Consider the following 57,671-nt stretch of genomic DNA (forward strand, 5'->3'; position numbering starts at 1 on the left):
ACCGCAACGACTTCAAAGGACTCGCGGAACTCGCCAAAGACCCCCGATTCCACCGCGGATACCTCATCTACACCGGCAATACGATCATGAAATGGACCGGCAACCTATGGGCACTGCCCGTCACCGCACTATGGGACCCGACGGCCTTTCTCGATGAGATGGTCTGCGACGATCAGCAGACGGGACAGACGGGTGATCTGTAGTCAGGAGATCGGCGGCACGGCAAAAGTACCGTCTGCGAGCATCGTCGTACCGATATCAATCACCGGTACCGGCGCAGGGCGTGTTCGAGGATGGGGATGTGGATCATGAGCATGGAGCCGTAGCCGAGCAGGATCAACAGCGGGGCGACGCCGGGGAGGTAGATCACGCTGGCGATCAGCACGGCGGCGAAGATCAGATCGATCGTGATCATCGCGAGCGTGCAGCCGATGCTGCTCACGCCGATCACGTATGCATTCGCAAACGTTCTCATCACCGGATTCTCGAACCGCGCCTGCAACGCGAACACCCACTCGAATCCGATCAGCCATAGGATCGTGAACGCGAACTTCGGCACCAGCAACGGCGTGATCTGCAGGACCACCCACGCATACGCCAGCCCGCATCCCGCCGCCAGGAACGGCAGCCACAGCAGCGCGGCCTTGCCGAAGTTCGAACGGAACGCACGGAAATAATTCGCGGTCACGTGTCCCTCGCCCTCCAGCGAGCGCCGCGCGGCGTCGGTGCCGGCGGTCACCGCCGCCCCGATCGTGATGATCGGCAGTCCGGCGATCACCATCAGGATATTGATCCAGATCGCGTCGACCATGTCCGAAAGCCCCCGCATGAATCCGGAATCCGGCGAAAGAAAGCCCACGTCATCGTCCTTTCTGCACCGACTGCATACGTCGTCACACATGTCACGCACCGCAATCGTTCGCGATCGCAACCGACCGCGGTGTTCGTCGTTACGGCACGGCGCGACGCCGGCACCGCAACGCAGCCGTGCGCCACGTAATGATATCGTTGTCATCAATACTAGCCGAACAGCCCCGCGCACAACGCACAACGCTCAACGCGCAACCCACGCAGGAAAGGAACGGATCGGCCCATGACAGCGAACAATCTTCGCGACGACTGGTGGAAGCAGGCCGTCGTCTATCAGGTGTACCCGCGCAGTTTCAAGGACGTGAACGGCGACGGACTCGGCGACATCGCCGGCGTCACCGAAAAAATGCCGTATCTCAAGGAACTCGGTGTGGACGCGATCTGGCTCAGCCCGTTCTACCCGTCCGACCTGGCGGACGGCGGCTACGACGTGATCGACTACCGCGACGTCGACCCGCGCCTCGGCACGATGGCCGACTTCGACGCGATGGCCGCCGCCGCGCACGAGGCCGGCATCAAGATCATCGTCGACATCGTGCCGAACCACACGTCGAACAAGCACGAGCTGTTCCAGGCCGCCCTCGCCGCCGCGCCCGGTTCCCCCGAGCGCGACCGTTACATCTTCCGCGAAGGCCGCGGCCCGAACGGCGAACTGCCGCCGAACGACTGGCAGGCCATGTTCGGCGGCCCCGCGTGGGAGCGTGTGCCGGACGGCCAGTGGTACCTGCACATATTCACCAAGGAGCAGCCGGACGTCAACTGGAACAACCCCGACATCCACGCGGAGTTCATCAAGACGCTGCGGTTCTGGTCCGACCACGGCACCGACGGTTTCCGCATCGACGTGGCGCACGGCCTCGCCAAGGATCTCGAGTCCACGCCGCTCGCGGACATGCCGGCCAACACCGTGCAGGACGCGCTGTGCCACGACGGCACCAGCCCGCTGTGGGACCGCCCCGAGGTGCACGACATCTACCATGAGTGGCGCGAGGTGTTCAACGAGTACGATCCACCACGGTTCGCGGTCGGCGAGGCATGGGTCGTGCCCGAACACCAGCACCTGTACGCGAGCACCAGCGAACTGGGCCAGGTGTTCAACTTCGAGTTCGCGAAGGCCAACTGGGAGGCCGGCGAGTTCCGTGCGGCCATCGCGGAAGGGTTGGCGTCGGCGGCCGAAACCAACGGTTCGACGACCACGTGGGTGATGAACAATCACGACGTGCCGCGCAGCGTATCGCGCTACGGCTTGCCGCAGGTCGCGCGAGCGCCGTATCACCAGATCGCGCACGACTGGCTGCTGCGCAACGGCTGCTCGTATGAGGAGGACCGTGCGCTGGGCGAGCGCCGCGCCCGCGCCGCCATAATGATGGAGATGGGCCTGCCCGGTTCGGTGTATGTCTACCAGGGCGAGGAGCTTGGTCTGCCGGAGGTCGCGGACATTCCGTGGGATCGGCTGGAGGACCCGACGCCGTTCAACACGCTGCGCAACTTCACCGACAAGGGCCGCGACGGTTGCCGCGTGCCGCTACCGTGGTCGGCCGCGGACATGCCGGCAGTGGCATCGTGGTCGACGGGGCTGCCGCACGAGTTCGGTACGGGGGCATCGTTCGGCTTCTCGCCGTCCGTGCAGACCGGTGCCGGCACGACGGTGAGCGGCGAGGCCGCAGCCGATCCGCACCTGCCGCAGCCGTTGTGGTTCAAGGATTACGCGGCCGACGTCGAGGCCGCGGACGACGGGTCGATGCTGAACCTGTACCGCCGCGTGATGGCGTTGCGCGCGCAGCTGCTGACCGCGACCGGTGACGCCGATTCGTTCGACTGGCTCGATCTTGGCGACGACGTGATCGCCTATTCGCGTCCGTCCGCCGACGATGACGCGCGTACATTCGTGTCCGTCACCAACTTCGGTTCCGATCCGGTGGTGTTGGCCGAGGCCGTGGCCGGCGGCGAGGTGATCCTCTCCTCTGTCGAGCTGCCGGACGGCATGCTGCCCGCGGATGCGACCGCCTGGCTGCTCCGGTAGCTCACGGCAGTCACCGGAGCCGAACCGGCGGCATATCGCCGGAATGCGGGAAGTCCGCACGCCCGGGACGTTGGAAATCCGCACGACCACGGCATTCCAACGTCCTATCCTTCGGTTCCCGACGCGTAACCGATACATATGAATATGACAGTGGCTCTTGCGTGAACGATCTCACGCAAGAGCCACTGTCATATGGTCGTCGATCAGCCGGCAGGTCAGTCGACCGGTTCACCGACCGTCGTCATTGTCGACCGCAATCGATCACTTTCGATCATCCGGCCTGCCGATCCGCCGCAGCGGACCGACTCACTCGGCGTCGCGGTAGCCGTTCGGGTTCTTGGTCTGCCAGTTCATCGAGGACGCGGCCATGTCGTCGATGCCCAGCTCGGCCTTCCAGCCCAGCTCGCGCTCGGCCTTGGACGAGTCGGCGTAGCACGCGGCGATGTCGCCGGGGCGGCGCGGCACGATCACGTACGGGATCTCGTGGCCGGCGGCCTTCTCGTACGCCTTGATGACCTGCAGCACGGAGTAGCCGTGGCCGGTGCCGAGGTTGTAGGTGAACACGCCCGGCTTGTCGATCTTGCCGATGACCGCGACGTGGCCCTTGGCGAGGTCGACGACGTGGATGTAGTCGCGCACGCCGGTGCCGTCGGGGGTGTCGTAGTCGTCGCCCATGACCTGCACGGCCTTGAGCTCGCCGATGGCGACCTTGGCGACGTACGGGGTGAGGTTGGCCGGGATGCCCTTCGGGTCCTCGCCGATGAGTCCGGACGGATGCGCGCCGACCGGGTTGAAGTAGCGCAGGATGACGACGGTCCACGAATCGTCGGCCACATGCACGTCGCGCAGGATCTGCTCCTCGAACAGCTTGGTGGTGCCGTACGGGTTGGTGGTGCCGCCGGTCGGGGTCTCCTCGGTGATCGGCAGCTCCTTCGGGGTGCCGTACACGGTGGCGGACGAGGAGAAGATGATCTTCTTCACGTCGTGCTTGCGCATGACCTTGAGCAGCACGATGGTGCTGTTGAGGTTGTTGTCGTAGTACTCGATCGGCTTGGCGACGGACTCGCCGACCGACTTGAGGGATGCGAAGTGGATGACCCAGTCGATGTGGTTCTCGGCGAAGACCTTGTCCATAAAGGCCTCGTCGCGCACGTCGCCCTCGTATGCCTTGACCTTCTTGCCGGTGATCTCCTCGACGCGCTCGAGCGACTTCGGGGAGGAGTTGCAGTAGTTGTCGACGCAGACGACGTCGTAGCCCTGCTCAAGCAGTTCGACGTCGGTGTGCGAACCGATGTATCCGGCACCGCCGGTGACCAGAATGGTCGTCATGATAGTCTCCTTGTATCCATGTCGGGACTCGCGGAATGTCCTGCGACGGCACGTCACAGCACCGTTTTCACGGCGTCGCCGCATCGTCCCAGCTCCGTCATCCAGTATATCACGACGGAACATTTTCAACCACGTTCTACCAAAAACGCACAAAAAATATCGCGAGATCGAACGCGCGGCATGCGACCGGCATACGCCGCCATCGCGGCCGTCCGCCGCCATCCGCGACCGCCCACAACCATCCGCCGCCATCCCATCGCCGCAGATCGGACCGTACCGGTTCCCGTCTACACTGGTCTGGTGCTTATTGACGAATCGACTGCTTCCCTGACCCCTGCGACCGGCCCGACCGGCACGCCCCGGCTGCCGCGCCGCCACAAGCCCGAAGTGCTCGCGCCCGCCGGCAACCTGCGCGGACTGAAGACCGCGGTGGACTTCGGCGCGGACGCCGTCTACTGCGGCGGCAAGGCGTTCGGTATGCGCTCCGCCCCGAAGAACCTGAGCTTGGCGGACTTCGAAGAGGGCGCGCGCTACGCCCACGAACGCGGGGCGCGCGTATACGTGACGCTCAACGTGCTGCCGCGCAACGCCGAGGTCGAGGCGATGCGCGAATACATCGGCCAGCTCAAGGACACCGGCATCGACGCGATGATCGTCACCGACATCGGCGTGATGATGATGGCGCACCAGATCGCGCCCGACGTGGAATTACACGTCTCCACGCAGGCCGGCGTGACCAACTACGGCGCGGCGCAGGCGCTCTACGAGTTCGGCGCGCGCCGCGTCGTACTCGCCCGCGAGATGGATCTGCAGGCCGTGCGCGACATCCGCGCGCGCATCCCCGACGACATGGACATCGAATGCTTCGTGCACGGCGCGATGTGCATGGCGTTCTCCGGCCGTTGCCTGTTCTCCAACTACCTGACCGGCCGCGACGGCAACCACGGCGAATGCGCGCAGCCGTGCCGCTGGAAGTATTCGATCGTCGAGGAGAAGCGGCCCGGGCAGTACTTCCCGATCGAGCAGACCTCGGAAGGCGCGTACCTGTTCAATTCACAGGACATGTGCATGCTCGACCACATCGATGACCTGATCGATTCGGGCGCGACGAGCCTGAAGATCGAGGGCCGGTCGAAGTCGGCGTATTACATCGCGGCGATGACGAACGCATACAAAATTGCGGTGAACGAGTACATGGTGCAGCGCGGGTTCGAGGATGCCTCCGGCGCGGTGTTGAAGCCGTTCCGCGACCGCGTGGTACGGCCGGACGACCCGGATTTCACAGAGGTCGCGGACGATGCGATCGAGCGCAATGCGGATAAGGCGTTCGCGGGCATGCCGGGCGGTGACATGGGACTCGAATTCGGCGGAAATGCGGATGAAGCGGGCGAGAACGCGAATAACGCGCCGGCAGTTGAGGACGCGGCGGCTCGAGCGGCCGGCGGCTCGCAGCTTGACGACCTGAGCTATCGCGCCCGCAGCGCGCGTCGCAAGTCGAACACGGCCGAAGAGGTGCTGCCCGAGGGCTGGCATCACGCGCGGGTGCGCCCGGCCGAACCGGTCAAGCTGCCCGACTGGCTGCTCGAGGAGCCCGACAAGGTCGCGCACCGCGACTATTCGACCGGCTTCTACTATCCGGAGCACAAGGTGAGCCAGAACACCGACCGTTCCGCGTATTTCCGCGCGTGGATGGTGGTGGGCGAGGTACTCGACTGGACACCGGACGAGGGCGGCCGAGTGACGCTGATGAGCCGCAACAAGATCGAGGCCGGCCAGGAGATCGAATTCCTGCTGCCGGGCGAGCGCCCGTTCGCCTACACCGTGCCGGCGGGCGGGTTCCGTGACGCGGACGGCCATTGGGTCGAATCGATCAACAATCCGGCTCACGTGTTCTCGATGCCGTGCCCGCATCCGGTGCCGCACAACGCCGCGATCCGTTCCCGCACCAAGAAGCCGACGCTCAAGGCGGAGTAAGCAGTACCGCACCCGCCCGAACCCTTCCGACGAACGGTCCCCAGATCACGCGATCGGCACAAACGTACACCGGCATCGTCTCCGTGTACGTTTGTGCCGGAACCTTCTGCACAAACGTACGGCAACGGCATTTATATGTACGTTCGTGCAGATGGTTTCGGCACGAACGTACACCGAGGGACCATTCCTGTACGTTTGTGCCGTCGGGGTTGCAGGCGCCCCCCTCAGAGCACGGAAAGAGCGAAGTCGGCGAGGAGCTTGACGCCGTACAGGGCGATGACGCCGCCGCACACGCGGTTGAGCACGGCGATGATCTTCGGGCTGAACCTGTGCGCGAAGGCGTTGATGACGAGAGTGAGGGTCAGGAACCACAGCACGGACGCGGTTTCCACGCCGGTGATGAACGGGGTGGATTCCTGCGCGCTCAAGGTGGCGCTGAATGCGCCGAGCATCAACGTGCCGTCGATGATGGCCTGCGGGTTAAACCACGTGACCGCGCACGCGGTACCGATCGTGTCAAGCAATCCACGCACGCCAAGGTGCCTGGCCGGCGCTACGGAAGCTCCCGCAACGCCATGGGCGGACGACGCCGACGCAGATGCCGACGCGGGCGACTCGACGGCCGCCTTCTTCGGAAACACCAGTCCGAGCCCGATCTTCACCACAACCAGTCCCCCGACACCGAGCACAACGGTCTGCAACGCCGGATGCGCCTGCATGAGCGCGCCCACACCGAAGAAGCAGGACAGCGACAACGCCATATCGAAGCAGATGACGATGAGTGCGGTGATAAGCGCATTGCGACGCGTGCGGGTGAGCGCCGAATTGATGACGAACAGGTTCTGCATGCCGATCGGCGCGATGTACGCCAATCCCATCGTCAGCCCTTGCAGATAGAACCCCATGCCCGTCGCTCCTTGCATTCGTCACGCATGCCGCACGCAGTCAGCCAATCCGGTTTGGCTGGCTCATATACACCCAGCCAAATCAACCAAACCGGATCAGCAAAACCACTGATTTCATAACAGCCACCCTGTATTCTACGAACGCGACTACAATCGGCAACCAGCCAAACATTCATCGCCAACACCAACCAAACCACGCGTGCGGCCTATCGGCCGAGCACCGGCGTCACCATTGCGAGACGCACAGGGCCGGCACGGAAGGATGCGACCGGCGAACGGCCAACATCACATAGGCACCCCGCAGAATCGAGCCAACCCATGCCCCGTACCGCACCACTCGTCATCGACTGGCAACCCGACCGCACCTCACCAACGCCCGTCACCGAGCAGATCGTGGACTACATGTGCCGCCGAATTTCCAGCGGCGCATGGCCGATCGGATCGCGGCTGCCGTCGCAGCGAACGTTGGCGGAACAGTTCCACGTGAACCGCTCCACCGTGATCGCCGCGATCAACGAACTGGCCGACTACGGCATCGTCGAGGGACTGCACGGCGCGGGCACGCGCATCGTGAGCAACACGTGGTCGCTGATGCTGCCCGGTGCGCCCGATTGGGCCGACTACGTGTCGTCCGGCTTCTTCAAGGCGAACAACGCGACGATCCAGACCATCAACCGCATGGAGTTCGCGCCCGGCATCACGCGCCTCGGCACGGGCGAGCTCGATCCTCGCCTGTTCCCGCGCGACATGTGGCGGCGCGTGGCCGGCGAAGCCGCGGACGAGATCGATTCGATCGGCTACCCCGCGCCGGAAGGCATGCCCGTACTGCGCGAGGCGATCGCCGCGCATATGCGCGCGACCGGTATCGATTGCGATGCCGAGCAGATTCTCGTGACTTCGGGCGCGTTGCAGGCGTTGCAAATGATTTCAGTGAGCCTGTTATCAGCCGGATCGACGGTGATCGCGGAGGCACCGAGCTACATCAAGTCGTTGCAGGTGTTCCAGTCGGCGGGAATGCGGCTGGCCGGCGTTCCGATGGACGACGACGGACTGGACGTCGCAGCGTTGCGCGGGATGCTGAACGATACGACGACCGCGCATGAAGTCGACGGGACCGTTCCGACGGCCGTGTTGACGCCGCGCTTCGGCCGGAAGGACGTGCGACCCGGCAATGCGGTGCTGTATACGATCCCGACGAACCATAATCCGACCGGCATCACGATGAGCGAGGTGCGGCGGCGCGAGCTGATCGACTGCTGCGTGGCGAACCGGTTGCCGATCATCGAGGACGGCGCGTATCAGGATCTGTATTTTGGCGACGGCGACGGCCATAGCGACGCGAACAACGCCGCGGGCGCCCCCACGCCGCTCAAATCGTTGGACAAGACCGGCATGGTGATCACGTTGGGCAGCGCGTCGAAGACGCTCGCGCCGGGGTTGCGCATCGGCTGGATCGTGGCCGACCGTTCGATCGTGCACCGTCTGGCGGATGTGAAGATGCAGATGGATTACGGCGCGAGCGTGCTCAGCCAGTGGGTGTACGCGAGGTTTCTGACGAGCGGATTGTATGACGAATATTTGGACGGGCTGAAGCGCGAGCTGCGGCGGCGGCGCGATGCGGCGGTCGAGACGCTGGATCGGCTGTTCGGCGGACGCGCGCATTGGACGGTGCCGCAGGGAGGATTTTATATATGGCTGACGTTCGATCAGCCGGTGAAGATCGGCCGACTGTTCCAGCTGGCGTTGGATCGTGGGGTGCTGCTTAATCCGGGCGATATCTATGACTTCGAGGGCGACAATTCGCTGCGCCTGAGTTATTCGTACACCACACCCGAGGAGTTCGCGCGGGCGGCGGCGACGTTGGCCGCCACCGCCCGCGAAGTAGGGGCGTGATCAGCCGCTCAATCTCTCGGGATGTTGTCGGTTTTGACGCTCCCCCAGTCGGCTTCGCCGACAAGACCTGCAATTACGGAGCCTTCGGCCGTTTTGCCGACTCGACTGTCGTCTCGCCCTCGCCTACAAACGTCTCCGACGTTTGCTTCACGGCTCGGCCCCTCAGCCGAGGGGGACCAAGAAAGAGTACGGCTCAGCCAAGCTTGGCGAAGTCTTCGTCGTCGAGCTGAAGGTCGCTGGCCTTGAGGCTGTCAAGGATGGTTTCGGGGCGGTGCGCGCCGGGGATCACGAACATGTGGTCGCCCTTGGCGAGCTCCCATGCGAGCACGACCTGCTGGTAGCTCACGCCGTGCTTGGCCGCGACCTCGCGGAACGGGTCGAACTTGGACTCGTCGTAGGGATGGCGGTAGCCGCCGAGCGGGCTCCAGCACACGAACGCGAGGCCGAGCTTGGCGCAGTAGTCGAGCGTGTCCTGCGTGTCGAGGTGGATCGGCGAATACTGGTTCTGCACGGCGATGAGCTTGTCGCCGAGGATGCCGCGGGCGATGTCGAGCTGTTCGATGGTCACGTTGGAGACGCCCGCGTACTGCGCGACGCCTTCGTCCACGAGCTGCTTCAACGCTTCGATGGACTCGTTGTACGGCACTTCCGGATCGTGGCGGTGCATGTACAGCAGGTCGATCGTGTCGACGCCGAGCGCCATCGCGGATTCCTTGCCGTAGCGCAGCAGGTGTTCCGGCTTGCCGTCGCGCGGCCAGACCGGCTTGCCGTCCTCCCACGCGCGACGCAGACCGATCTTGGTGGCGACGAGCACTTCGTCCTTCGGGCCGTTCCATGTGTCGAGGGCTTCGCGGACGAGCTTTTCGCCGGTCTGCTCCTCCTCGCCGGGCGTGTAGTAGGCCCACGCGGTGTCGATGTGGCGGCAGCCCGCGTCGAGCGAGGCGTGCAGCGTTTCGATGCCGACATCATGACCGCGGTTGTTTTCGATGGTCAGCGGCATTTCGCCGTGACCGATGGCGGTGGTGTCGAACGGGCCGAGATTACGGTGCAGCATGACGATGCTCCTTTGAGATTTGAGATATATGCCGGCGGATAGGTTCCGCCTTCCAGCGTAGGGACGCGGCTGGATTTGCCCGGAATCGCGCGGAACAAGATGCCGAGCAGCAGGAACGGGCGCTAGCGACCGCCGAAGGAACCGCCGCCCGAGCCGCCGCCGGAACCGCCGAATCCGCCACCACCCGAGAAGGAACCACCAGAGCCGCTCGAGGATGACGGCGCGGCGGCTTCGATCGTGGAGCGGATGTCGGCGAATCCGGCGTCGAGCTGCGCGCCGATGTCGCCGATGTTCGCGCTGAACGACGACGGGTCGAATCCACTGCCGGAGAACGGACCGGTCTGTACGCCGGCACCGTAACCGTGACGCCATCCGTACGGCCGGTAATGCCAGTACAGCAGCGAATCGGAGGCGTTACTGTCCAACCACGACGGGTCGGTCACCTGCGGATAGGCCTTGGCCAGTTCCTTCAGCACGCGTTCGGAGATGCCGAATGCCGCAGCGTAGACGAGGTACCGGTCCCACAGCACCAGATCTGCCGCGCCGCGATCGGAGAAATCGGAGAAGTCGACCAGATATCGGTACAGGCCGCGTACCTGGCCGGCGATCAGTTGCCCGGCCTTCGTCAGCGCGGTGTGCTTCGCGCAGGCCAGCGCGAACATGCTGAAGAACATGATCGGCGCGGCCACGCACAGCAGGAGCGCCGCATTGCTCCATGCGAGGAAGAGCGCCGTGGCGAAGATCGAGACGGCCATGCCGAATCCGCCGGCCACGGTTGCGCCGACGCCGCAGGACCGGGTCGCGCCGAGCATCGCGAACTCGTTCGAGCATGCGGTCTCATACTTTTCGAGTTCCTGGTATCCGGTCTTCCAGTTCGTGCACACGGATTTCATGCGTTCGAGGTCGAACACCGGGCCGCCCACGCGTTTGCCGATCGTTTCGAACAATCGCAGCGTGGCGTCTTCGGATTGGCTGAGCTGCAGCCCCTCACGGGCCTGGCGGTCGAAGCACACCGGCATCAGGACGAGCGTGCTGGTGCTCGACGCGACGTTCAGGTCGGCGGCGTTCGAGCCGATCATCATGGCCATGTCGGAGGCGTTCGCCGTACTGAGATCGACGCCGCGGTAGATCGACATCGGTCCGGGATAGATCGCGATCGCCTTCTTCGAGGCGAGCGAGAGCACATTGGCGGTCATCTGCCGCGAACTGATCGACCCCTGAGATTCGAGTCCGAGCACGTCGGTCATGCGCGCCGCCGATGACGGGCTGATGTCCGGCGGTTCGCGCCAGTATTCGATGTCGCCGCGATATTGGGCGCCGCGGTGGCTGCGCAATGCGGAGACGACCGCGATCAGGCATAGCGCCAGCCCGACGATCGCAAAGCCGAATCCTACGGCCAGACGATTGCGCGCATGGGTTCGCTGCTGGTCACGCCACACGGTTTCCTGACGTGTTTCGTCCTGCTTGAGCCAGTCGAGATAGTCGCCGCTGCCACGCCGTATCCAGTTTCCGGATCGGCTGCCGACGTTGTCGGTTCCCTTCCACCATGACGGTTCCTTGACCACGTTCGCATCCCAGGCGGCCACCACGTCGAGGTACTTCCCCGCACGCACGTCGTAGGCGGTGAATCTGAGCGAACCGCCGTCGCCGCGCGCCGTTTCGGATGTGCCGCTGTAGTGCAGCCACGCCCACGAGTTGTCGGCCGTGATGCCGTTCGGGAAGCGCACGGTGCCGGTGACCTTGCCGATCGGCGTCTGGTTCGACGCACCGAACGGCTCCCACTTGAACGTGGCGATGTCGTCGTAGAGCGTGGTCGCGCCGACCAGTGTGAACGTCACGTCGAATTTGAGGCTGTCTGCTTTGGTGGTGTAGGGGATGTTCCAACCGATTTCGATGGTCTTGTATCCCCCGTGCCCGCTGCCGATCGGATAGCCGTCTTTGATTGGCTCGTATGGCTTCAGCGAAACGCCGGTCGCGTCGGCGATGTACCAGCGGTTCGCGTAGTCGCTGTTCCATTCACGTTCGCTGACGCCGTCCGGCAAATGCGGTTCGGTTTGCGCATACGTTTGCCCGGTGGTCACGTTGCGCACGCTGATGTCGGTGATGTCGGACAGGTTCGTGCCGTTGAGCTCGTAGCGCTGGTATAGCTGTTTCCAAGGACGCACGTTGTCGTCATCGTCGGTACGTTTGCGCAGGCGCATATCAATGTGCTGCGTGACTGTGAGACTGCCATCTGCCTGCACGTCCATCTCGTAGTCGAGCGTGCGGTAGCTCAGGTCGGCACCGCCGTCGAGCACCGACGCGAGGAATATGCCTCCGAAGACCAGTACGACGACGAGCGCCGCGATGACGGCGGATTTGACGATTCGTTTGACGTCCATGCGGTTTCCCCTTTCCGCTTCACGCAGCCGCATCGGCTACCGTGGCCGCATGCGTTTACGACGCATCGACAGCACCATTACCGGATGACGGTGCCGGCAGCACCCATCTTCCGGTGGCCGTCAGAACTTGACCTGAGGCGCTTGACGCGACGGCTCGTCGACTTGGAAGTAGTCCGCCTGCTCGAAGCGGAACAGGCCCGCGACGATGTTGGTCGGCACGGTTTCGGTGGCCGTGTTGTACTTGAGGACGATGTCGTTGTAGAACTGACGCGCGTAAGCGATCTTCGATTCGAGCTGCTTGAGCTGGCCTTGCAGATCCATGAAGTTCTGGTTGGCCTGCAGCTGCGGATATGCCTCGACCGTGGCCTGCAGGTTGAACAGTGCCCGGGAGAGCTCGTTCTCCGCGTTCATGCGCTTGACCACGTCGCCGCTGGACGCGGCGGCGACCACGCCGGCGCGGGCGGCGGTCACCTGCGTGAGCACCGACGATTCATGGCCGGCATACCCCTTGACCGTTTCCACGAGATTCGGGATGAGATCGGCGCGCTGCTTGAGCTGCACGTCGATCTGCGCCCATCCGTTTTTGACGCGGTTGCGCAACGTAACCAGCCCGTTGTATGCGCTGACGCCCCACAGCGCCAGCACCACGAGAATAACCAGAACGGCGATGATGATCAACCCCATCGTCGGCCCCCTTTGCCTGTGTCCAATATCGTCACCGGCTATTCTTCCAGACCGTGCGGATGAAACGACGCCTTCCGCCATGCCGGGCCGGATCATTCCGGATCGAACATGGCGGAAGGCGATCAATAATGAGCGTTACGTTACGCCAGTTCGGCGAGTGTGACGGTCTTGTGACCGACGGTCAGCACGTTGCCGTCAAGCGAGAACTCCGGCACGACGAGCTTGCCGTCGGCGCCGAAGGCCTCGCCTTCCGCATCTCCCAGGTACAGAGAGACGAACACGTACTTGCCGGGCTCGATCACGCGGGTCTGCATCGGGATGCGCGTCTTCGGATACAGAATATTCACATTCGGTTCCGGCGTGGACAGTTCCACGTCGAAGCCTTCCGCGCCGACGAGACCGATCGTTCCTTGTTCGGTACGGTAGAACACGGAGTTCGGCACGTCCGTCTCGATCGTCTCCCCATAGTCCGGCAGCGAGAAGCCGCCTTCCGCGAGGTGCAGTTCACGCGCCGAGTCGATCACGTGGACGCGCACGTGCCACGGCATGTCCGGCACGACGAAGTTCTTGATGTCGACGTCCTTCCACGGCTTCCACTCGGAGTACACGTACTCGTTGTGGATCGCATAATCTTCATAACCGTACGCGGTCTGCCAGTAATGATCACTTTCGCTCACGGCCAGCGTGCTGTCGTACGCGCCCTGCTTGAGGAGCACGGCGGCCTTCGGCACGGAGAACGCGAAGGTGGTGGAGTACACATACTTCTCGTACTTGGCGTTGGCGTGCGCGTGCTCATGGCTGTGCTGGCCGGCGGTAAACGCCTGCACCTCGCGGCCGGTGGCGCTGTGGGCGACGAGCATGCGCGGCTCGGGCTGCAGCTTGAGCGGCTCGAACTTGAAGTCCTCGGCCTCGCGCACCTGCCAGAACGGGTCGTCGTCGGGGATGCACAGGAAGATGAACGTCTTGAGCGCCCAATAGGCGGAGGCCGGGCCGTTGTAACCCTCGGCCATGTTCATGTTCGGGTAGGCGTAGCCGATCGGGATCAGGCCGTCGGACTGGAAGATGTTCTGCGAGAACCACCAGCGCAGGTTGTTCAGCAGCAGGTGCTTGAAATCGGCGATCGACCAACCTTCCGGAGGTTCGACGCCGGCGAACGAGGCGGCAGCCCAGAACGCGGCCTGCGCGAAGCGGTAGTCGAGGCTACGGCCGTACGGCAGACATGCGCCGCCGGCGGTGAACCAGTTCGCATAGCTCGGCACGAACGCGGTCGCGCGTTCCTTGAGCAGCTGTTCCTGCTTGCCGTTCTTCTTGGTCAGGCCGACGAGCACGAGTGTGAAGAATTGGTATGCAAACGGGATGTAGTTGTCGATTTGGTTGACATAGCCGTCGTACGACCAGCCGTGGCCGAGATAATGCGAGTTGGTGATGTCGAAGTCGTCCTGCACGAGCTTGGCGTGATCCTCGTGGCCGTTGTCGGCGAACCAGCTGTTGACGAGCGTGCGGAACAGCAGCCAGTTGGTCTTCGGCAGGACCTTATGGTTGACCTGCTCGAGCCAGTCGAAGATGTTGTTCTGCTGCTTGGTGGTCAGGTGATCCCAGAACTCGGACTTGGTCTCGTACAGGAACGCGGTGATCGCGCCCATTTCGACGAACAGCTGGTCATAGTCGGTCAGGTCGCCGCCCCAGTAGTCGGGATGGGTCGGATCGGTGCAGTTGATGAGGCTTTCGCAGGTGAACTGCCACCAGTGGCCGAAGCGGCGGATGTTGTCGCGGTTGTGGAACAGCGGGCCTAGGCCCCACAGCAGACGGGCGAAGCCTTCGGACGAGGTGCGGTCCTGGCTGTAGACGGCGCCGGAGTCGCTCATGCGGAAGCGGCCGTAGCGTCCGTTCTTGATCATCAGTTCCATGCCCGGGGTGAGCAGATCGATGAGGGCCTGTTCGCACTGGGCCTTGGTACGAAGCGGGTTGCGCGCGACCTGCGCATTGAATGGAGCGACCGCCATTGCTTTCTCCTTGAGAATCTCGCGCCGTGCGACCGAACCACCGTCACACAACGCACTCTATTTTGATCAATTTTGATTATACACTCACTTTTAATCAGTTTCAATCAGTTTTGATAGATCGTGTCGTGTATTTCGATCGACGGCACTGTGATCAATCGCAATCATCGCGTACAATATATAAGCAAAAATGATCAGCACCGCTCAACGGAACCGTTCGCATACCGTCATGCGACCCGCCAGTCAGCCGGTGCCACCTCGGAAAGCGGAACGATGTCACAGCCACAGTCCAAGGAAGCCACTGCCGACGCGCAGGCCGGAACCGGCACCGGCGCAGCCGATCCGGTCTCACATGAGGCCGCGACGGCCAAACGCAGCTATCTGCCGGCCGAACGGCGCGACATGATCCTGAGCCTGCTCACACGGCAGAACGTGGCGACCGTGCCGGAACTCGCCAAACTACTCAACACCACGGAGATCACCATCCGTCGCGATCTGGGCGAACTGGCCGACGCCGGCCTGCTGCGCCGCATCCGAGGCGGCGCAATGTCCGTCGGCGACGGCACCGATCCGGCCGCACGACATGGCAGGACCACCGCCGCGGCAGCCGGCAATTCCACGAGCGTCGCGACCGTCTCACCGGCACCGTTCCAGCAAGCACCGGCTGGAACAGCCGCCCCCACATCGACCGGCGCCACATCATCCGGCGACCGATCCGCATTCGGGCACGTCGCGACCGGCAACCATGCCGCAACACCGCCCGCCGCTGTCGCATACGGCAAGGGGCAGCCCGCGATCGGCGTCATGCTGCCGGAACCGAGCTTCTTCTGGCCAGGCGTCATCGGCCATATGCGGACGATCGCCGGAGAACTCGGACTGCGCCTGATCGTGCGCGAATCCTCCTACGACGAAGGCTCGCCGGACGACGAGATCATGGCCGGCATCGCTACGGACCCGGACATCTGCGGCCTGATCGTCGCTCCCAACTCGCATCCTCAGTCCAGCGAACGCGCGTGGCAATGGATCGAACATGCGCAAATCCCTACGGTAGTGATCGAACGTGATCAACCGCCGCTCGGCACCTGCTACGTCGACTCGGTGCGCACCAACCATCCCTACGGCGTGCGCAAGGCCGCCGTACACTTCCTGCAGCACGGCCATACACGCATCGGCGCGGCGTTCAGCGAGACGCCGACCTCGTCCATGATCCAGAAAAGCTGGCGAGAGCTGGTCGCCGGCAGCGAGGGACGCATCGACTGCCCGTTCATCTGCGACGGCATTCAGCCGTACGACGCGCACGGCGTGGACGAGATCGTGGACCGGATCATCGACACCGGCACGACCGCCATGCTGGTGCATTCGGATTATCTGGCGATCGCGATCGCGCAGGTGCTGGAACGCCGCGGCAAACGTGTGCCGGACGATGTGTCGCTGATCTCGATCGACGGGTTCGCCACGCCAAGTTCACGCCCGCTTACGGTGTTGCGATCCTCGGCACAGGATCTGGCCGAGGCGGCGATCGACACGCTGATCGCGCGCATCCAGCATCCCGACGCGGCCACGCGGCACATCTTCGTCGATCCCACGCTCATCGATCGTGGTTCCGTCGTGGACGCGGCTCGCTGAATCTCGGCCCCGTCAAACGCAACGTGGCGGTTTTCTTCCACTGGGCTTGCGCCGGTGAGAGAAAACCGCCACGCATGAGATGGACGATGGCCGGTGTGACGGGTCCGGGGCCCGTCAACGGTGCGAAACCGGCCGTACGTCGCTACTGGTCGACGCTCACTCCCCGTGATGCGCGGCGGCGATCGCGTCAAGCCGTGCGCGGAACCGCGGCCAGTCGGTCTTCATCGCGGTGAGCAACTTGCGGTTCGGCACCTCGTCGATCGGAATCCACTCGATCTCCATGCTTTCGTCGTCGTTCGCGCGCAGCTCCACCGTATGCCCCGGCTTCTCGAACGCGAACACGGTGGTGTACGCCCAGTTGCCGTGGTCCTCGCGCCACGAGCCGACCACCTCGATGTCTTCGGGCGTGATGTTCGCCTCCTCGTAGGACTCGCGCAGCGCGCCCTCGATCGGCGATTCGCCGTCCGCGGTCGCGCCGCCCGGAATGCCCCACGTGCCGCCTTCCGCGCTCCACACCGCGCGATGCTGCATCACGACGTGCGTCACGGCCCCGGTCACCGCATCCCGCCGCGCCAATAGCACGCCGGACGCCCCGTTCAGCCCCCAATGACGCCGCCCGCACATGCAGTCGACCCAGCCGTCGCCCGGCTGATGCACGTTCTCCGCCGGCGGCACCAGACTCGACGGATCGGACTTGCCGTTCGGGAACAGTTCGCCGCGCTCCACGTTCCACAGGTCGGTCCATTCGATGCCGAGTTGGCCGACCAGCTCGCGCAGCAGCGGCAGGCTGATGCCGATCACGCCGTGCGGATCGCCTTCGATGCTGTCGATGAACGCGCCGCCGAAGCCCTCGAGCGTGAACGAGCCGGCGACTTCGAGCGGTTCGCCGGTGGCCAGATACCGTTCGATGTCGTGGTCGGAGTAGTTGCAGAAGTGGATCTTCGCGTAGCTCACGCCGCGCACGACGCGGCCGGTCGCGAAGTCGATCAGGCAGTGACCGGTCCACAATTCGCCGGTATGCCCGCGCATCGCCTTGAGCCGTTCGCGCGCGACCTCGACGCTGTGCGGCTTGCCGTAGCATTCGCCGTCGAACAGGAACATCGAGTCACAGCCGACGATGAGCGGGCCGACCTGCGCGTGCGTGAGCCCCGGCTGCATGGCGACGATGTTGGAGATCGGTTCGGTCTGAGTCGGCACGTCGACGCCGGAGAAGTCGCGGGTCGTCGCGTTGATGTCGGCGTCGTGCGCGTTCGGCTGGTCGTTGGTGAGTTTGGCGATGAGGATGTCGCGCGGGGATTCGCCGCCAGTCGCAGTCGCGTCGGCAACAGTTCCTTCGTCAGCGGATTCGGACGGCTGGTCAGCAGCAGGCTCGGCGGTCTGCAGCGGGTATGCGATGACCCGTTCGCCGGTCGCCGCCGCGGCCGTGTCGGCGACGTTGCGGTACGCCTGATGGACGGCCTGCGCCTTGGCTTCGGCGAGGATCGCGACGCGCTTGTCGACGGTCAGATCGTCCACATCGCATCCGGCGGCCGCAGCGGCGCGTTCGAGTGCGGCCGGCTCGTCAACGTGCGAGACGCGGATGGTCGGGCAGATGCCGGCCGAATACAGCACGTCGCGGCGCGGCTTCGACTTCGATGCCAGAATCAGCGGAATGGACATGACGATCTCCTTCTTCGATCTCGGCTCCCTCGGCTGAGGGAGCTGTCGAGCGCAGTGAGACTGAGGGAGCGTCTGAACCACAACACATATAGCTTCCGACGGCCTTATCGTGTACGCTCCCTCAGTCAGCCTTCGGCTGCCAGCTCCCTCAGCCGAGGGAGCCAAGAACACAGATTGCCCGTTTTCTGACCAGTGGGTCTCAGTTCTCCCGACCGAGGGAGCCGAGACCGCGTTTGCGTTACTTGCGAATGATTTCGACGCCCTTGGTGTTGACGGCCGGGTGCAGCACGCGCCAATGGCCGTCCGCGAGACGGTCGCCGGCCACCTCGTCGATGGCCTCGGCCGCGTCGCCGTAGTGCAGCACGAGCACGCACGGGCCAGCGCCAGACACCATCGCCGCGTAGCCGCGAGCGCGCAGGTCCTCGATGAGCTGCCACGAGGGTGCCATGAGATCCTTGCGGTACGGCTGGTGCAGCTTGTCCTGCGTGGCCGCGAACAGCAGCGCGTTCGGGTCGGACGACTTGGCGAGCGCGGCCGGGTTCATCGCGGCGGCCAGCAGCGCCACGCGCGAGACGTTGAACACGCCGTCGCGGCGGGCGATCTGGTCAGGCAACGCCTGGCGCGCCTTTTCGGTGGACAGCTCGTAGTCCGGCACGAACACGGAGGTCTTGATGTTCGGATCGACCTTGTACTTGATCGTGTGGAAGCCGCCGTGCAGGGGTTCGCCGCCCGGGATCGGCACGGAGCCGACGCCTTCGGCCGTGTCGAAGTTCCACGACGCGGTCATGCCGCCGTAGACGGCCGGCGCGACGTTGTCGGGGTGGCCTTCGATCGCGGCGGCCAGTTCGAACACGGAGTCGCGGTTGAGGTCGTCGTCGTGCGCGAATGCGGCGGCCGCAGCGATGCCGGCGACGATTGCCTCGGCGGACGAGCCCATGCCGCGCGCCTGCGGGATGTTGTTGTGCGCCTCGAGGATGAATCCGATGCGTCCCAGGCCGAATGTCTGGCATGCGCGGCGGAAGGTCGAGACGACCAGATGCGTCTCGTCGCGCGGCAGCGTGTCCTCGCCCTCGCCGTAGATGAGCACCTGCGCGGCGCGGTTCGACGGGTCGGCGCACAGCGTGAACGTGAGCTCGTCGTGGTATTCCAGCGCGAGGCCGACCGCGTCGAATCCGGACCCCAGATTCGCGCTGGTGGCCGGCACGCTGACCTTGACCTGTTTACAGATCGGTTCCATTCCTATCCTTCCTTGGCTCCCCTGCGACCGTCAGTCCAGCACGCGCAGGATGGACGGCTCGCCGGCGACGCAGTCGAGCTTGCAGACGGCATCCACGGTGCGACGCAGCGTGACCTCGTCGGTCAGGTGTGTCACGATGCGCAGCTGCTGCAGCTCACCGTCGTAGCCCGGCTCCTTCATGGTGGGCTTCAGATCCTGGTTCACGCCGTTGATCGAGACGCCGTTGTCGGCGAATTCCTTGGCGATCGCGGCGAGCACGCCCGGCTTGTCGTGGATGAGGAAGCGCACGGCGAACGCGGCGCGGCTCGCCTCGATCGGGGCCTTGGGCAGGTTGTTGTACATCGGGATGGTCGGGCCGGTGCAGCCCTGCGCGATGTGGCGCGCCTCGGTGACCACGTCGCCGACGACGGCGGAGGCGGTCGGTGCGCCGCCCGCGCCGCGGCCGTAGAACATGAGGTCGTCGGCGGCTTCGGCCTTGACGAAGATCGCGTTGAACGAGCCGTGCACGGAGGCCAGCGGATGCGTTTCGGGGATGAGCGCCGGGTAGACGCGCGCGGAGACGCCGGCCTCGCCGTTCTCGACGACGGCGAGCAGCTTGATGACCTTGTGCTCGGCGGTCGCCGCGGCGATGTCGTCGGCAGTGATCTTGGTGATACCTTCGACCGAGACGTCGTCGATCGTCACGTTGGTGTGGAAGCCGAGCGTGGCCATGATGGCGGCCTTGTTCGCCGCGTCGTGGCCTTCGATGTCGCCGGTCGGATCGGCTTCGGCGTACCCCTTGGCCTGCGCTTCCTTGAGGACGTCGTCGAACTGGAGGCCCTTGGTGGTCATCTCGTCGAGGATGTAGTTGGTGGTGCCGTTGACGATGCCGAGCATGCTCGTCACCTTGTCGCCGGCCAGCGATTCGCGCAGCGGCAGCAGGAACGGGATCGCACCGCCCACGGCCGCCTCGAAGTAGATGTCAACGCCCTTGGCGGCGGCCGCGTTGTAGATCTCCGGGCCGTACTTGGCGAGCAGCGCCTTGTTCGCGGTCACGACGGACGCGCCGGACTCGATCGCGGCCATCACGAACGTGCGGGCCACGCCGGTGCCGCCGATCAGTTCGATCACGATGTCCGCGTTCGTCGCGACCTTCATCGTGTCGGTGGTCAGCAGCGACTTGTCGATCCACGGATAGTTCACTTCGTCGGGGTCGAGGCAGGCCACGCCGACCAGTTCGATCGGCCGGCCGATGCGCGCGGCCAGCTCATCCTTCTGCTCGACCAGCAGGCGCGCGGTCTGCGATCCGACGGTTCCCGCGCCCAGAAGTCCCACGCGGATGGGGGTTTCGTTCGGCTGTGCCACAGGCATCCTTTCCCTGAAAGTCACTCATGCCGCCGCGACGGGCGGCGATCACAATTCCTCCACTATCCTACGGTCCGAATCCGACACGCCGGAACGCAAGTTTCTTAACAAACGCGCGGTGACGGTCCGTCAATCGTTGCCGTCAATCGCCAGTAGCGCTCAGCGATGACGGCAAACGTTGCTGCAAGTCATTTGCAGTAAAGAAACTTAACAAAATGTTCGACATCAGTGTCGCACGTGCCGTAAACTATCCCGTAGAGCGATACAGCCGCCCGGATTTCCGGGACTTCTGCCAAGGACGGCGGGAGGCGCGATCGATGACGAAAGCCGGCGATCACAGAAAGCAGTACACCGTCGCTCACATGACCCTGCATCGTTGCAGAGGGAGGATGGAAGAAAATGAAAGCGTACATTCAGCGCCTGGGACGCGCGCTCATGCTGCCGGTGGCCTGCCTGCCGGCCGCGGCGCTGTTCCTCGGTCTCGGCTACTGGATCGACCCGAGCGGCTGGGGTGGCAACAACGTCATCTCCGCCTACCTGTGCAAGACCGGCTCGGCGATCCTCGACAACCTCGGCCTGCTGTTCGCCGTCGGCGTCGCCATCGGCATGGCGCGCAACCGTGACGGCGCCTCGGCGCTCTCGGGCCTCGTCGGCTTCATGACCGTCACCACGATCATGGGCTCCGCATCGATGTTCCTCGGCTTCGATTCCGATCCTACGGTCATCGCCAAAGAGCACCCGGCGTTCGCGGCCGGCGCCATCGGCAACAAGAACGTGTTCTTCGGCATCATGGTCGGTTGCATCGCCGGCGCGCTGTACAACCGGTTCCATCAGACGAAGCTGCCCGACTTCCTCGCGTTCTTCTCCGGCCGCCGCTGCGTGCCGATCCTGACCGCCGCCCTCATGTCGGTGATCTCGCTGGCCCTGCTGTTCATCTGGCCGCTCATCTACAACGGCCTCGTCGCCTTCGGTGAAGGCATCATGGGCATGGGCGCGGTCGGCGCCGCCATCTATGCGTTCTTCAACCGTCTACTCATCCCCACCGGCCTGCACCACGCGCTCAACAACGTGTTCTGGTTCAACCTCGCCGGCATCGACGACATCACCAAGTTCTGGAGCGGCGTCGGCGGTCTGAACGGCGACGTGGCGGCCGTGACCGCCACCGGCGGCTTCCACCCGTACGGCGTGTACGTCACCGGCATGTACCAGGCCGGCTTCTTCCCGATCATGATGTTCGGCCTGCCGGCCGGCGCGCTCGCCATCTGGAAGAACGCCAAGCCCGAGAACAAGAAGGCCGTCGGCTCCCTCATGCTCGCCGGTGCGCTGGCCGCGTTCTTCACCGGCGTGACCGAGCCGCTTGAGTTCTCCTTCATGTTCGCCGCCTTCCCGCTGTACGTGGTGCATGCGCTGCTCACCGCCCTGTCGGTGTTCATCGCCGCATCCTTCCAGTGGATCGCCGGCTTCAACTTCTCCGCCGGCTTCATCGACTGGTTCCTCTCGCTCAACGTGCCGCGCGCGCACATGCCGTTCATGCTCATCGTGCAGGGCCTGGTGTTCGCGGTCATCTACTACTTCGTGTTCGACTTCGTGATTCGCAAGTTCAACATGAAGACCCCGGGCCGTGGCGATGAGGAGGTCGCGGATGCGACCGCCGACGCCGGTTCCTCCGACGCCGCCTCGACGACCGGCGACAAGTACGACGTTCTCGCCTCCAAGCTGTACAAGGCCCTTGGCGGAAAGTCCAACGTGGTCGAGATCGAGAACTGCACGACCCGTCTGCGCATGGGCGTGAACGACACCGCGAAGGTCGACGTCGACGCGATCCGCAAGCTCGTTCCCGGCGTGAAGGTCCTCGACGCGAAGAACGTGCAGGTCATCGTCGGCACGCAGGTGCAGGCCGTCGCGGATGCGATGGAGAAGCTGCACGGCTCACCGGTGATCGCCGGAGGATCGGCCCCAAAAGCGTGACGGCGGCCCCCGCCGCCAAGTCCGCTCCACCGGCCAAGGTCCCCGCGTCCGGTTCGACGATCCCGGTCGTCTCTCCCGCGGACGGCGCGATCAAGCCGATCGAGGAGGTTCCCGACGAGACGTTCGCCTCGAAGATCCTCGGTGACGGGTTTGCCGTCGTCCCCGCATCGGCCACGATCGTGGCTCCGATCAGCGGCACGGTGACGATGGTCGCCAAGTCGAAGCACGCCGTGGGCATCACCACTGCGCAAGGCGTGGAGGTGCTTGTGCACATCGGTATCGACACGGTCCAGATGGGCGGCACACCGTTCGCCGTAACCGTCGACAAGGGCCAGCCGATCACTGCGGGCACGCCGATGGTGCAGGTCGACTGGCCGGCCATCAAGGCCGCCTGCAAGCCGACCGACGTGATCGTGGCGTTCACCAAGCCCGCCAAGGTCGCCGCACTGTCGATCACCGCCACAGGCGCGGTCACCGCCGGATCTCAGGTCGGTACCGTCACCCCGAAGTGACATGAGTCTGCTGGTCTGACCGGCAGATGTCCGGTTCAATGATTGAGGGCCGGGAGGAGCAAATCCTCCCGGCCCTCAATCATGTCCACAGCCAGAACAAGCGTGGCGGTTTTCGCTCGCTGAAGGGTACTTCAGTGAGCGAAAACCGCCACCACGGGGTCAGGTCACTCACCTAGTGGCGGAAAACGCTCGCTGAGCGTCCGCTCAGCGAGCGTTTTCCGCCACGCCGATGACTGTGCCCTGTACCGGCACCGTCACACGCTGATCAGCCGAGATCGAGACCGAGCAGGTCGTCGATGGTCTGACGGCGCAGCATCACGTGCGCGCCTTCCTCGCTCACGGCCACGACGGCCGGGATCAGCGCCTGGTTGTAGTTGCTCGCCATCGTGCGGCCGTACGCGCCGGTCACCGGCACCGCGAGCACGTCGCCGCGCTTGAGGTCGGCGGGCAGACGGTCCTCGTGGATGATGATGTCGCCCGACTCGCAGTGCATGCCGACCACGCGCACCAGCATCGACTCGTCCGAGCCGCGACGGTTCGCGAGCCGCACCGTGTAATCCGCGCCGTACAGCGCCGGGCGGATGTTGTCGCTCATACCGCCGTCGACCGACGCGTACACGCGCTCGTCGATCGGATTGCCGGCGCGGTCGGTCGGCTGGTGGCCTTCCGCGTCCGCGCTCAGCAGCACGTGCTTGATCGTGCCGACGCGGTACAGCGTGACGCCGGCGGGCGCCACGATCCAACGGCCCGGCTCGAACGAGATCGCGGGCGCGGGCATGCCGAGCGCGCGGTTGATCGCCGTGACCGCATCGGCCAAGCGCCCAAGCTCCACGTCGATGTCCATCGAATCCTCGCCGTCCGTGTACGCCACGGAATAGCCGCCGCCGAGGTCGACCTCGGGCAGCGTGTAGGCGTCGGTCGCGTAGAAGGTCTTGCGCAGGAGCATCATGCGCTTGGCGGCCTGGATGAACGCGTCCGCGTCGTGGATGTTCGAGCCGATGTGCGAGTGCACGCCGACCAGCTCGAGCACGTCCTCGTGGCGGCGGATCTCCTTGAGCACGGCGAGCGCGGGGCCGTTCGCCACGGCCGTCATCGCATCCGCGAGCTTGCGGTCGGGTTCGGACAGTTCCTCGCCGCTCAGGTCGTACGGGTACTTGACGTCATAACGCAGCTTGCGTTCCGGCTTGGCGGCGGACTCCGCGTCGTCGTGCCGCTCCCCCACGCGCGCGTTCGTCGCGGCCGGGGTCACGTCGGTCAGGTCGTCGAGGATCGACAGCACGGACGTGTCCGCACCGGCCGGCAGCAGCGGCACGCCGAACTTCTGGTCCTCGTGCGCGGTCGAGATGTACTCGTGGCCGCCGGCGTGGATGCCGGAGGTGACGCGCAGCATCACGCGGGCGCGCTTGCCGAGTCGCTTGGCGATCGCGGCGATGCGGGCCGGTTCGTTCGGCTCGTCGACGACGATCTTCGCGAAACCCTCGTTGATGGCCAGTTCGATCTCCGCATCGGACTTGTTGTTGCCGTGCAGCACGAGCCTACGACCGGGCGCGCCGGCGGCGAGCGCGATGCGCATTTCGCCCATCGTGCAGGTGTCGACGTACATGCCGGCCGCGAGCACGAGGCGCACGATCTCCTTGGAGAGGAACGCCTTGCCGGCGAAGCTCACGTGCGTGGTCGAGTTGTTGAACGCGGTCGCGGCGGCGTGCACGAAGTGCTTGGCGCGGTTCGCGACCTCGTCGGTGTCGATCAGGTAGAGCGGCGAGCCGAACTCGTCGAGCAGCGACTCGGCGGTGCAGCCGTGGAACGTAATCGCACCGGTCGCCGGATCAATGGCCGTGGCGGCCGGCCAAATGGGACTGATTGCCATGATTCAGGTCCTTGGATTCTGACTACCCCTCAGTCGGCTACGCCGACAGCTCCCCCAACAAGGGGGGAGCTGGGAGTAAAAGGTTACATCTTGTCGGGACGGACAGTCCAGCTGAGCCGTCAAACGGACAGTCCAGTGGACTGTCCGTAGGCGAAGGGAGCGGCTATGCCGCGAGGGGAATCCGAAGGATTCCGGTCCGTAGCAGCGAACAGCGATAGCGTCGTGAGCGTCGCAGAATACAGCAACGGCCGAAGGCCGTTACATCTTCTCCGGAGAGGTGACGCCGAGCAGGTCGAGGCCTTCGGCGATCACGGTGCGCACGGCGTCGTTGAGCTTGAGTCGTGCGGCGGCGCGGGCCGGCTCCGGGGCCTTGGCGATGCGCACGGCCTCCGCCTCGTCGCCGCGGGCCTCCGGATCGGTGAGTTCCATCGGCACGACGCGCTCCACGTTGTACCACTTGTGGTACGCGGCGGCCAGATCCTCGAGGTAATGCGCCACGCGGTGCGGTGCGCGCGCGTCGCCGGCAAGCGTGAGCAGCGCCGGCCACTGGGCGAGCGCGGCAAGCACCTCGCCGTCCGCCTCGGTGTCGAGCAGGGCGAGGTCCGCACCCTCGTAGGTGATGCCGGCGGCGGCCGCGTTGCGGTCCACGTTGCAGGAGCGCGCGTGCGCGTACTGCACGTAGTACACCGGATTGTCGTTAGAGTGCGACGCGAGCAGGTTCAGATCGATGTCGACCGGCGAGTTGTAGTCGGTGCGCGCGAGCGAATAACGCGACGCGTCCACGCCGATCGCCTCGGTCAGATCGTCGATCGTGACGACGTTGCCGGCGCGCTTGGACATGCGCACGGCCTTGCCGTCCTTCAACACGTTGACGAGCTGGCCGATGAGGATCTGCATGTTCTCGCCCGGCTGGTCGCCGAATGCGGCGCACATGGCCATCATGCGGCCGATGTAGCCGTGGTGGTCGGCGCCGAGCATGTAGATCGCGATGTCGGCCGGATCGGTCGCGCGGTGGCGCTTGTTCCAGTAGTACGCGATGTCGGCCGCGAAGTACGCGAACTCGCCGTTCGACTTGATGATCACACGGTCCTTGTCGTCGCCATGCTTGGTCGACTCGAACCAGGTCGCGCCATCCTTCTCGTAGATGTCGCCGCGCTCGCGCAGCACCTCGATCGCGCGCTTGACCTCGCCGTCGGTGTACAGGCTGTTCTCGTGGAACCACACGTCGAAGTGGACACGGAAGTCCTTCATCGACTTGCGGATCTCGTCGAACATCATCGGCACGGCGCGCTTGCGGAACTCCTCGCGCTGCTCCGAATCGCCTTCGCCGAGCGGGTTGCCGTCCTTGTCGAGGCCGCCGTCGACGCGCGGCAGGGCAAGCACGTCCACGCCGTCGGCCTCGGCCTCGGCGATCACGCGGTCGGCGATCTCGTTGATGTACGCACCCTTGTAGCCGTCGATCGGCGTCTCCTCGCCGTGCGCGGCGGCGACGAGCGACTTGGCGAAGCGGTTGATCTGCTCGCCGTGGTCGTTGAAGTAGTATTCGCGCACGACCTTCGCGCCATTCGCCTCGAGCACGCGGGCCATCGAGTCGCCGACGGCCGCCCAGCGGGTGCCGCCGATGTGGATCGGGCCAGTCGGGTTCGCGGAGACGAATTCGAGGTTCAGGGTCTTGCCGGTGAGGTGCGCGTTCTTGCCGAACGTGGAGACGCCGTTGGCGTCGGCCGGGGCAGTGAGCACCTGGTCGACCACGGCCGCGGCGGACGCGGAGTCGAGGGTGATGTTGATGAAGCCGGGGCCGGCCACTTCGACGGACTTGATGCCGTCGGCGGCGGTCAGGCCGGCGGCGAACAGCTCGGCCAGGTCGTGGGGCTTCATGCCGGCCTTCTTGGCCAGCTGCATGGCCGCGTTCGAGGCCCAGTCGCCGTGCGCGCGATCCTTCGGGCGCATGACGGCGAGCTTCTCGACGGGCGGGATCAGATCATCGGTGAGGTTGCCGGCCTTGCCGGACGCAACCAGTTCATGGGCAATACGCGAAATCAGTTCGCTCAGGGCTTCAGGACTCATTCTTCCAAGGATACCGGCGAGTCTGACTTCCGGCGCGCGTGTTCGATCGCCCAGTAGCCGCTGTAGCACAGCGCCACGAACGGCACCATGCAATACAGCGTCGAACGCTGCGTATCGTCCAGCGCCACCAGCACCAGCGCGCCGAGGCACATCACGATCGCCAGCCACGGCAGCACCGGATATCCGGGCGCACGGTAACCAAGCTCACCCACGTCACGCCCGCCGCGCACCCATTCGCGCCGGAACCGGATATGGCACACCGCCACCGAGAACCACACCACGAGCGTCGCCAGTCCCGACACCGCCACCAGCACCAAGTACACGGTCGAGGCCGCCACCACGCTGGAGAGCAGCGCCAAGAGCGACCCGCACATCGAAAACAGCACCGCCCACACAGGCACGCCGCGGAAGTTCGTCTTGGCGAACCGCGCCGGGATCAGCCGTTCCTTGGCGAGCGACCACACCATGCGCGAGCATACGTACAACCCGGAATTGGCCGCCGACAACACGGCCGTCAACACCACGAAATTCATGATGTCGCCGGCGAACGGCATGCCGATCGACTGGAACACGAGCACGAACGGGCTGGTGTCCACGCCGGCCCGCTGCCACGGGATGAGCGCGGCCATCACCGCGATCGAGCCGATGAAGAACATGGCGAGACGGAACACGGTGGTGTGCACGGCCTTCGGGATGGCCGTGCCCGGGTCACGCGTCTCGCCGGCGGCCACGCCCACGACCTCGGTGCCGGAGAACGCGAACACGACGGTGAGCAGCGTGGAGAAGACCGGCGCGATGCCGCGCGGGAACCAGCCGTCCGCGACGAAATTGCCGAACAGCGGCGCGCCGGCGTCGGCCGGGCGGCCCGAGATCGGGATCGCACCGAAGATCGCGAGCAGCCCGATCACGATGAACGCGACGATCGCGAACACCTTGATCGACGCGAACCAGAATTCGGCCTCGCCGTAGAGCCGCACCGACATGATGTTGAGCGCGAACACCGCCGCGATGAACACCGCCGACCACACCCACGCCGGGCTGCTCGGGAACCAGCGCTGCATGAGCAGCCCGGCCGCGGTGAACTCGCTGGCGAGCGCCACCGCCCAGTTGAGCCAGTACAGCACGGCGATCACGAACGCGGTGGCCGGGCCGATGAAACGTTTGGCGTACAGGTGGAAGCTGCCCGCGTACGGCATGGCGACCGACAGCTCGCCGAGGGAGACCATGACGCAGTAGACAAGCAGGGAGCCGATCGCGTAGGCGAGGATCGCGCCGAGCGGGCCGGCTTGGTTGATGGTGTAGCCGGAGCTGACGAACAGGCCGGTGCCGATCACGCCGCCGAGGGAGATCATGGTCAGGTGGCGCGATTCCATGCGCCGTTCGAGATCGGTGTCGGTAGCATGCGCATCGCTGGTGCCGCGGTCGGCCATATCGGCTCCTTCGGTTCGTGGTTCGGATCGGTGGTCCGTCGCGCGCGTCATCGCGCGGGCGACTTACGTATGATAGCCGCGATGGGAGAACAGCCACAGATCGTATGGCGGTCCGATCGGATATCGCCAATGCGCATCCCCACGCAATACGTAACCCTCCGCGATGTCAGGCCACCATCGGCATCGATTTGCGCAGTCCCCGCAGCATGTAACCCTCCGCGGGGGTAAGAGCGCCGTCGACATCGATTCGTGCCCATCCCCGCAACACGTAACCGCATACGCCATTGCGAATGAATACGGCCGTATTCATCGGCAGCAGACAGTCACGCGCGAAGCGGCACAACCGCCATCAACGAAAACGGTGCGTGGCCCATCCGTTCCCGGACAGGCCACGCACCGTTCGTCATGCGTACGTATGCGTCACAGCGCGGCGATCGCGTCGATCTCGACGAGCGCGCCCTTCGGGATGTCGTTGCCGCCGAACGCGACGCGGGCCGGCTTGACGGAGCCGATGAACACCTCGGCGTAGCGGGCGTCGACCTCCTTGAAGTCCTCGACGTTCTTCAGGTAGATGGTCGCGCGCACGACGTGCTCGATGCCGGTGCCGGCCGTGTCAAGAATGCACTTGATGTTCTTGAGCGCCTGCGCGGCCTGCTCGCCCGCCGTCTCGCCGGCCAGTTCGCCGGTGGCCGGGTCGATGCCCAGCTGGCCGGAGACGAACACGAAGCCGTTGGCCTTGACGGCCTGGCTGTACGCGCCCAGTGCGGCCGGGGCCTGCGAGGTCGCCACTTCTTCCATCTTTTCGCTCATAGTCGATACTCCTTTGCGGTTCGCTCGAACGTCACATCACCGATGTTTCACACGCGGTTTCACGGCCTTCCGTAGTCCACCGCACGCGGCATCATGCCCGCCATTGTATGCGCGCCGGCCATGCGCGAGACGAATCGTTCCGCGCCTTGGAACGTCACGCGCCACGTGTCCGTCAGTCATATGTCGCGCATTGCGCACGCATCGGCGATCCGGATCCAGCCGCACGACCGGCGCCCCGCTCAGTTCCGCCGGTTCTTGCCGAAGAACTGCATGAACTGCGGCCCGTCCTCCGCCAGCTCGCGCTCGAAATCATCCCGCCATTCGCGATATGGCCGGCCGGCGAGACCGTCGTTGCTGAACCGTTCCTGATCGGTGATCTCGGTAACGCAGAATTTCGGGATGATCAGATTCGTGACCGGGCTGCTGCGCTCCGCCTCCGCGACGATGAGCGGCGCGTTCGCCCCGCCGAACACGTCGATGCTCCAGCCGTCCTCGTCCAGCCAGACCGAATACCGGTTCTTGATGATCGGCGCGCCGCCGCGCAACGCCAGTTCGGCCGCGATGCGCGAATCGATCTCACGTTCGGCCTCGTAGCGCGTGCCGCCCACGGACGGCCCCTTGACCGTAACGTACGCCTCGCCGAACAGGTCACGGTATTCGCGCAGCACCTCGATCGGGTCGAGGTCGGGCGTCATGTCGAGCCGCATCGCGCGTGTCGTGAGCCGCACGCGCAGCGCGTAGTTGCCGTCGTGCACGTAGTAGCTTTGCACGATGAGAGCCGGCGCGTCCCCGTCGTCGAGCTCTGCCGGCATATGACGGCAGAAGAACCGACGCTCAAATTCGAAATCGTTCAGGTTATCGGCCATAAAACCAGTGTAGACGCGATTGCACGTGTCGCGGCGGTTTTTGGAAGCCTTGCACCGCATGATTCGCGTTCGGTCCGCCCAACGTGTAAAGTAGTGCGTTGCTTGGGTCCGTAGCTCAGTGGATAGAGCGTCTGTCTCCGGAACAGAAGGTCGAGGGTTCGATCCCCTTTGGGCCCACCAGAATGGCGGAATTCCAAGGTTTTCATAACCTTGATTCCGCCATCTTCTTTGTATCGGGTACATATCGGGTACATTGCTCCCCCTATCCTCGCAGGCTTGCGGGCCGCGATCCGATCCATTCATCATGGTCTTGTCATGGTCTTGCCGGCATGCGATCCATCGCTCTTCCCCCGGGCATACGGCCGGTTCAGAGGCCGGAAACGACCGTAAGCCCGGGAAGAGGCAAACAACAGTCACCCCCAACCCGGGCATGCGGCCGGTTCGCGGCGCAAAAACGACCGTAAGCCCGGGAACAAACCACCAACAATCCCACAGACCAGCCCACAGACCAACCCCCAACCCGGGCATGCGGCCGGTTCGCGGCGCAAAAACGACCGTAAGCCCGGGAACAAACCACCAACAACCCCACAGACCAACAACAACCGCCCCCCAACCCGGGCTTACGGCCAGTTCAGAAGCCCAAAACGACCGTAAGCCCGGGAACAAACCAACAACACCCCCAGCCCCCCAACCCGGGCATACGGCCGGTTCAGAGGCCCAAAACGACCGTAAGCCCGGGAAGAGTAACGCCCGCAAGGCGACGGCGCGCACCGGAACCGTGATTCGTTCTGCGGGATGATGCCGTTCCCACGCATTCGCGCACATAATGAAGGCATATGGTTGGTTCGACCTTGCAGGAGGTGCGCGATGGACGATTACAACAGCCTCATTCGTACGGATACGCGCACGACCACGTTCCGCCGCATGTTCCGCTGGGTGGCGCCGCTGCTGTGTTTGACGCTGGTGCTGACCGGGGTTGCGGCCGCGCGTCTGCGCCGCCGCGAACACGCCGATCAATGGGAGATCCGACCGGTCTCGATCGCGCACCGCGGGGACGATTCCGCGCCGGAAAACTCGCTGAATGCGATCGCGAACGCCGCCACGGACGGTGCCGATTACGCGGAGATCGATGTGCGGCTGACCGCCGACGGCACGCCGGTCGTCTTCCATGACGAACGCACCGGTCGACTTGCTGCGAACGGTCACGACCTGCGCGTCGCGAAGCTCGCCGACCGCGAACTCGAGCATATGACGATGCGCGATCGCGGCACGGACTATCACGTGCCGACGTTGGCACAGGCGATCGAGACCGCGCAGCGATCGTCCGATCACTTAAGCCTGCTGCTCGATCTGAAAACCGGACCGAAAGGCGCACCGAAGCTGACCCGCGCGGTGGCCGACGTGATCGAACGGCATGATTTCGCGGATCGCGTGATGCTGATGTCGGTGACCGACGAAGCGGTGCGACTGCTGCTGCGCAACCATCCGGACTGGACGATCGGCAAGTGCGTCAGCCCGAAGGGCGATCCGGCGATCATGTGGCCGAAAGGCGTGGATTTCGTGGTGATGCGCGGCAACCGGCTCACGCGCGAGGTCGTGGAGCGCGCGCGTCGCGACAACGTGCCGATCTACGCGGGAGTCGGCAGCGACTACCGCGAGGCGAACCGGTGCCTGATGATGGGCGCGGACGGCATTCTGGGCGACAACACGTACCGCGTGAACAAGGTGACCCGCTCGCACGCGGTCTACGTCGCCGCCGGTGACATGACCGGCGAGTGAAGCAACCGCATCATACGTGGCGTTTGACCACGGGAACAGCAAGTGGGCGTTGACATACCACGACAAGACCGGAATCCCGGTCGTTGCGGTATGTCAACGCCCACTTGTCAAGCCCACGGCGACTCAGAACATCAGCGTGGCGAGGCGACGACGGGCACGCTTAAGCCGCTCGTCGGTCGGCTCGGGGATCGCAAAGTATTCGAGCAGACGCTTGCGCACCGGCTCAAGATCGGCCTTGTGGCCGGCCGCAAGGAAGTCCAGCAAACGGTCGAACGCGTCCTGGATCTGACCGCCGATCATGTCCACGTCGGCGACAGCCAGCTGAGCGTCCACGTCGTCCGGATGCGCGGCCGCGGCGGCGCGTACCTCGCGCACGTCGGCGGCCGCGGAACGGGCCAGCAGCAGCGCTTTGGAACGTTCACGCGCGGCGAGCGCATCGGCCGGATTCGCCTCGAGCACCTTCGCGTATGCGGCGGCAGCGCCGGAGTAATCGCCCGATTGGGCCAGACGATGCGCCTCCTCATGTTCCGGCGGCACCTGTTCGGCCGCTTCCTCGGCGGCCTTCTTGTCGGCCTCGGGGTCGCCTGAATATGGCGCGGTGCCGGTCACGCCATGCTGCTGGGCGAGTTTGACGATCTGCGGGATGACCGCGTCGGTGACCTGCTGCAGTTCGTCGTCGGTGAGCACGCCGGGCTGTGCGACCATCATCGGCTGGCCGTTGATCAGCGCAAACAGCGCGGGCACGGCGGTGACGCGGAACGCTTGCGCGATCTGCGGGTTGTCGTTGACGTCGACGCGCGCGAGCTGGATCTGGCCTTCGAGCTTGTTGACCGCGTCGCCGAGCGCACGGGCCATGTCGAACAGGCGATCGTCCTTCGCGGACCATAGGAACAGCAGGATCGGGAACGTGGCGGAGGTCTGCACGGTCGCTTGGAACGTGGATTCGGTGACGTCGATCACGTACGCGCCGGCCGCGGGGGCGCCGCCAGGCTGACCCGGTTCGGCCTTGGTCTGGTGCTTGAGTTCGTTGAGATCGCCGCTTGCGGCAGCGTTGTTGCCCTGACCGACAAGCCAGGAATCATACTGATCTACCATGATGCCTCCGTTAGTGCGTATTGCAGTCCGCAATAACTATAGACACGTTCCCCGGATTGCGTGGCAATCGAATAACGCGTGCGGAGACAGCCGTCCGAGGCCGAAGGCGCTGAGCCGTCAAACGGATAGTCCAGTGGACTATCCGTAGGCGAAGTGAGCGGCTATGCCGCGAAGGTCGCGTGCAACGCGACATAAGCACGTCGAGCGCTGAGGTAAGGTCGTATACGCTCCGTTATTCGATTGCTAGACGACAGGCAACGCGTGCGGTCTCAAGGCGCACCGAGGGAAGGCGTGCTTCAGCACGTCGACCGAGGAGCAACGCAGAGGACGCTCCGTTGCCCGTCATCTAGAGGGCTTCGACTTTGACGACTTGCCTATCCGCTCCCACCGCGGTGATCTGCTTGCCGGAGTCCTTGGCCGGCACGTAGAGGGCGATGGTGTTAACATACGAGACCTTCATGGTGCTGGTGGCCGTGCCGTCGCCGAAGAGGGCGCGCTCGTCGTTGGAGGCGGGCTGCGATTCGCGGCCTTCGCCGGCTTGGCGGGTCCATTCGGAGTTGATCTGCGCGACGACGAGGTCGCCGCCGTCGACCGAACGCATGACGTAGATCGCACCGTCGACGGGGGTGAAGGTCTGCTGTTGGGTGCCGTTGTTGCGGGCCATGCCGTCGGCCACCTGCTTGGTGGTGGTGGCGAGGTTCTGGCGCAACTCGTCATCGGCCACGTTGGCCGCGTACTGGCTGTTCGAGCCGTTGGCGAGCACGTCGGCGTACTGTTTGACCGCATCCTGCGGGGTGGTCACGAGTCCGGAGTCGGTGGCGGTGCCCATCGACGCGCCGATCTTCGGCACGGCGAAGCTGGGTAGCGTGGTGCCTTGGAATAGTCGTGCCATGCCCCACAGCTTGTAGTTCGACTGCGCGGATTCCTGCACCATGACGAGCAGTCGCTTGGACTGCTGGTCCTCGGTGGTGGTGGTGATGCTGAACACGGTACGCGGCCAGCCGGAGTCGGTGGGGATGACGGTCTGCGCGATCTCGGACGGAATGGTCGCATACTTGTCGACGGCGCTGTTGGACGCCTTGGCGATGGCGATGCGGCTCGAGTAGATGTCGAGCGCGGGGCCGGTGACGCGCGCGTCGAGCCCGTCGGTACTCTTGGAGTCGCCCGCGGACTGGTAGGCGTCAAGGATGGCCTTACGGATGGCCTTCTCCTGCGCTTCGGTCAGGTCGGGCGTCGCCTTGACTCCGGCGGACGATTCGTCGGTCGTGCTACTGGCGGCCGGCTGCGGGATTTGGCCTTCGCATCCAGCAAGGGATATGGCCATGACTGCGGACAGCGTCGCCGCGGCGAACGTTCTCAGCATCTTGCTCATTGTCGATCCACCTCCTCGCCGTCGTCGGCATCATCATTCGTCTCGTCGTGCGCATCATCGTCGGCGTTGCCATCGTTCGCGACAGCGTTCGCATCGTCATCATCAGCCGGATCGTCACCGGTGCCATCGTTCGCGGTACTTGCTGCATCATCCTGCGCAACGCCAGCGTTCTCATTCGCATCGGAGCCCGTCTCGGCCGAGGCTCCGGCGGCAGTATCCGCACCGCCCACGTTCGCAGCGGCGCCCGACTCCTGCGCGAACCGTGCGAAGTATGCCTGCAGTTCCTCCGGCGTGATCACCGAGGTCGCGGCATCGTCGTCGGGTTGCGGAGTATCAGCCGTATCGTCGGTATCAACAGGAGCATCCGACTTGGTCGCGGCATCGTCGACCATGGCGTTCCCATCATCGGCCGACGCCGGCTCCACATCCGACTCATGCGGCTCGAGATCGGACTTGGCAGCATCCGCACCGTGGGTCTGCGCGACCTCCGCCACAAGATTGCGCGACGACGGATCAACGATCGTCGGCTGGGACACGACCGTTTCGGAAGTCTCAGCCGTCTCGGCCGACGCGGACTCGACAACCGGCGCGATCGAACCGGTCTCCCCCGACCGATGCGACGCATGACGACGACGCCCATGCCGCGAACGGCCGGACGACGGCGACTTCGGCTTGATCTTCGACCAGCTGCCGGCGATGGCCTCGCCGATGCTGACCTCCTCGGACTCGATCGCGGCGGCCGCACTGGCAACCACCCGCTTGCGACGCTTGTGCGGCGGCATGGCAAACAGCGACGCGGTCAGCACCGCCATCACGGCCAACAGACCGCCCGCGAAATACAACGGAACCGCGAAATCAGGCAACGTCTGACGCACCCAATGCAATGACACGGAAGCGCTGCCGGACTTCCCCAGATCGATCAGCGCCATCGTGGACGACGCACTGTCCACATCGGTTTTCATCGTCGCCGTGCCCTTGCCGCACTCGACCTGAGTCCACATGTCGGAGTCCTTGAACGCCACCTTGGCCGCATCCGACTGCCCCGACGCCTTGCCGGAGGACTTGGCCGACATAGCCTGCGTCGACAATCCGCTCCAGCTGCTCAAGCCGGTCACACGCACATACGGAGAACCCGACACCCAACCGTTGATGTCCTTGCCCGAGCCAAGCGCGATGCAGACCTCGTCACTCGCCGACGACGTGACCGTCAGCGTCGCCTGCCGGTCGACCAGAGGCAGCACGCCCGGATCGGTCACGACATACTGCGAGCCGCCCGTCGACGCCGTGGCCGTAATCTGCCGGCTCGGCTTCCAGATCGTGGCATTCAGCAGTCCAAGCGCAAAACAGGTAACGGCCAGCAACCCGAGAAACGGCGTGACCAGGCCGCGCATGATCCACACGCGACGGGCCTCGGCCTTGGCACGATCCCGCTCGGACGCGTCGGAAGCGCCGGCTTTGCCACCCGCACCCTTCAGCTTAGATTCATGGTTGTTCACAGTCATAGCCATCCCATTCTACAATCCCCCGCCTAATCCGCCCACAACGTATACGGAAACGCACACGACGGACGCACAGCGCAGACAGGCGGTGGGAACGCGCATGATCAAGGATTGACGCTAGTGTTGAATCCATGCTCAACAAGACCATTTCCCAGTACCTGCGCACCGCGCTCGCCGGCGCGTGCGCGTTCGGTCTGTGCCTGACGCTCGCCGCATGCGGCGGCTCGTCGAACTCAAACGACACGAACGCGGGCAAGTCCACCGATTCGTCGTCCAAGTCCACCGACTCGTCCTCGTCATCCGACGACAAGTCCGCACTGAAGAAACTCAACCAACTTTCCGGCATCACGGCGACCGGCGAACTCGGCAAAAAACCGACGATCGCGCTGGCGAAGACGCCGATGACCGTGGAGGACGGCGCGTACGCCATCCTGCAGAAGGGCGACGGCAAGGCTGTCGAGGCCGGCGACCGCGTGTGCGTGCAGGGCATCGCGATCAACGCCAAGGACGGCTCCGAACTGATGGACACGTGGACGAAGAACACGCCGGACTGCTCGTGGGATCTGACTAGCAGCCAACTCAACGAGGCGTACAAGGAACTGTTCATCGGCCAGCAGATCAACGGCACGGTGGCGATCGGCGTGAACGATTCCAACTCGTCGGGCACCTCGTACATCATGGCGCTCACGATCGTCTCGTCCGCGCCCGATCCGACCAAGGCGACCGGTGAGGAGGTCAAGGACGTGCCGTCCGACCTGCCGAAGGTGACGCGCGCCAAGGACGGCAAGCCGTCGATCGACATGAACGGCTACAAGGGTAGCGACAAGCTCGTCGTGCAGCCGCTGATCAAGGGCACCGGCGCGAAGGTCGAGGAGAGCGGTTCGGTGAAGGTGCAGTACACCGGCTGGCTGCTCAACGGCAAGCAGTTCGATTCCTCGTGGGACAAGGGTGCGGCGGTCGACTTCGCGCTCAGCAACGTGATCAAGGGTTGGACGCAGGGCCTGGCCGGCCAGACCGTCGGCTCTCAGGTACTGCTCGTGGTGCCGCCGGATCTCGGCTACGGCTCGAGCGCGACCGGCTCGATTCCGGCGAACTCGACGCTGGTGTTCGTGGTCGACATCCTCGCCACGTACTGATCGCGCGGAGCGACGCGAACAATTGACGGGTATCGGCTGTTAAATGCCGGTACCCGTTTTTAGAACAAACGCAGCGAATCGTCCTCGACGCCGCGCATCTCGTCGTAGTCGAGGATGAGGCATTCGAAACCACGGTCCTGCGCGAGGACGCGGGCCTGCGGAGTGATGGTCTGCGCGGCGAAGATGCCGCGCACCGGGGACAGCAGCGGGTCGCGGTTGAGCAGTTCGCAGTAGCGTGTGAGCTGTTCGACGCCGTCGATGCCGCCGTGGCGCTTGATCTCGATCGCCACATGCATGCCGTTTGCGTCGGTGGCCATGATGTCGACCGGTCCTATCGCGGTCGGATACTCGCGGCGCACGAGCTTCGCGCCCTCGCCGATGCGCGTGATCTGCTGCGCAAGGTAGCGCTGCAGATGGTCTTCCACGCCGTCCTTGATCAGTCCCGGATCCTCACCCAGATCGTATGATTCGTCGGAGTAGACGCGGTACAGCGCGACTTCGAGAATGTCGCTGGACTTGTCAGCGGAGACACGCAACGTCTTGATCGGCGTCAGTTCGGACGGGTCCTTGCCGACGACCGAATCGTCAGTAGTCGCTGCTGCGTCCGACACGGTCCCGGCAACGTCATCATCGTCGGTCGTGCTTCCCTGCGGCACGATCTCCTTGATCGTGCACGGCGCGGCCATCCAGTTGAGCGGTTTATACGAGCCCAGTTCGGAGAATATCAACAGACTGTTGTCGGCTTTGATCAGCAGCACGCGCTTGGCCGGCGGCAGCGAGGCCGTCAGACGGCCGGAGTATTCAGCGGAGCAGTCAGCAACAATAATTCGCACGTCGCAACACTGTAGCATGACGCGCGGGATGGCAACATCGGCCCGTTATGGTGCACGGCGCGATGGCCCTCGGACGAATGCCGCAACAACAGCGATGATTCCGCGGCAAAAACCGGAGGAGACAGTCCCACGTAAAGCAGAAGGCCTCCCGCACAGCGCAGTGTGCGGGAGGCCAAAAGCGCGAGCCGAGCGAAACTTACTCGGCGTCGGCGTTCGCACCGGAGGTGCGAACCACGTCGCGGCCACGTTCGACCGCAACGGTGAGCTTGTTCGAGTCGAAGGAGATGAATCCGTCAGCGACCTCGAACACGTGGCGCTCGCCGGCCGGGTCGACCACGGTGAGCGAACCGCCCTTGATGACGGTCAGCACCGGCTCGTGGTCGGCCAGAATGCCCATCTCGCCTTCGGAGGCGGGGATGGTCACCGACTTCGCCTCGCCGTGCCACACCGGGTGGTCAGCGGCGACGATATTCACCTGCATCAAGGTCTTTGAGGATCCAGCCATCACTCACCAAGCTCCTTCTGCATGTCGTGCCACTTCTTCTCGAGATCGTCGATGCCGCCGATGCCGGAGAACGCCTGCTCCGGAACATCGTCGTACACGCCATCGCAGATGCGCGTGAAGGCTTCGATGGTCTCGTCGGCCGGCACGTACGAGCCCGGGCGACCGGTGAACTTCTCGGCCACGTAGAAGTTCTGGCCGAGGAACTGCTCGATGCGGCGGGCGCGGTTGACGGTGGTCTTGTCCTCTTCCGAAAGCTCGTCGATACCGATCAGGGCGATGATGTCCTGCAGCTCCTTGTTACGCTGCAGAATCGCCTTGACGCGGTTGGCGCACTCGTAGTGGGCCTGGCCGACGTAACGCGGATCAAGGATTCGCGAGGTCGACGACAGCGGATCCACGGCCGGGTAGATGCCCTTCGAGGCGATGTCACGAGACAGCTCGGTGGTCGCGTCGAGGTGGGCGAAGGTCGTGGCCGGAGCCGGGTCGGTGTAATCATCGGCCGGCACGTAGATGGCCTGCAGCGAGGTGATCGAGTGGCCACGCGTCGAGGTGATGCGCTCCTGCAGAGCACCCATCTCGTCGGCCAGGTTCGGCTGGTAACCCACGGCGGAAGGCATACGGCCCAGCAGCGTGGACACCTCGGAACCGGCCTGCGTGAAGCGGAAGATGTTGTCGATGAACAGCAGCACGTCCTGGTTCTGCACGTCGCGGAAGTACTCGGCCATCGTCAGTGCGGTCAGCGGGACACGCAGACGGGTACCCGGCTGCTCATCCATCTGGCCGAAGACCAGTGCGGTCTTCTCGAGCACGCCGGCCTCGCCCATCTCGCCGATCAGATCGTTACCCTCACGGGTACGTTCGCCGACGCCGGCGAACACGGACACACCACCGTGGTTCTGCGCGACTCGCTGAATCATTTCCTGAATCAGCACGGTCTTGCCGACGCCAGCACCACCGAACAGACCGATCTTGCCGCCCTGCACGTACGGGGTGAGCAGATCGATGACCTTGATGCCGGTCTCGAACATCTGGGTCTTGGACTCCAGCTGGTCGAATGCCGGCGGCTTGCGGTGAATGGGCCAACGCTCGGTGACCTTGATGGTCTCGTCGGGCTTCTTGTTGAGCACGTGGCCGGTCACGTCGAACACGTGGCCGAGGGTCACGTCGCCGACCGGCACGGAGATCGGGCCACCGGTGTCGGTCACGACCGCGCCGCGAACCAGACCATCGGTCGGCTTGAGCGCGACGCAACGCACGGTCGAATCGCCGAGGTGCTGCTCGACCTCCATCGTGATCGTGTGCGCGGTCTCGCCTTCCTCGTGCTTGCCCTCAGCATGGAGCTGCACGGTCAGCGCATTGTAGATGTCAGGCAGGTGGCCCACCGGGAATTCGACGTCGATAACCGAACCCTGGATACGCGTGACGCGACCATTGATCGGCTCTGCGGCCGTCTCGGCAGGTGCTGTGGTCTGAAGATTCTCAGCCATGTTCCTACTCTTCCTTGTTGTTCAGCGCGTCGGCGCTGCCGATGATTTCGGTAAGTTCCTGGGTGATCGAAGCCTGACGCGAGGCGTTGAGCTTGCGGGTCAGGTCGTCGATCAGGTTACGGGCGTTCTCCGTGGCCGTATGCATGGCGTTCTGCCGGCTCGCGGTCTCGGATGCGGCCGCCTCCAGCAGGCACTCGTGGATACGCGACTGGATGTACTTCGGCAGCACCGCGTCGAGCACCTCTTCGAGGCTCGGCTCGAAGGAGTACAGCGGCGTGGCCTTGCTGGCATCGCTCGGCGCGTCCAGACCGGGGTCGGCCTGCTCGCGTTCGGGTTCGATGACCTCGACCGGAAGCATCCGCAGCACGCGCACCTTCTGAACCACCATGTTGATGAACTCGGTGTAGACGATGTAGAGCTCTGAGACTCCACCTTCGGCGGCCGGCTTCATGTAGGCGTTCATCAGTGCCGTGGAGATCGCCTCGGCGACTTCGACGCCAGGCTTGTCGGTATCGCCCTCCCACGTATCGACCACGTCGCGGTTGCGGTACTTGTAGTACGTCACACCGCGGCGACCGTATACGTACAGCTCCGGCTGCTTGCCGTCCGATTCGAGACGGTTGAGCAGATCCTCCGTCTCACGGATGATCGACGACGTGTACGCGCCGGCCATACCACGATCCGACGTGAGAGCAAGCACGGCAACCTTCGGGTTGTCCTCTTCCTTCTTCACGATCGGATGCGTGATATGCGAATGGGCCACCACAGCCTGTACGGCATCGAAAATCGCATCGGCATAGGGCTTCGCGTTCAGGGCAACGTCACGTGCCTTGGCAATGTGCGAAGACGCGATCATCTCCTGGGCGTTGAAGATCTTCTCCAACGAACCCGTGGAGGCGATCCTGCTCTTCAATGCGAGTTGCGATCCCATGAATTACTTCTTTTCTCCGGCCATCGGGTGCTTGTTCGGGTCGTGCTCCGGCTTCTCGGCCTTCGACACGATCTTCTCCTGCTCGATCGGGGTCGGGTTCTTGGAGACCTTCTTCTTCTCGACCAACGGCTTGCCGGCCTTGGTCACGTAGGTCTCGCGGAACTCGTCCACGGCCTTGTCGAGGGCCGCTTCGGTGTCGGGCGTGAAGTTCTCGGTGTCACGGATGGTGGTGAGGATGTCGGTGTTGTGGTCGAGCCAGTCGAGCAGTGCGTGCTCGAACGGCAGCACGTCGCCCAGCGGCAGATCATCCATCTTGCCGTGGGTGCCGGCCCACACGGACACGACTTCCTGTTCCATCGAGTACGGCGAGAACTGCGGCTGCTTGAGGAGCTCGGTCAGGTGCGCACCGCGGTTCAGCTGGGCCTTGGACGCGGCGTCCAGATCGGACGCGAACATCGCGAAGGATTCCAGCGAACGGTACTGCGCCAGCGAGATCTTCAGCGTGCCGGAGACCTTCTTCAGGGCCTTGGTCTGCGCCGCGCCACCGACTCGGGACACGGAGATGCCGACGTCCACGGCAGGACGCTGGTTCGCGTTGAACAGGTCGGACTGCAGGAAGATCTGACCGTCGGTGATGGAGATCACGTTGGTCGGAATATAGGCGGACACGTCGTTCGCCTTGGTCTCGACGATCGGCAGGCCGGTCATCGAGCCGCCGCCGAGGTCATCGGAAACCTTCGCGCAGCGTTCGAGCAGACGGGAGTGCAGGTAGAACACATCGCCCGGGTAAGCCTCACGCCCCGGCGGACGACGCAGCAGCAGCGAGATCGAGCGGTACGCCTCGGCCTGCTTCGACAGATCGTCGAAGACGATGAGGACGTGCTTGCCGTGGTACATCCAGTGCTGTCCGATGGCGGAACCGGTGTAGGGGGCAATGTACTTGAAACCGGCGGAATCGGAAGCCGGGGAGGCAACGATGGTGGTGTACTCCATCGCGCCGGCCTCTTCGAGGCTCTGACGCACCGAGGCGATGGTCGAGCCCTTCTGGCCGATGGCGACGTAGATGCAGCGGACCTGCTTCTTCGGATCGCCGGATTCCCAGTTCTTCTTCTGGTTGATGATGGTGTCGATCGCGATGGCCGTCTTGCCGGTCTGACGATCGCCGATGATGAGCTGGCGCTGGCCGCGGCCGATCGGCGTCATTGCGTCGATGGCCTTGAGGCCGGTGGACATAGGCTCGTCGACCGGATGGCGGTGCATCACATCGGGGGCCTGGGCCTCGAGGATACGACGATCCTCGATGTCCGTGATCTCGCCCAGACCGTCGATCGGGTTGCCCAGCGGGTCCACGGTGCGGCCGAGGTAGCCGTCACCAACAGGCACGGAGAGCACTTCGCCGGTGCGACGGACCTCCTGGCCTTCCTCGATGCCTGCGAAGTCGCCGAGGATAACCACGCCGATCTCACGGGCGTCAAGGTTGAACGCCAGGCCGAGCGTGCCGTCCTCGAAGGTCAGCAGCTCATTGGCCATGCAACCAGGCAGTCCCGTCACGTGCGCAATGCCGTCGCCGGCCGTGGCCACGTAGCCCACTTCCTGGGTGGGCGTGTCCGACGGCTTGTACGACTCGACGAAATCATCGAGCGCCTTGCGTATCGTGGTGGGATCAATGGTAAGTTCTGCCATGATCACTCCTTGTTGTTATTGGTAAATCTTGGGATCCCGTGCCGTCGCGGCGTGCCGGTTGGCTTGCCGTCCGTTGCGTGCGGGCGCGGGATATATGCCGTCAGGCGCTGGCCTGGACGGTGCGGTTCAGATGCTGGAGCTGTGCGACCACCGTGTTGTCGGTGACCTCGTCGCCCACCTGGATGCGCATGCCGCCGATCACGGACGGATCCACGACCGAGTTGATGTGCACCGGGCGGCCGACCTTCTTCGTGTAGATCGCGACCAGCTTCTTGACCTGTTCGATCTTGAGCGGCGTGGCGGTGGTCACGGTGACCATCGACTCGCCCATGTGGCGCGAGAACTTGTTGATCAGCCACTGCACGGTCTGCAGGTAGCGGCGGTTGCGCAGGTTGCAGGTCGCGTGCTCCGCCAGACGCTTGGTGACCTTGTTGAGGTCGCTGGAGCCGATCAGGCTGTTGAGCAGCTTGGTGCGGGCCTCGGCGGGCGCGCTGTCATCCGACAGCTCGGAGCGCAGGACCGGCATGCCGAGCAGCGCCGAATGCAGTTCGGCCAGCTCGACCGACACCTGCAGGGTGGCACCGGTGGCGTCCGCGTAGTACATCATGCCGTCCACGCCGAAGTCCTCCACGGCGTTGGCGATGTCGGACACGCGGCTCCAACGGCGACCGACCAGATCGGTCATGATCTCCATCGTCATCGGGTGCGCCTGAGCACCGATCAGGGTGTTCAGTACGGCGACCTTGTCCGCCACCGGGCGCGACGGGTCGGTGAGCGCGCGTTCAAGCTGGACGTTGTGATCGAGCACGTTGGTGATCGAGAACAGCTCGTTCCCGATGCGCCATGCGTCCTCGCCGGAGTCGCGCAGCTTGGGTGCCAGCGAGTCACGAGAGACGCGATCGGCGATGCGCGATGCTTCTCCTCGCATTGGTCACCTCCCTTTCCTTGACGTTTGCGTTGTAGTCTTGACAGTCACTGCCAGACGGTCACTTCTTGTCGGAGTCCATCTCGTCGAGCATGTTGTCGATCATGCTCGACTGCACGTCCGCGTCCTCGAGCTTGGAGCCGAGGATCTTGCCCGCGAGGGCAGCGGCGAGCGTGCCGACTTCGCCCTTGAGGCTGACCATCGCCTGACGGTGCTGCGACTCGATGGAGCGCTGCGCGTTGGCGGTGATCTGCGCCGCGTCGGATTCGGCGCGGGAGCGGGCGTCTGCGATGATGTGCGAGGCTTCGGCGCGGGCGTCGTCGCGGATCTTGGAGGCTTCCACGCGGGCGTTGCTCAGCTGGGCCTCATACTTGGCCTTCGCCTCGTCAGCGTCCTTCTTGGCCTGTTCGGCCTTGGCGATGTTGCCTTCGATCTTTGCCGCACGCTCGTCGAAGATCGCATTGAACTTCGGCAGGAAGAACTTGTAGAAGAACAGCGCAACGATGACAAGGATGATCAGGGACCACACAATGTCATAGGTCTCGGGGATGAACAGATCGATTCCGCCTTCTGCCAGTGTCATCATGAAGCCCTCCTTTCATTGTTGGACATGAAATCGTTGTTTCGTGCGTCGGACGATCGTTACTTGATGATCAGGGCGGCGACGAAGCCGATCAGGGCCAGCACCTCGACCAGAGCCAGGCCGATGAACATGATGGTCTGGATCTTGCCGGACATCTCGGGCTGACGAGCGGTGGATTCCATGGCCTTACCGAAGAGGATGCCCAGACCGATGCCAGGGCCCAGAGTACCGATGCCGTAGCCGATGACGGACAGGTTGCCGGCGACCTCAGCGAGGGTGATGATATCCATTTCTGTTTCCTTTCTAACGTACGAGGTGACGTTATAAATCTTGGGGTTCCGCTTGCGTTCCGCTGGTTTGGTTGATGGTTGTTACGTTGCGGAACGTGCGGGGACGGGGAGTTGCGCCGTGCGCGGATGACCGCTGGCTCACTCCTCCGGGAAGCTCAGGTTGATGTACACGGTCGACAGGATCGCGAACACGTAGGCCTGCAGGAACGCGACGAACGCCTCGAAGCAGGTCATCGCGAAGCCGCCCGCGAACCACAGCGCGCCCACCGGGACGCCCTGCAGCTTGTTGACCGCGTCGACCATCCAGTACTGCGCGAACGCTAGGCAGGTGGCGACCATGAGGTGGCCGGAGACCATGTTCGCGAAAAGTCGGATCGTCAGCGAGGCCGGACGAATGACGAGCAGCTCAAGGATGTTGATCGGCGCGAGCAGGATGTAGACCGGCCACGGCACGCCCGGCGTGAACAGCTCATGGCGCAGGTAGTGGCCGAGGCCCTGCGATCGGGCGGCGGCGATCCAGTATTGGATCATCGTCCACAGTGCGAACACGAGCGGCATGACGACGGTCGCGGTGGCGGCCATGTTCATGCCCGGAATGATGCCGCACAGGTTGAACACGAAGATCGTGAAGAACAGCGTGGTGATCATCGGCACGTAGCGCTTGCCGCGGGTCTCGCCCATGATGTCGTAGACGATCTTGTCGCGCACGAAGTCGAGACCCATCTCGACGACGCCCTGCCAGCGGCCGGGGATCAGCTTGGCGCGGCTGGCGGTGACGCCCAGCACGAGCAGCAGCACGATCGTGGCGACGATGCGGATAAGAATGATGCGATTGATCGCGAACGGAGTGCCCTGGAACAGGATCTCCGGAGGAAGGAAGTCATCGACCGACGGAAGATGCGCGCCAGTCTCGGCTGCCAACAGCATGCCTGTGCCGAATGAACCGACCATAATCACGCCTCCTGCTTCTTGTTTCCGGTGTCAGTTTAGCCCAAGGGGTAGGGCGAATGTGACATGCCGGTTACTTCCGTCTCCCCGGTTCAGGGTCCGCGCGGCGTGGCTTGGAGTCGACGTCGTGCATTCGACTCCGAATGGCTGAGAAGTGATTATTAGCCCGCGTTCGGACAAAGTCAAGCAGCGGCGGAACCGCGCCGTTCCGTCGGCGTTTTGCATGATTCGCGCGTTTAGACGATCTGTCAACAATTGTTGTGTTATCGCTCACAGTCACATCCGCACTGTGACATTCTCGACGTTCGTTTTTCGGATATCGCTCCGTCCACGTTGTGGACATCCCGCCTCTGGCGACGCTGTCGAAACATCCTCTGCGGCAAAGCGATTCCGTCCCACTCAAACTCCGCCTCCCCTCTCAGGGGAGGGTGCCCGGCATAAGCCGGGCGGGTGGGGTACGCGGCCATCAGGCCGCCAATCAACAACGCGGTCGCAGACCGTCGTCCACCATCAGCCTTCGATCACGCCGTAGCCGTCGTGCGCGAACGGCGCGAAACCGTCCCGGCGCGGACTCCCCGGCTCGTGACGAATCGAACGGTCCGTACCCAGCCGCTTCTCCTTGCGCAACTGCGGCACCTCGGTCAGATCGTACGGCGTCGTCTGATACACCCAGTTCAGCCAATTGCGCCACAGCAGGTTGCCGTGCGCGCGCCAGCTGAACAGGGGCTCCAGCTGCGGATCGTCATGCGGGAAGTAGTTCTTCGGGAACGGCACGTTCGTCAGGCCCTTGGCCATGTCGCGCTCATACTCCTCCGCGAGCGTGTACTTGCCGTACTCCCAATGGCCGAGCGCGAACACCTCCGAGAAATCGCGCGTAGCGATCAGCCCCGGACCGGACTGCGGCCCCCACGTGAGCACCTGCAGGTCGTGGTTCGCGGCCACATCGTCCTCGTTCACGCCGGCGAGTCGCGAGTGCGGCTGCAGCGCGATCTCGTCGAATCCGTTCGTCAGGAAGCAGTACTCGTCCTGCAGATACTGCGGAAACACGCCGAAGATCTTCTCGGGATAGTCGACCTTGCGCACGCCGTAGCGGTAATTGAGCGCGCCCATCGCGCCCCAGCACAGGTACATGGTCGAGAACACGTGCGTCGAGGCCCAGTCGAGGATCGACTTGAACTCGTCCCAGTAATCGACCTGCTCGAACGGCATATGTTCGACCGGCGCGCCGGTGACGACGAAACCGTCGTAATAGTTGTCCTTGAACGCATCGAGCGTCTCGTAGAACTTGAGCAGGTGGTCGGCGGAGACGTGCGTGGCCTCGTGCGTGGAGGTCTTCATAAAGTCGATCTCCACCTGCAGCGGGGATTTCGAGATGAGGCGCAGCAACTGTGTCTCCGTCTCGATCTTCTTGGGCATGAGGTTCAGGATCACCAGTTTGAGCGGACGCACGCGCTGGCGCTCCGCTTCGGGCTTCTCGAGCGCGAAGATGCGTTCCGAATCGAGGATGGCACGGGCCGGCAGGCCACTGGGGATCTTGATAGGCATGGCATCTATTATGGCAACATGCCGACGACGGGACGCCACGTGGGTTATCGGTTGCGCTTATGGCGGGCTATCGGGGCGCGGGTTCCTCTGCGGTTTCTGGCGCGACACGCCGATTTGACATCTGACCGGTTGCCGGTATCTTAGATAGAGCTGTCGCAAGACAAGCCGACGCGGGGTGGAGCAGCTCGGTAGCTCGCTGGGCTCATAACCCAGAGGTCCATGGTTCAAATCCATGCCCCGCTACCAACACGAAGCTAGGAACTAAACGGTTCCTAGCTTTTTTCGTTTCTCAGTCATATGGATGCGCATTCCGTCAACGTTCCCGGGCATACGGCCGAATCCGGTCTTCAAACCGGCCGCAAGCCCGGGAGAAGTCACCGATCCACCTCGCACTCCCGGGCATACGGCCGGTTGCGAACCCCGAAACGGGCGTATGCCCGGGGGATATAACCGGTCGCCGCCCACTCCCGGGCATACGGCCGGCTCCTACCCGCAAAACGGGCGTATGCCCGGGAGATGCGAGGCTCATCAGCACGACGAGACGCTCATTCCCGGGCATACGGCCGGTTGCGGGTTGTTAACAGGCCGTAAGCCCGGGAGGGTGGTTCATTGCGACGCATGTTCCCGGGCATACTGCCGGTTTGAGGGACCGTGACGGCCGTAAGCCCGGGAGATTCCGGAACATCAGGAAGGATCCGCGGGAATCCGCCATCGTTCCGGTTGATGGCGCCCGGCTGAATCCGTAAGCGGGTATTTTCGGAATCGATAAGTGGGTACTTCCGGACTCTGAAATCAGTAAGTGGGTAAAGTCGTACCAGATAGACCCCATTTCGAAGGCCAAGTAACAGATATTTACCCACCTATGACTTCTTAAGTCCGATTCTGCCCACTTACGACATACACCCGGCTGAACCGGACCATCAATGATGGTCCACTTTCCTACTTCGGCCAGCCCTTGGGGGTGTGCTCGAGAGACCATACGCCGAGCTTGTGCGAGAAGCTGTTGAGCCACTTGGCCTCGAGCTCCTCGGCGCTCAGGCGGTTGTCGGCGGAACGCAGACGGTTCATGGCGTTCGTATGCGTGTCGTCCAGCAGCCACTTGCGGATCAGGAAGTTCCATACCATCACCACGGCGGTCGCGACCAGCTTGCCTACGTTCGTGCGCAGCAGGTACTCCGCATGCTGCGAAACGTACGCGTCATGGTTCATGCCGTACGTCGAGATCCAGATGATCGCGTCGTTCATGAACAGGCCGACCACCGCGCCCGCCACGAAGATCACGATCTCCATCCACCGCGCCATGTCGTCGCGGTGCTTGAACACAAACTTCATGCTCGCCAGATAGTTGAAGATCAGCGAGATGATGAAGGAGATGGTGGCGGCGAGCACGTTATGCATATGGAACACGCCGACCAGGATGTTCAGGATGCCCCAGTCGATGATAAAGGCGATCACACCGACGATGCCGAATTTCATAAGCTGCGCAATCAGTTTCTTCACGTCAGTCATTTAACACGGCACGGTTGACCCGCCGGCCCGGTCGCAGCGGATCACTACGGCCGGGCACCGCCATCGGTCAGCAGGCAGCGCGCTCACACCCTGCGCGCGCAGCTCGGGCATTCCACCGTGCCCTCGGCCGGGGTCCAGAGCCAGCGCCCGCAGTTCGGGCACTTGCGGTTCACGTACATGAGCTCCTTGGTGATGCGGCCGATCGTCTCCCTGGTCGCCGCGTCGGCCTGTCCGTCGACCAGCGACTGCAGGTATGCCGGCGACGAGCAGTACACGTACCTCCGCCAGCGCCGCAGTCGCGTGACGAAGTTGACGATCGCGACGATCATCGGCACGACGATCATCACCACGAAGAAGACGATCTGGACCCAGAAAATGACACTGATGAACTGGTCGAGACCGTCGATGTTCAGTCCGCTCGTAACAGCGGCGGCACGCACCTGGGGCTCCAGGAACGTCGTCAGGAACGACGAGACCTGCAGCACCGCCACGACCGCCAGCACGATATAGACCACCGATCCGATGCCGTACATCCACATCAGTCTCACGTCGCGCCGCCGCGCGTCGCGTTGGATCTGGTCGTCCGGCAACACCAGATTGCCGGTCGGCCGAGCGGGACCGGCCTGTCGCATGGTACTGGTCATGAGAGGTCTCCTTCCTGCCGTCCGGCACGTCCGGCATCGCGATTGGGCTTGGTGGACGGCGCCGGAGCCGCGAAAGGCGCGCCTACTGGCATGGGAGCAGGGTATGCGACACCACTGGGCGGAGGCAGGTTCGGCGAGGATTGCGGACGCGTACCGGCAGGGGCCGTCCGTGACCGCATATGCGCGGCGGACGTGTTGTCGGTGTACCGCCGCGCGGTCAGCGACAGTTCGTTGCCGCAGGCCGCGCACAGGATCGCATGCCCCATCGGCAGGATGCATTCGCACCCGCACGACGGGCAGCGCAGCACTTTGCCGGCCGACGACGTGATGCCCGCGGCGACGTGCAGCCCGACGGACGCATCCGTTTCCTGGTCGATGTGCCGTTGCACCCGCACATACGTGTCGTGGCGCAGGGCGTACAGCCGCCGCGAGGCGTTCCACTCGTCACGGACGGTGAGCACCAGCAGCCAGATGCCGACGCCGGTGAGCGCCGCCCCGTACGCCAGAGCGCCAAGCGCGCCGATCATCCCGTCCGATTCATACAGCATCTCCTCCACACCGGCAAGCAACTGTCCCAGTCCGGTGCCCAGGCACAGCAGAAACGCCATGGGCAGCATGAAGTACTTCACGGCGCTCTGCGTGCCGGACAGACGCTTGCACATCGCGATCAGCAGCCAGATGACCAGCACCGGCAGGCCGATCAACAGCACGATGATCACCAAGACGAACAGCAGTATCAACAACCCGTCCATCATCTGGCCTCCTTGCCGCTTTCTTCGGCTCCGACGGAGGGGGTGCCGAAGCTATACGGCGTGTTGGTGACCGGCGAGACGGGCGGCTCGGAGGGCGGAGCGTATCCGGGTGCGCTCTCGGGCCGCGCCGCCGGCGATCCGTAAGCGTCGTCAAGACGCCGGCCGGTGCGCCGCATGGTCGGGTCATAGCCCATTTGGCTGGCGATACGGCCGGAAGCCTGACTGAAGGTCTTCGCGTTGACCATGTCGACCATGTCCTGCGACATGGTCATCAGCAGGACCGCGCCGGCGACGATCGCCAACGTGAGGACGGCGACCGGGCCGACCAGCATGTGCGCCCCTTCGGCCCACGTGTGGATCGCACGGATCATGCTGTCCGCCTGATCCCTATTCGAGGCGGATAATCCTTTGATGACCTCGGCGCGGTTTCGCTCATCGGAGACATACGCATCGATGCCGATGAGCGCGGCCACCCACAGCATCCCCGCCCCGACGGCGAGGAACACGAACGCCCATATGCAGACCATGAACCGCGCGAACAGGCGCTTGACGAAGAGCATCCTCATCGCGCACCTCCTCCGTTTCGAGCCGCCGGCTGCATCAGAAGCCGCCCTTTGTGGGCGTGAACCGGGTCTCCTCCTGCTGCGCGAGACGCGCGGCGGACTCATCGCTCGCCTGCTCGGACCGGGAGGTGGCCAGCGCCACCGCGGCGAGCACGAGGAACAGCACGAGGGCGATGCCCACGGTCACGCGCCACGCACCGGTGTTCGCGATGAACGTGAGCACGATCTGCGCCACGTAGTTCACGCCGAGCGCGGCGATCACCGGGATCCGTGTGGTGTAGTCGGAGGGCGAGCCGACGGTGAACGGCACAAGGAACAGCAGCCCGCTCAGCGTGAGCAGCGCCAGCGCGATCCAGAACGCCACCGCGTTCGTATGCGGGATCAACAGCATGATGATGTCGACGACGACGGTCGCCAGCACGATGAAAATGGGGGCTTGCTTGCCTTGGATCATGGATTCTTCCTTCTTTGTTTGCTTCACGAGATATGACCGTTGATGATATGACCGTTGATGATTGCGGCCGATCGGCTGCGCTCACAGGCGGGAGAGGATCTCCTGCTGCTTGGCGGCGAACTGGTCGTCGGAGATCAGCTTGAGATCATGCAGCTGCTTGAGCTTGGTGAGCGCCTCGACCGGGTCGGCGGGGGCCGCGGCCTGGGTGGGCGCGGCGGCCGACTCCGCGGCAGGTGCCGGTTCGGGCTGCGACTGCGCGGCACCGGCCGCCGCGACCTGTTGCGCCGCCTGCGCGGCCGCGGCCTGCACCGCCTGTTCCGCCGAAGGCTGTGCCGGAGCCACGGGCGAGCCGGATGCCGCGAAATCAGTGTCGCTCATCGACTCTCTGATCGCCTTGCCGAGGCTGCGCGCGATCGTGCCGGCCGCGTGCACGCCCACGCCGACACCGATGCCGCCGCTGAGCAGGTCGGAGCCGGTGCCCTTGTTGTCGGCGGCCGTATGCAGCACGTCCATCGTCCGCTTCTGCTGGTAGGTGTAGGCGCGCTGCTGCTGGTCATACGCCATCGCATCGGTGTGCGCCATCGACGAGCGGGAGTCCAGGTTCGCCTGGTACAGGCCGCTTTCCGCGTTCGAGGCCTTGTCCTCGTATGCCTGCGCCCGACGGTTGTATACCCGGTATTCCTCGCTGCCCTTATCGACGACGATCGCGTCGGTGACGAAATCGAGGATGCGCAGGCCGTACCGCTGCTCGAACTCGCCGAACACGTTCGCAGCCGCCAGCTGGCGCAGGATCTCGTCGTTGATCTGCGCGGTGTGGCTGTCGATCTGGTTGATCGGAAGGTTGAGCACGGTGAATGCCTTGCTGATCTGGTCGCGAATGATCATGTTCACTCGTTGACGGACGAGATCAGCCACTTTCGATCGCGTGACCTCATCGTGACCGGACACGAACTGCTCGAAGAACGCCTGCAGGTGATCGCTGTTGCGCTGCTGCGTCTGCGGATCGTCGCCATGGTCATATGCCAGTGCGATCGAATATCGCCCGTGCGCGCCGGCCGGGATCGACAGGCCGGTCGAACGGGCGCTCACCGTGCCCGGCACCGGGATCTGGATCGGGTCGGACGTGCCCCACTGCATACCGGTCTGGTCGAACACATTGATGAAATACAGCATGGAAGAGTACGGATCGACGCCGCCAGTGAACATCTTGGTCACGCCGGTGAGGAACGGCGTGCTCTGTCCGGCCACCGTATGGCGGCCTTCGGCGTAGGTCTGCGCGATGCGCCCCGACCGGACGAACACCGCGAGCTGATGCGGCATCACGTCGAGCTTGGTGCCGGGCTTGAGCGCGGTGTTCGGATGCTTCCAGGCGAAGACCTTGTTCTGATCGCCGCCTTCGTAACGCACGATATCGATCAGGTGTAACGGCATGTGTCGATCCCCCTTTGGTGACTCTTCTCCACTAGACACGATCATCGTACGTCGGCCGCGTAACGACCGGCCGCTCCCCATCGCAATATGAATCGGCGCACGCTCGCGGAATTCGCAGCACCGACGTTCACGGAACCGGCACGGGTTTCCCACGCCGTTCCCAGCCAAACGGCACGTTCCGCCGAGATTCGCATTGTTATATGTAACCACGACCGCAAGGTCGTATATAACTGAAAACCTTCTTCTTCTCTTCCTCTCTCACAAAAGCCCGGTTCCCCTGCCGGGCTTTTTCCTTTTATGCGCCGCGCACGGGCCGACGGGCACGGGCAAAAGCACCCGCCACGCCGATTTGGGATTGTCTGGCGGAAGTGTGTATCTTAGTGCTGTTGCCCCTCTAGCTCAACGGTTAGAGCAGCGTCCTTTTAAGTCGTGGGTTTTTCGGGGATTAAACGTACTGCCCCGACCCGCTTCACGGATTAAATTTGAACGGCTCCCGGTCATGGAAAGCGTGTTTCCATGTCTCGGACCAGTGCCTCCGCCGCGTGCGCGTTGTCGCCGGTGTTTGCCGTTGACGGCTTCGCCGATGCTTCGCGCGTCCTGTTCGGGCGTGGTGTCGTTCCTCAGTCCCATGATACCCGTTTTCTGCTGGTTCCCGCCGCGAACCGTGACACGAGCGTGCCTGAGCAAGGCGCGGCGGGCGAACGCGAGCTGCGCCGTGACGGCGTGACCACGCGCCGCGTGCGCATGCTGATGGGTGAGCCGAATTATGTGAGCTACGCGGCGCTTGCCCGTATCATGCGACTGTCGAAGTCGTCGGTGACGGGCAAGCTCAACGGCGACATCAACTGGACGCTGCCCGACATCAGGCGCATCGCGTCGCATTTCCGCGTTTCCAGCGACTGGCTGCTCGGCCTGTCCGACGATCCCGTTCCTTCGATGGCGAAGGAGGTGGTCGCCTTCACATAGAAGAAGCCCTCTCCTTGCGGGAGAGGGCCAGGTCCGTTCGGGATCCGTGGAGGCGGCCGGTCAAAACCGTTTCCCGGATTCCAATCAAAGTAACCAAGAAAGCCTGAATTTTGTGAAGAGAAAGGAAGGCTTTCGCGGTGCAGACAGAGATTGGATTCTTATGTCTTACAAGCAGGATTGTATACCCGCGCACGTGACCGTCATCGCGTGCGGAAGCCCGGAAAACCACGGTTTTGAGGGAAAGTCTTATATCACGGTTTCACCGTATCTCGACGAATCGGTCAGCCGCGCTGACCGGTTGCGGCGTGCCGTGGCCGCGCATCCGGCGGGAGGTGAACGCCGATGAGCATCCAGGCATTGAGCCGCGTGTTCACGCTCAAGCGGCTGATCGAGGACCCGTACGCCCAGCTCGTGCTCATCAACCTCGCCGACAACGCCGACGAGCACGGTCGCAACTCCTTCCCCGGCATCAAGAAGATGGCCAGGAACTCGTGCATGTGCGAACGGTCGGTGCAGCGCAAGCTGCGCTGGCTGGAGGAGAACGGCTTCATCCGCAAGTCGGAAGCCACGGAGGTGATCCAGTACCTGCCCGAGTACAAGCGGCCGACCGTATGGGAGATCTGCATGGACCGCGACGAGACGCTGCCCGCGCCGACGGACCGCAAGCCGCGCACGTCGTGCAGAGGCGGGAGCCAGATGGAGGAAGCGGACGACACCGAGCAGGATGCCGACTCCGGTGCATGCGAAGCGCCCGGTGCATCACAGTCACCGGGTGCAGGAAAAACACCGGGTGGAAGCAAGACGCCCGATGCACTGCGAGTCACCAGCCCGGTGACCGTGCAGTCACCCAAACCATCCTATGAACCTATTACCCCTCTGTCCCCTAAAGGGGACATCTCCCCACGGGGAGACTCAGCCGGGAACAGCACAACCACCATCAGCCAATCGTCCGACGCACCGGACCGCGACGACGAACCGAACCAAGATTTCGGCTTCACCAGCGAAAACCATCAGTCGGACGGGACGTTCGTCGGCGACAATGTCTCCGCGTCCGATTGCGACGCGCTGCTGGAACGGTTCGCCGAACTGCTCGCCGGCGAACAGGTGTGGGCCAAGCCGCCACGGGCGCGCGACCAGCGGGCCGCGGCGAAATTGCTCTCGGAGCACAGCCAGATGGAGATTCTGGAGCTGGTGCTGTGGACCGCCAAGAATCCGTTCTGGCGTCCGAAAATGCTGAGCATGTCCGAGTTCGCCCGACGTTGGGAACGCCTGTGGCAGGAACGGCGCAGCGAGATCGAACAGCGACGGATCAGGGTCAAACGCATCAAGGCGGGGACCATGCCGGCGAAAGACGAGGAGGAGAAAGACCCTCATGCGGCGGTGCTGGTCTCGTGCGAAACCGTCACGCAGTGCCCGGTCTTCGGCTACTCGTCGTTCCAGCACGGCAGGTCGAACAGTCGAATCGCGTTCGCGCAGAACCATCTCAACGGCTCCATCCGACGGGACAAGTGCCCGGTGTGCGCGTACGACGAACGCAATCTGGCGCTGCACGGCAACACGCGCACCGCGGAAGCCGTCAAGCGGGCACGGGTCGAGGCCGACGAGCAGACGAAACGCTGGAAGGAACACCTGCGGCAGAAGGAAGAGAAACTGGCAGCGTTCGACCGGATGCTGAGCATGGAACGGAGCGCATGATGGACGGGTTCCGCCCCACCGGCAAGCCGGCCGGCAAACCAGCACGAGCTACGGGCGGCGACGAGTGGATACACACGTCGATGCTGCCGCCCGGCGGCCTGTGCGCGCAGGCGCAGCTCGACCTGTACGACATGATCTGGATGGAACTCGACGCCGCCGGCGACTCACGCCCCGACCAAATGCTGCGCGGCGCAGCCAAACGCCTGTGCGCGCAATGCCCAATGCTCATGCCGTGCCTGGCCCGCAGCCTGCTGCGCCCGGTCACGCACGGCATCCTCGGCGGCATGACCTACAAGGAACGCCAGTACGCGATGCGCGTCGTCATCGTCCACGACGTCCTGCCCGGCCGCAAGGCCGCGGATCTCGCCCAACCGTACCGGCGGCTGCTCGACTGGCTTGACGCCCACCCCGAAATCCACAGCATCGTACGTAACCGGCGACGCAACGAACGCGCACGCAAAACCGGCAACGGCGAACCGCTCGGACGGCCACGCAGGCTCACCCGGCTCGAACCCGGCGAACGCGATCCGCCGGAGACGCCCGACGAACAGGCGCAGCCGGACACATCCGCAAAGAAATAAAGAAACAAAGAAAAACACAAATACAAACAAAAACAAAGGGAGACCGTCATGAGAATCGCCATCGCCAACGCGAAGGGCGGGGTCGGCAAAACCACCATCGCGCAATACCTGTGCCACGCGCTCGTCCGCGATGGGCAGCATGTCACGCTTCTGGACGCCGACCCGCAGTACTCCGCGACCCTGTGGGACAGAATCGCCAACCTCAACAACGAAACGCTGCCGTTCAACGTACGGGCCGCCACCGGCGACGAACTCGCCGCAATCCGCACCGCGCCGGGAGAATGGCTCGTCATCGACGCGCCGCCCACGCACGCAGGCCTCAAAACCGCGCTCGACACGGCCGACTTCGTGATCGTGCCCACCACCGAATCTCCCGTCGACCTGCAGCAAGCATGGGCGACCGTCAACGCGGCCGGACGCACGCCCGCCGCCGTACTGCTCAACCGCGTCGAAACGAATACGGTCGCGTTCCGGCAGGCCATGCACGCGCTCGAAACACAGGACACGCCACGCTTCGACACGATCGTGCCCAAACGGCAGGAGATCAAGACCAGCTTCGGCCGCCGCCCGGCCAAACTCTGGGAGTACGGCCTCGTCCTGCACGAGCTGAGACGGGCGGTCGGACGATGAAAGGGAACCTGAGCTATCTGCCCGCCGAACGCGAGATCACGTCGGTCGACGACATCTACCGCGAGGAACCGGCCAACGACCCCTACATGGTCACCAGCATCAAGATCCGCACCTCGCTGCGCAACCGCATCAAAGCGGCCGCCGGCATCAAGGGCATCCGCATGCAGGACCTCGTCGCCCAAGCCCTCGCCGAATACCTCGACCGGCACGAGTGAGCAAGCGAATGAGTAAGCAAGGACAGCATGCGGAAGCTGAAGTGCGGCATGTTGCCGACGATTTGCTCTTTGCGATGGGAGATGTTTCTCGTACACTGGTGTGCAGCAATGGTATGGAAGTGGCTTGTGGCGGCGTGGCTTGCGCCGCCACAATGTCGTCTGTTCTGTTCCGGATAGGAAGGAGGTGTGTCATGGACGACGAGGATTTTAGCTTCAAGCTGGATTGCGCGCCGGATGCCGTAACCCCGAAAGCATTGGGGCAGGCTGTGTCCGTATTCAACAAAATGCTGGCTGTGGCGAATGCGTCCGACTGGCGCATCTCCCGTATGGAATTGCACAGCATTGATCTTGCGGCGGAGCCCGTAGTCGTGGACGAGGCCACGGAACGGTCGTTTGCCACTCTGGGTGTGATCGCGCGCCTTGCCGCAAGCGATACCGTCAGCCGGGAAAAGATATCCCGATTCTCGGGAGTATTGTCGTCCCTGAATGACTTGGCCAAGGAGACCGGAGCGGATGTCACGATTGCTTCGCGTGGCGTAGCGGGCACCTTCACACCCGCGACGCTTACGGATCTCAACCGGTTGTTGATTCGCGGCGCTCGTCGTTCGTTTGGTCATGTGCGCGGCAATGTGGATAAGATCATCCTGCAGACTACGCATCGTACGCTTGGCCTTATCGACCGTGTCACTCAGAGTCGTATCGATGTCAGGTTCGGACCGGAGCTGGACTCGATCGTGAAACAGATTCAGATGGGCATGGAGGTCGATGCGCGAGGGTTTGTCCGGGCCAATGATGGCGAGCTGCTGTCGATGGATGCGGAGGAACTGATAATCGTCCGCGGAGAACATCATCCGTTGGTCACGGCCGAAGACTTGGAAGGGACGATCGGCTTGGATTGCACCGGCGGACTTGGATCCGTTGATTTCGTATCCGCCTTGCGGGATAACGCTATCGACGACACCGCGGATGGAGGTGAACGGTGAGCGACAACGAGGTTCCGCAGAACTATCCCAAGCGCGCCGTGGTAGACACGAATGTGATCGTCAATGTGGCGCTCGGCTCGGAGGATACGACCGACCCGTCGTATCTGCCTCGATCCAAGCGTCTGCTTAATGACGGCA

The 57,671-nt window shown here is 64.0% G+C and carries 48 protein-coding genes, 2 tRNA genes and 3 pseudogenes (1 of these 53 running past the window's edge); 18 read left to right on the top strand and 35 right to left on the bottom strand.

Annotation, left to right across the window (positions count from 1 at the left end; genetic code table 11):
• Nucleotides 1–203, top strand: a pseudogene (locus KIH76_RS07060) (hypothetical protein); the annotation flags it as partial.
• A gap of 59 nt (nucleotides 204–262) precedes the next feature.
• Here the strand turns inward: KIH76_RS07060 and KIH76_RS07065 are convergent.
• Nucleotides 263–859: a DUF624 domain-containing protein gene (locus KIH76_RS07065; protein WP_219070022.1), complete on the bottom strand. Its 597-nt coding sequence runs from the start codon at nucleotides 857–859 to the stop codon at nucleotides 263–265.
• A 234-nt stretch (nucleotides 860–1,093) separates the two neighbouring features.
• Between KIH76_RS07065 and KIH76_RS07070 the strand changes: the two genes are divergently transcribed.
• Nucleotides 1,094–2,893, top strand: a complete 1,800-nt coding sequence (locus KIH76_RS07070; protein ID WP_214373615.1) for a glycoside hydrolase family 13 protein — start codon at nucleotides 1,094–1,096, stop codon at nucleotides 2,891–2,893.
• 306 nt (nucleotides 2,894–3,199) lie between these two features.
• Here KIH76_RS07070 and galE read toward each other — a convergent pair whose 3' ends face one another.
• Nucleotides 3,200–4,222: a UDP-glucose 4-epimerase GalE gene (gene galE / locus KIH76_RS07075; RefSeq protein WP_214373614.1), complete on the bottom strand. Its 1,023-nt coding sequence runs from the start codon at nucleotides 4,220–4,222 to the stop codon at nucleotides 3,200–3,202.
• A 363-nt stretch (nucleotides 4,223–4,585) separates the two neighbouring features.
• On the opposite strand from galE, the gene KIH76_RS07080 reads away from it, so the two are divergent.
• Nucleotides 4,586–6,196: a peptidase U32 family protein gene (locus KIH76_RS07080; RefSeq protein WP_214373642.1), complete on the top strand. Its 1,611-nt coding sequence runs from the start codon at nucleotides 4,586–4,588 to the stop codon at nucleotides 6,194–6,196.
• Between the two features lie 224 nt (nucleotides 6,197–6,420).
• Here KIH76_RS07080 and KIH76_RS07085 read toward each other — a convergent pair whose 3' ends face one another.
• Nucleotides 6,421–7,101 (bottom strand): LysE/ArgO family amino acid transporter, encoded by a 681-nt coding sequence (locus tag KIH76_RS07085; RefSeq protein ID WP_214373613.1) that lies wholly within the window; start codon nucleotides 7,099–7,101, stop codon nucleotides 6,421–6,423.
• Between the two features lie 318 nt (nucleotides 7,102–7,419).
• Here KIH76_RS07085 and KIH76_RS07090 point away from each other — a divergent pair, with 318 nt between their 5' ends.
• Nucleotides 7,420–8,994: an aminotransferase-like domain-containing protein gene (locus KIH76_RS07090; RefSeq protein WP_214373612.1), complete on the top strand. Its 1,575-nt coding sequence runs from the start codon at nucleotides 7,420–7,422 to the stop codon at nucleotides 8,992–8,994.
• 193 nt (nucleotides 8,995–9,187) lie between these two features.
• On the opposite strand, the gene KIH76_RS07095 is transcribed toward KIH76_RS07090, so the two are convergent.
• From KIH76_RS07095 to KIH76_RS07110, 4 genes are all read right to left on the bottom strand, one after another.
• Nucleotides 9,188–10,048, bottom strand: coding sequence for an aldo/keto reductase (locus tag KIH76_RS07095; RefSeq protein ID WP_214373611.1), 861 nt, complete (start codon nucleotides 10,046–10,048; stop codon nucleotides 9,188–9,190).
• A gap of 122 nt (nucleotides 10,049–10,170) precedes the next feature.
• Nucleotides 10,171–12,429 (bottom strand): DUF2207 domain-containing protein, encoded by a 2,259-nt coding sequence (locus KIH76_RS07100; RefSeq protein WP_219070024.1) that lies wholly within the window; start codon nucleotides 12,427–12,429, stop codon nucleotides 10,171–10,173.
• Nucleotides 12,430–12,549: 120 nt separating this feature from the next.
• A complete protein-coding gene (locus KIH76_RS07105; protein WP_214373609.1) occupies nucleotides 12,550–13,113 on the bottom strand; it encodes a LemA family protein in 564 nt (187 codons plus the stop codon).
• A gap of 140 nt (nucleotides 13,114–13,253) precedes the next feature.
• Complete coding sequence (locus KIH76_RS07110) at nucleotides 13,254–15,116, bottom strand: DUF2264 domain-containing protein (protein WP_214373608.1); 1,863 nt, start codon at nucleotides 15,114–15,116, stop codon at nucleotides 13,254–13,256.
• Between the two features lie 270 nt (nucleotides 15,117–15,386).
• Here KIH76_RS07110 and KIH76_RS07115 point away from each other — a divergent pair, with 270 nt between their 5' ends.
• Entirely contained in the window at nucleotides 15,387–16,739 is a 1,353-nt protein-coding gene (locus tag KIH76_RS07115; protein WP_214373607.1) for a substrate-binding domain-containing protein, read from the top strand.
• 156 nt (nucleotides 16,740–16,895) lie between these two features.
• Here KIH76_RS07115 and KIH76_RS07120 read toward each other — a convergent pair.
• The 4 genes and pseudogenes from KIH76_RS07120 to KIH76_RS07130 form a co-directional block, all read right to left on the bottom strand.
• Nucleotides 16,896–17,966, bottom strand: a pseudogene (locus tag KIH76_RS07120) (Maf family protein); the annotation flags it as partial.
• Nucleotides 17,967–18,116: 150 nt separating this feature from the next.
• Nucleotides 18,117–18,398: pseudogene (locus KIH76_RS11765) on the bottom strand (Maf family protein); the annotation flags it as partial.
• 238 nt (nucleotides 18,399–18,636) lie between these two features.
• Nucleotides 18,637–19,635, bottom strand: a complete 999-nt coding sequence (gene thrB, locus KIH76_RS07125; RefSeq protein ID WP_214373605.1) for a homoserine kinase — start codon at nucleotides 19,633–19,635, stop codon at nucleotides 18,637–18,639.
• Nucleotides 19,636–19,665: 30 nt separating this feature from the next.
• Nucleotides 19,666–20,979: a homoserine dehydrogenase gene (locus KIH76_RS07130; RefSeq protein WP_214373604.1), complete on the bottom strand. Its 1,314-nt coding sequence runs from the start codon at nucleotides 20,977–20,979 to the stop codon at nucleotides 19,666–19,668.
• A gap of 399 nt (nucleotides 20,980–21,378) precedes the next feature.
• Between KIH76_RS07130 and nagE the strand changes: the two genes are divergently transcribed.
• Both nagE and KIH76_RS07140 read left to right on the top strand, forming a co-directional pair.
• Nucleotides 21,379–22,947, top strand: a complete 1,569-nt coding sequence (gene nagE / locus KIH76_RS07135) for an N-acetylglucosamine-specific PTS transporter subunit IIBC (protein WP_219070026.1) — start codon at nucleotides 21,379–21,381, stop codon at nucleotides 22,945–22,947.
• On the top strand, nucleotides 22,944–23,459 hold the full coding sequence (locus KIH76_RS07140) for a PTS sugar transporter subunit IIA (RefSeq protein WP_219070028.1): 516 nt from the start codon (nucleotides 22,944–22,946) through the stop codon (nucleotides 23,457–23,459). Before nagE ends, KIH76_RS07140 begins: the two co-directional genes overlap by 4 nt.
• A 265-nt stretch (nucleotides 23,460–23,724) precedes the next feature.
• Here the strand turns inward: KIH76_RS07140 and KIH76_RS07145 are convergent, their stop codons facing one another.
• The 5 genes from KIH76_RS07145 to KIH76_RS07165 all read right to left on the bottom strand — a co-directional run bounded on the left by KIH76_RS07145 (nucleotide 23,725) and on the right by KIH76_RS07165 (nucleotide 30,499).
• Nucleotides 23,725–25,326 carry a diaminopimelate decarboxylase family protein gene (locus KIH76_RS07145; protein ID WP_219070031.1) on the bottom strand — a complete coding sequence of 534 codons (1,602 nt, stop codon included), beginning with the start codon at nucleotides 25,324–25,326 and terminating at the stop codon, nucleotides 23,725–23,727.
• 258 nt (nucleotides 25,327–25,584) lie between these two features.
• Entirely contained in the window at nucleotides 25,585–27,393 is a 1,809-nt protein-coding gene (argS, locus tag KIH76_RS07150) for an arginine--tRNA ligase (protein WP_219070033.1), read from the bottom strand.
• Nucleotides 27,390–28,823, bottom strand: a complete 1,434-nt coding sequence (locus tag KIH76_RS07155) for an amino acid permease (protein ID WP_219070035.1) — start codon at nucleotides 28,821–28,823, stop codon at nucleotides 27,390–27,392. Before KIH76_RS07155 ends, argS begins: the two co-directional genes overlap by 4 nt.
• A 420-nt stretch (nucleotides 28,824–29,243) precedes the next feature.
• Nucleotides 29,244–29,633, bottom strand: a complete 390-nt coding sequence (locus KIH76_RS07160; RefSeq protein WP_214373599.1) for a Rid family detoxifying hydrolase — start codon at nucleotides 29,631–29,633, stop codon at nucleotides 29,244–29,246.
• 239 nt (nucleotides 29,634–29,872) lie between these two features.
• Complete coding sequence (locus KIH76_RS07165) at nucleotides 29,873–30,499, bottom strand: CYTH domain-containing protein (RefSeq protein WP_214373598.1); 627 nt, start codon at nucleotides 30,497–30,499, stop codon at nucleotides 29,873–29,875.
• Nucleotides 30,500–30,603: 104 nt separating this feature from the next.
• Here KIH76_RS07165 and KIH76_RS07170 point away from each other — a divergent pair.
• Both KIH76_RS07170 and KIH76_RS07175 read left to right on the top strand, forming a co-directional pair.
• A tRNA-Arg gene (locus tag KIH76_RS07170) sits at nucleotides 30,604–30,679 on the top strand.
• 687 nt (nucleotides 30,680–31,366) lie between these two features.
• Nucleotides 31,367–32,278 (top strand): glycerophosphodiester phosphodiesterase family protein, encoded by a 912-nt coding sequence (locus KIH76_RS07175; protein ID WP_214373597.1) that lies wholly within the window; start codon nucleotides 31,367–31,369, stop codon nucleotides 32,276–32,278.
• Between the two features lie 123 nt (nucleotides 32,279–32,401).
• Here the strand turns inward: KIH76_RS07175 and KIH76_RS07180 are convergent, their stop codons facing one another.
• From KIH76_RS07180 to KIH76_RS07190, 3 genes are all read right to left on the bottom strand, one after another.
• The gene (locus KIH76_RS07180) at nucleotides 32,402–33,373 is read right to left on the bottom strand and encodes a tetratricopeptide repeat protein (protein WP_214373596.1); all 972 of its coding nucleotides are present in this window, start codon (nucleotides 33,371–33,373) and stop codon (nucleotides 32,402–32,404) included.
• A gap of 346 nt (nucleotides 33,374–33,719) precedes the next feature.
• Nucleotides 33,720–34,745, bottom strand: a complete 1,026-nt coding sequence (locus tag KIH76_RS07185) for a DUF8094 domain-containing protein (RefSeq protein ID WP_214373595.1) — start codon at nucleotides 34,743–34,745, stop codon at nucleotides 33,720–33,722.
• A complete protein-coding gene (locus KIH76_RS07190) occupies nucleotides 34,742–36,247 on the bottom strand; it encodes a hypothetical protein (RefSeq protein ID WP_236036892.1) in 1,506 nt (501 codons plus the stop codon). Before KIH76_RS07190 ends, KIH76_RS07185 begins: the two co-directional genes overlap by 4 nt.
• 128 nt (nucleotides 36,248–36,375) lie before the next feature.
• Here KIH76_RS07190 and KIH76_RS07195 point away from each other — a divergent pair, with 128 nt between their 5' ends.
• Nucleotides 36,376–37,380 (top strand): FKBP-type peptidyl-prolyl cis-trans isomerase, encoded by a 1,005-nt coding sequence (locus KIH76_RS07195; protein WP_214373594.1) that lies wholly within the window; start codon nucleotides 36,376–36,378, stop codon nucleotides 37,378–37,380.
• A gap of 59 nt (nucleotides 37,381–37,439) precedes the next feature.
• On the opposite strand, the gene nucS is transcribed toward KIH76_RS07195, so the two are convergent.
• From nucS to KIH76_RS07245, 10 genes are all read right to left on the bottom strand, one after another.
• The gene (gene nucS, locus KIH76_RS07200; protein ID WP_214373593.1) at nucleotides 37,440–38,213 is read right to left on the bottom strand and encodes an endonuclease NucS; all 774 of its coding nucleotides are present in this window, start codon (nucleotides 38,211–38,213) and stop codon (nucleotides 37,440–37,442) included.
• A gap of 196 nt (nucleotides 38,214–38,409) precedes the next feature.
• Entirely contained in the window at nucleotides 38,410–38,718 is a 309-nt protein-coding gene (locus KIH76_RS07205) for a F0F1 ATP synthase subunit epsilon (RefSeq protein ID WP_214373592.1), read from the bottom strand.
• Nucleotides 38,718–40,205, bottom strand: a complete 1,488-nt coding sequence (atpD, locus tag KIH76_RS07210) for a F0F1 ATP synthase subunit beta (protein ID WP_214373591.1) — start codon at nucleotides 40,203–40,205, stop codon at nucleotides 38,718–38,720. The genes KIH76_RS07205 and atpD overlap by 1 nt, the downstream gene beginning before the upstream one ends.
• 4 nt (nucleotides 40,206–40,209) lie before the next feature.
• Nucleotides 40,210–41,136 (bottom strand): F0F1 ATP synthase subunit gamma, encoded by a 927-nt coding sequence (locus KIH76_RS07215; protein ID WP_152358857.1) that lies wholly within the window; start codon nucleotides 41,134–41,136, stop codon nucleotides 40,210–40,212.
• A 3-nt stretch (nucleotides 41,137–41,139) separates the two neighbouring features.
• Nucleotides 41,140–42,819 (bottom strand): F0F1 ATP synthase subunit alpha, encoded by a 1,680-nt coding sequence (atpA, locus tag KIH76_RS07220; protein ID WP_152358858.1) that lies wholly within the window; start codon nucleotides 42,817–42,819, stop codon nucleotides 41,140–41,142.
• 100 nt (nucleotides 42,820–42,919) lie between these two features.
• Nucleotides 42,920–43,747: a F0F1 ATP synthase subunit delta gene (locus tag KIH76_RS07225; RefSeq protein WP_219070037.1), complete on the bottom strand. Its 828-nt coding sequence runs from the start codon at nucleotides 43,745–43,747 to the stop codon at nucleotides 42,920–42,922.
• Between the two features lie 58 nt (nucleotides 43,748–43,805).
• The gene (locus tag KIH76_RS07230) at nucleotides 43,806–44,327 is read right to left on the bottom strand and encodes a F0F1 ATP synthase subunit B (protein WP_163146883.1); all 522 of its coding nucleotides are present in this window, start codon (nucleotides 44,325–44,327) and stop codon (nucleotides 43,806–43,808) included.
• A gap of 59 nt (nucleotides 44,328–44,386) precedes the next feature.
• A complete protein-coding gene (gene atpE, locus KIH76_RS07235; RefSeq protein WP_033493409.1) occupies nucleotides 44,387–44,617 on the bottom strand; it encodes an ATP synthase F0 subunit C in 231 nt (76 codons plus the stop codon).
• A gap of 138 nt (nucleotides 44,618–44,755) precedes the next feature.
• Nucleotides 44,756–45,568: a F0F1 ATP synthase subunit A gene (gene atpB / locus KIH76_RS07240; protein ID WP_214373589.1), complete on the bottom strand. Its 813-nt coding sequence runs from the start codon at nucleotides 45,566–45,568 to the stop codon at nucleotides 44,756–44,758.
• 507 nt (nucleotides 45,569–46,075) lie between these two features.
• Nucleotides 46,076–47,110, bottom strand: coding sequence for a homoserine O-succinyltransferase (locus KIH76_RS07245; protein WP_214373588.1), 1,035 nt, complete (start codon nucleotides 47,108–47,110; stop codon nucleotides 46,076–46,078).
• 169 nt (nucleotides 47,111–47,279) lie between these two features.
• Here KIH76_RS07245 and KIH76_RS07250 point away from each other — a divergent pair.
• A tRNA-Met gene (locus tag KIH76_RS07250) sits at nucleotides 47,280–47,356 on the top strand.
• A gap of 693 nt (nucleotides 47,357–48,049) precedes the next feature.
• Here KIH76_RS07250 and KIH76_RS07255 read toward each other — a convergent pair.
• The 6 genes from KIH76_RS07255 to KIH76_RS07280 form a co-directional block, all read right to left on the bottom strand.
• Entirely contained in the window at nucleotides 48,050–48,586 is a 537-nt protein-coding gene (locus KIH76_RS07255; protein WP_219070091.1) for a GtrA family protein, read from the bottom strand.
• A 116-nt stretch (nucleotides 48,587–48,702) separates the two neighbouring features.
• Complete coding sequence (locus KIH76_RS07260) at nucleotides 48,703–49,263, bottom strand: hypothetical protein (protein WP_219070039.1); 561 nt, start codon at nucleotides 49,261–49,263, stop codon at nucleotides 48,703–48,705.
• Nucleotides 49,260–50,018 carry a hypothetical protein gene (locus KIH76_RS07265; RefSeq protein ID WP_219070041.1) on the bottom strand — a complete coding sequence of 253 codons (759 nt, stop codon included), beginning with the start codon at nucleotides 50,016–50,018 and terminating at the stop codon, nucleotides 49,260–49,262. The genes KIH76_RS07260 and KIH76_RS07265 overlap by 4 nt, the downstream gene beginning before the upstream one ends.
• Nucleotides 50,015–50,581 (bottom strand): hypothetical protein, encoded by a 567-nt coding sequence (locus KIH76_RS07270; RefSeq protein ID WP_219070043.1) that lies wholly within the window; start codon nucleotides 50,579–50,581, stop codon nucleotides 50,015–50,017. The genes KIH76_RS07265 and KIH76_RS07270 overlap by 4 nt, the downstream gene beginning before the upstream one ends.
• 34 nt (nucleotides 50,582–50,615) lie before the next feature.
• Nucleotides 50,616–51,032 carry a hypothetical protein gene (locus tag KIH76_RS07275; RefSeq protein ID WP_219070045.1) on the bottom strand — a complete coding sequence of 139 codons (417 nt, stop codon included), beginning with the start codon at nucleotides 51,030–51,032 and terminating at the stop codon, nucleotides 50,616–50,618.
• Between the two features lie 81 nt (nucleotides 51,033–51,113).
• Nucleotides 51,114–52,463: an SPFH domain-containing protein gene (locus KIH76_RS07280; RefSeq protein WP_219070047.1), complete on the bottom strand. Its 1,350-nt coding sequence runs from the start codon at nucleotides 52,461–52,463 to the stop codon at nucleotides 51,114–51,116.
• Nucleotides 52,464–52,979: 516 nt separating this feature from the next.
• Here KIH76_RS07280 and KIH76_RS07285 point away from each other — a divergent pair.
• From KIH76_RS07285 to KIH76_RS07315, 7 genes are all read left to right on the top strand, one after another.
• A complete protein-coding gene (locus KIH76_RS07285) occupies nucleotides 52,980–53,429 on the top strand; it encodes a helix-turn-helix domain-containing protein (protein WP_169171400.1) in 450 nt (149 codons plus the stop codon).
• Between the two features lie 342 nt (nucleotides 53,430–53,771).
• The gene (locus KIH76_RS07290) at nucleotides 53,772–55,124 is read left to right on the top strand and encodes a helix-turn-helix domain-containing protein (protein ID WP_205832662.1); all 1,353 of its coding nucleotides are present in this window, start codon (nucleotides 53,772–53,774) and stop codon (nucleotides 55,122–55,124) included.
• Nucleotides 55,121–55,705: a WhiB family transcriptional regulator gene (locus KIH76_RS07295; protein WP_169171401.1), complete on the top strand. Its 585-nt coding sequence runs from the start codon at nucleotides 55,121–55,123 to the stop codon at nucleotides 55,703–55,705. The genes KIH76_RS07290 and KIH76_RS07295 overlap by 4 nt, the downstream gene beginning before the upstream one ends.
• Before the next feature lie 48 nt (nucleotides 55,706–55,753).
• Nucleotides 55,754–56,335, top strand: coding sequence for a ParA family protein (locus KIH76_RS07300; RefSeq protein WP_169171402.1), 582 nt, complete (start codon nucleotides 55,754–55,756; stop codon nucleotides 56,333–56,335).
• On the top strand, nucleotides 56,332–56,550 hold the full coding sequence (locus tag KIH76_RS07305) for a hypothetical protein (RefSeq protein WP_033494383.1): 219 nt from the start codon (nucleotides 56,332–56,334) through the stop codon (nucleotides 56,548–56,550). Before KIH76_RS07300 ends, KIH76_RS07305 begins: the two co-directional genes overlap by 4 nt.
• Before the next feature lie 191 nt (nucleotides 56,551–56,741).
• On the top strand, nucleotides 56,742–57,533 hold the full coding sequence (locus KIH76_RS07310; RefSeq protein WP_205832663.1) for a hypothetical protein: 792 nt from the start codon (nucleotides 56,742–56,744) through the stop codon (nucleotides 57,531–57,533).
• Nucleotides 57,530–57,671: the 5' portion of a type II toxin-antitoxin system VapC family toxin gene (locus KIH76_RS07315; RefSeq protein ID WP_169171405.1), read on the top strand. It continues 401 nt past the right edge of the window; only the first 142 of its 543 coding nucleotides appear in the window; its start codon is at nucleotides 57,530–57,532; the stop codon falls past the right edge of the window. Before KIH76_RS07310 ends, KIH76_RS07315 begins: the two co-directional genes overlap by 4 nt.

The organism is Bifidobacterium simiiventris (assembly GCF_019331715.1).
Lineage (GTDB): Bacteria > Actinomycetota > Actinomycetes > Actinomycetales > Bifidobacteriaceae > Bifidobacterium > Bifidobacterium simiiventris.

Coding starts and splice junctions, on each gene's coding strand:
- KIH76_RS07070 (WP_214373615.1), top strand. CDS start 1,094: ATGACAGCGAACAATCTTCGCGACGACTGGTGGAAGCAGGCCGTCGTC.
- galE (WP_214373614.1), bottom strand. CDS start 4,222: ATGACGACCATTCTGGTCACCGGCGGTGCCGGATACATCGGTTCGCAC.
- KIH76_RS07085 (WP_214373613.1), bottom strand. CDS start 7,101: ATGGGGTTCTATCTGCAAGGGCTGACGATGGGATTGGCGTACATCGCG.
- KIH76_RS07090 (WP_214373612.1), top strand. CDS start 7,420: ATGCCCCGTACCGCACCACTCGTCATCGACTGGCAACCCGACCGCACC.
- KIH76_RS07095 (WP_214373611.1), bottom strand. CDS start 10,048: ATGCTGCACCGTAATCTCGGCCCGTTCGACACCACCGCCATCGGTCAC.
- KIH76_RS07100 (WP_219070024.1), bottom strand. CDS start 12,429: ATGGACGTCAAACGAATCGTCAAATCCGCCGTCATCGCGGCGCTCGTC.
- KIH76_RS07105 (WP_214373609.1), bottom strand. CDS start 13,113: ATGGGGTTGATCATCATCGCCGTTCTGGTTATTCTCGTGGTGCTGGCG.
- KIH76_RS07110 (WP_214373608.1), bottom strand. CDS start 15,116: ATGGCGGTCGCTCCATTCAATGCGCAGGTCGCGCGCAACCCGCTTCGT.
- KIH76_RS07115 (WP_214373607.1), top strand. CDS start 15,387: ATGTCACAGCCACAGTCCAAGGAAGCCACTGCCGACGCGCAGGCCGGA.
- thrB (WP_214373605.1), bottom strand. CDS start 19,635: ATGGAACCGATCTGTAAACAGGTCAAGGTCAGCGTGCCGGCCACCAGC.
- nagE (WP_219070026.1), top strand. CDS start 21,379: ATGAAAGCGTACATTCAGCGCCTGGGACGCGCGCTCATGCTGCCGGTG.
- KIH76_RS07145 (WP_219070031.1), bottom strand. CDS start 25,326: ATGGCAATCAGTCCCATTTGGCCGGCCGCCACGGCCATTGATCCGGCG.
- argS (WP_219070033.1), bottom strand. CDS start 27,393: ATGAGTCCTGAAGCCCTGAGCGAACTGATTTCGCGTATTGCCCATGAA.
- KIH76_RS07155 (WP_219070035.1), bottom strand. CDS start 28,823: ATGGCCGACCGCGGCACCAGCGATGCGCATGCTACCGACACCGATCTC.
- KIH76_RS07160 (WP_214373599.1), bottom strand. CDS start 29,633: ATGAGCGAAAAGATGGAAGAAGTGGCGACCTCGCAGGCCCCGGCCGCA.
- KIH76_RS07165 (WP_214373598.1), bottom strand. CDS start 30,499: ATGGCCGATAACCTGAACGATTTCGAATTTGAGCGTCGGTTCTTCTGC.
- KIH76_RS07175 (WP_214373597.1), top strand. CDS start 31,367: ATGGACGATTACAACAGCCTCATTCGTACGGATACGCGCACGACCACG.
- KIH76_RS07180 (WP_214373596.1), bottom strand. CDS start 33,373: ATGGTAGATCAGTATGATTCCTGGCTTGTCGGTCAGGGCAACAACGCT.
- KIH76_RS07185 (WP_214373595.1), bottom strand. CDS start 34,745: ATGAGCAAGATGCTGAGAACGTTCGCCGCGGCGACGCTGTCCGCAGTC.
- KIH76_RS07190 (WP_236036892.1), bottom strand. CDS start 36,247: ATGACTGTGAACAACCATGAATCTAAGCTGAAGGGTGCGGGTGGCAAA.
- KIH76_RS07195 (WP_214373594.1), top strand. CDS start 36,376: ATGCTCAACAAGACCATTTCCCAGTACCTGCGCACCGCGCTCGCCGGC.
- KIH76_RS07205 (WP_214373592.1), bottom strand. CDS start 38,718: ATGGCTGGATCCTCAAAGACCTTGATGCAGGTGAATATCGTCGCCGCT.
- atpD (WP_214373591.1), bottom strand. CDS start 40,205: ATGGCTGAGAATCTTCAGACCACAGCACCTGCCGAGACGGCCGCAGAG.
- KIH76_RS07215 (WP_152358857.1), bottom strand. CDS start 41,136: ATGGGATCGCAACTCGCATTGAAGAGCAGGATCGCCTCCACGGGTTCG.
- atpA (WP_152358858.1), bottom strand. CDS start 42,819: ATGGCAGAACTTACCATTGATCCCACCACGATACGCAAGGCGCTCGAT.
- KIH76_RS07225 (WP_219070037.1), bottom strand. CDS start 43,747: ATGCGAGGAGAAGCATCGCGCATCGCCGATCGCGTCTCTCGTGACTCG.
- KIH76_RS07230 (WP_163146883.1), bottom strand. CDS start 44,327: ATGACACTGGCAGAAGGCGGAATCGATCTGTTCATCCCCGAGACCTAT.
- atpE (WP_033493409.1), bottom strand. CDS start 44,617: ATGGATATCATCACCCTCGCTGAGGTCGCCGGCAACCTGTCCGTCATC.
- atpB (WP_214373589.1), bottom strand. CDS start 45,568: ATGGTCGGTTCATTCGGCACAGGCATGCTGTTGGCAGCCGAGACTGGC.
- KIH76_RS07245 (WP_214373588.1), bottom strand. CDS start 47,110: ATGCCTATCAAGATCCCCAGTGGCCTGCCGGCCCGTGCCATCCTCGAT.
- KIH76_RS07255 (WP_219070091.1), bottom strand. CDS start 48,586: ATGAAATTCGGCATCGTCGGTGTGATCGCCTTTATCATCGACTGGGGC.
- KIH76_RS07260 (WP_219070039.1), bottom strand. CDS start 49,263: ATGACCAGTACCATGCGACAGGCCGGTCCCGCTCGGCCGACCGGCAAT.
- KIH76_RS07265 (WP_219070041.1), bottom strand. CDS start 50,018: ATGATGGACGGGTTGTTGATACTGCTGTTCGTCTTGGTGATCATCGTG.
- KIH76_RS07270 (WP_219070043.1), bottom strand. CDS start 50,581: ATGAGGATGCTCTTCGTCAAGCGCCTGTTCGCGCGGTTCATGGTCTGC.
- KIH76_RS07275 (WP_219070045.1), bottom strand. CDS start 51,032: ATGATCCAAGGCAAGCAAGCCCCCATTTTCATCGTGCTGGCGACCGTC.
- KIH76_RS07280 (WP_219070047.1), bottom strand. CDS start 52,463: ATGCCGTTACACCTGATCGATATCGTGCGTTACGAAGGCGGCGATCAG.
- KIH76_RS07285 (WP_169171400.1), top strand. CDS start 52,980: ATGTCTCGGACCAGTGCCTCCGCCGCGTGCGCGTTGTCGCCGGTGTTT.
- KIH76_RS07290 (WP_205832662.1), top strand. CDS start 53,772: ATGAGCATCCAGGCATTGAGCCGCGTGTTCACGCTCAAGCGGCTGATC.
- KIH76_RS07295 (WP_169171401.1), top strand. CDS start 55,121: ATGATGGACGGGTTCCGCCCCACCGGCAAGCCGGCCGGCAAACCAGCA.
- KIH76_RS07300 (WP_169171402.1), top strand. CDS start 55,754: ATGAGAATCGCCATCGCCAACGCGAAGGGCGGGGTCGGCAAAACCACC.
- KIH76_RS07305 (WP_033494383.1), top strand. CDS start 56,332: ATGAAAGGGAACCTGAGCTATCTGCCCGCCGAACGCGAGATCACGTCG.
- KIH76_RS07310 (WP_205832663.1), top strand. CDS start 56,742: ATGGACGACGAGGATTTTAGCTTCAAGCTGGATTGCGCGCCGGATGCC.